We start from the raw sequence: 57,671 nt of genomic DNA on the forward strand, positions 1-57,671 counted from the left end.
AGCAAGCGGCGCAGCGGAGAGTTTATTCAATTAGTTCATTGTTTTTAACGGCTTTCATGTGTTCGCTTTACTCGGGTTTGGGTACTTTTTGCGGAAACATGCGAAGCATTCATGAAGGCCAAAATATAAAATCAATACTTTGAATAAAAGTACCTTGACATGGCCGGTCAAGAGGCCGCGGAAAGCCAGTGGGTGAATGCTTAATTTTTAAATATTTATAAATAGCGTCAATGGTACCAAAGTGAAACATCTCACTATAAAAATTTACAGCTTGCAAGTGGCACACCTTGCTTTTGGGTTGCTTCCTATCGTCAGTATGACAGGTTGGTAAGGATGGCGGAATCTTTTCCTTTCGCCTTGTTGAACAACGTGAAACATCTCACAATAAAAGCTTACAGCTTATAATCTCTTTCTACACATTAAAAAGCGAAGCTTCATTATCAGCTTGATAAAGTAGATTATGATAAAGGAAATCTTCAAACCAGTGCATTTAGGCATCTTTCTACTTCGCATTCTCAACTTCTTAAAGCATTTAAGCAATCTTCTACTTTCTGCCTTATGCCTTTCGCTTTCCGCTTTACACATACCTTCTCCCTACCATGTTCGAGACTTGTTCGGGAAATGGCCCTGTTTTTCCGAAGGTGTTACGAAGAAGTCTGGGAGAAGCACCGAAGGAGATATGGATAAAACGTGGATAAAAGGTGGGGTATAGGTGGGCTATACGTGGACTTGAGATAATAAATTTTTATATTTTAAAGCATTTGTTTACTTTAGGTTAATCAAATTTATTGAAAAATTGGTAGAACAAAAAGGATTATTTAGATTTTCTGGAAAAATTAGGAAACTCCGTTGATTATACCAGAGGGAAAAGTAGGTACAGCGTTCTAAGCCTGTTTCCAATGTCATGAAGTTAACTGCGCTAGTAAAGGTGTTAGTTTGCGTATCTTGAACTAGAATCTACCTAATTGGGTCAAAAACCCGGTTTATCTCATAAATATACAATATTCACAGCAATCTTTTGACTTTCTACGCTTTAGGATAATCTTTTGACTTTCTACAATCGAATTCTATGATTTTCATTGCGAATGTAATGAAGCAATCTTAATTTAAGTTAAAAAAGAGACTGCTTCATTCTTCGCCTGCTTGTGATAAAGTTCTGGATGCTTTTCCCTCACATAACCGAATAGTGTAATACATTTATAATTTCCACCAGTTAAGCCTACAAGATAAAAGCATCACTATCCAAAAACTATGAAATTCTAAGAACTTTTGTAATCTGGTTTTTTTTAATACAATCGCCAAACTCCCAATCAATAATAGCCCCTTCCGGATAACCTATCAAGGCAATTCCCATGGGCGATAAAATAGAAACGGTATCGTTTTTCTTTCTAGCCTTATCTGGTCCTACAAATTTATATTCTTGAGTTTCGCCTGTATCAAGATCTTTAACAGTAACAAGCGTCCCAACAGTTACGACATCGATAGGTAAATCTTTTCTCAAAACTTGAGTAGCTTTTTTAAGTTGAGCCTCTAAAGCAGCTTCATTTGCTTTACTTAACTTTCTTCTCCTGATATGGTCTTTTAATAAGTCATAAATCCCTGTGGTTAAAATAACTGGTGTTTCTTGTATTTGTGTATGATGATTGACATTATTATTCATGATGTGTGATGTTATAGAGATCACAAGTATCTCATGGTTTATTCCTAATTTTTTTATTGAAATATTTCTTTTATAAAGCTCATACCTGGTAAGTTCCCAATATGGATGATGTGTAAATAAACATCAAGCCTTAATGAGAAACTAAGTTAACTAGGTAATAGCGCAAAGAGTGCATAGGTTACCCTCACAACACAAATTGCTTTTTTAAAAAGAAATTGATTGAAAAAATCCCCTGCTTAGATAAAGCAGGGCTTAGTGTATAAAGTCTTTACTGCTTTTAAGAAAAGCGTCACCAAGTCTAAATTGAAGTGACAGAAAACGACAGAACATCCCCTTACTCACCCGTAGTTTTGGATGTAATACTGATAATGACTGCCTACTTTTTGGATACATAATTTCAAAATTATACAAAATAAGTGATAAAGCCAATTTCATAATACAAAGGCATACTTATAACATGTAGTATTCGCTAACAAAAGAGTTGTTAATATAAAAGTGTAAATAATTTCAGCTTTTTATCCCAAAATTATATAACACTTTCCAAAAACTATATAACACATTAAGGTGGTAAAGCCAGTAAATTTGTGCTATTAAATGGAAAAAAGATGGCAACAACTATAAAAACCCAGAATTTCCCGGTAACGGGGATGACATGTGCCGGTTGTGCAGTAAGTGTACAGAGTATGATTGCGGCTCAAAATGGTGTTCAGCAGGCTGAGGTAAATTATGCCAGTCAATCTGTTAAGATAAGCTTTAATCCAGTAACTGTAAAGCCACAGGATTTTAAAAATGCTTTACAGGGTATTGGTTATGATATGATTATAGATGAAGAAAACGCACAAGAAAAGCAAGAAGAGTTGCAACAACAAGCTTACCAGGCTTTGAAAAGTAATTTTATGTGGGCAGCGATATTAACCACGCCAGTAGTGTTGATAGGGATGTTTTGGATGGATATGCCTTATGCCAATGAGCTGATGCTATTGTTAACAACACCTGTTTTATTTTTTTACGGACGTAGCTTTTTCATCAATGCTTATAATCAGGCTAAACATGGCAAAGCTAATATGGATTCTTTGGTGGCTTTAAGTACTGGTATCGCTTATATTTTTAGTGTGTTTAATACTTTTAATCCACATTTCTGGCATCAAAGAGGTTTGCATCCACATGTTTATTATGAGGCCGCAGCGGTGGTAATTGTTTTTATCATGCTTGGTAAGTTGTTAGAAGGTAGGGCAAAATCTAGCACTTCTACAGCCATCAAAAAGCTGATAGGCTTACAACCTAAAACAGTCATACGTTTAGGGGCTAGTGGCGAGGAAGAAGTTCCGATTAGTCAGGTACAGGTTGGAGATTTAATTTTGATAAAACCGGGTGAGAAGATACCTGTAGACGGCAGAGTAGCAGAAGGCAACTCTTTTGTAGACGAGAGCATGATTAGTGGCGAGCCTATCGCTGTAGTTAAAGAGGCTGGTGATAGCGTTTTTGCAGGAACCATTAATCAAAAGGGTAGCTTTAAGTTTACAGCAGAAAAGGTAGGTCAAGATACCTTATTGGCACAAATTATTAAGCTGGTGCAAGATGCTCAAGGTTCTAGAGCACCTGTACAAAAGTTGGTAGATAAAATTGCCGGAATATTTGTACCGGTGGTGATGCTGATAGCCTTATTAACTTTTGCTATTTGGATGCTTTTTGGTGGCGAGCATGCCTTTACCCATAGCTTAATGGCTATGGTTACGGTATTGGTTATTGCTTGTCCTTGTGCTTTAGGTCTAGCCACACCAACCGCTATCATGGTGGGGATTGGTAAAGGAGCCGAGCAGGGTATCCTCATCAAAGATGCCGAGGCCTTAGAAGCCGGACATCTAGTAAATGCTATTATTTTAGATAAAACTGGTACTATCACGGCTGGGCATCCACAAGTGCAGCACCTGTATTGGACAAAAGCAGCTTCAGCTCATGCAGAACGTTATGAAGCCGTTTTATTAGCTATAGAGCAGCAGTCTGAACATCCTTTGGCAGAAGCTATCATCAAATACTTAAAACAAAAAACTTTGCCAACAGTACAGGTAAGCCAGTTTAACAGCTTAACAGGGTTAGGGGTAGAGGCGGTTTTTGAGGATGAAACTTATATAGCCGCTAGTCATCAAATATTAAAAAGGCAAAATTTAGTTTTAGATAAAGATTTACAACAGCAGCTTGCATCATGGAAAGAAGAAGCATATACACTGGTTTATTTTGCAAATAGTAAAGAAGTTTTAGCTGTGGTGGCTATAGCCGATGAGCTGAAAGCAGGTTCTAAAGAAGCTATACAACAATTACAAAAGCAGGGTATTGCGGTGTATATGCTTACCGGAGATCATGAACAAACCGCTAAAGCAGTAGCTAAGCAAACAGGTATCATACATTACCAAGCTGATGTTTTACCTGCCGATAAGGCGGCCTTTGTAGAGAAGTTACAGAGAGAAGGAAAAGTGGTGGCCATGATAGGTGATGGGATTAACGATAGCCATGCTTTAGCGCAAGCCAATGTATCTATCGCCATGGGTAAAGGTTCTGATATTGCCATAGATGTAGCTAAAATTACTTTGGTATCCTCAGATTTAAGATTGGTACCTAAGGCTTTACAGTTATCCTCACAAACCGTAAGAACTATCAGGCAGAATTTATTTTGGGCCTTTATTTATAATTTGGTGGGTATACCGCTTGCCGCAGGAATTTTATATCCCTTTAATGGATTTTTATTAAACCCGATGCTGGCTGGGGCAGCTATGGCTTTAAGCTCAGTATCGGTAGTGACAAACAGTTTACGCTTAAAATTTTTAACATCATAAATACAAAAACATGGAAACTATAAAATTTAAAACCAATATTAAATGTGGTGGATGTATTGCTACTGTAACGCCAGCTTTAAACGCCTTGGCAGGAGTACATAAATGGGAAGTAGATACCGCTAATGCGGATAAAATACTGACGGTAGAAGCAGAGGGCCTGAGCGCTCAGGAAGTTGCAGAGACAATAAAAAAGGCTGGTTTTACAGCAGAACAAGTTTAAGTTTAGATTTATACAAGTATTGATGCAATAATGTTGCATTAATAGTGTGTTGATATTATATTTGCTTTAAAATAGAAGTAGATATGAATAAGAAGTTGCCCGTTACAGTTTTAAGTGGTTTTCTTGGTAGTGGGAAAACCACTTTACTGAACCATATTTTACACAACAAAGAAGATTTAAAAGTCGCGGTGATTGTGAATGATATGAGTGAAGTAAATGTTGATGCCCGTTTGGTTAAAAACGAAGCTACCCTTTCTAGAACAGAAGAGAAATTGGTGGAGATGAGTAATGGCTGTATTTGCTGCACCTTACGAGAGGATTTGATGATAGAGGTAGAAAAACTAGCTAGCGAGGGTAAGTTTGATTACCTTTTGATAGAAAGTACAGGTATTTCTGAGCCTATACCCGTAGCGCAAACTTTTGCTTTTAAGGATGAGGAAAAAGGGATAGATCTTTCACGTTTCAGTTATATAGATCAAATGATTACGGTGGTAGATGCCTATAATTTTTATAAAGATTTTGGAACATCAGAACTTTTAAAGGATAGGCAGCTAACCGATATGGAAGACGATAATCGCACTATTGTAAACTTATTAACCGATCAAATTGAGTTTGCTAATACCATCATCCTAAATAAAATAGATTTGGTGCAGCCTGGAGATGTAAAACTCTTAAAAGCTTTAATCAACAAACTTAACCCCGAAGCAAGGATTTTAGAGACTGTATTTTCTAAAGTTAATCTTCATGATATTCTTTTTACTCATCAGTTTGATTTCGAGAAGGCCTCCTTATCTGCCGGATGGCAAAAAGAATTAGAAAATGAGCATATCCCAGAAACGGAAGAATATGGTATCAGTTCTTTTGTTTTTAGAGATCAAAGACCTTTTCATCCAGAACGATGGATGGCTTATCTGCAACAAGAATTTCCACATAATATCATCAGGTCTAAAGGTTTATTTTGGATGGCTGATAAACCTGATGAAGCTTATAATTTCTCTCAAGCAGGTGGTTCTTCTCGTTTAGAAAGTGCTGGAGTTTGGTGGGTTAGTATGCCATTTGCAGAACGTATCCAATATTCAGACTACATAGAAAACAAAGACTATATAGAAAATAAGTGGGATAAAAGATTTGGAGACCGTTTAAATGAGTTGGTTTTTATTGGACAGGATATGGATAAAGAACAAATTTTAAAAGACTTGGAAGCCTGCTTAACTACAGATCAAGAATTGGCGGATTTTCAGCTTTAAGCTAGTAAAAGCATTTTTGTTATACTGAGTAGGGGTTGAAGTTTATTTTGCCTTTGTTCAGTATATATTTTACCCATTCTGAGAAAATATTGACATCATTTTAAAAATTAATAACGTTTTAAGCGTTATTTTAAAATAAAAACGTTGATAGGATAACTTACCTACCAACGTTTTACCACCATCTAAAAAAAATTAGTTTACTAAAGAACCCAGTAACCACTCTTTCTTTAGTTTGTTTTTTAATATCTTATTTTGGGTTTCAATCAGTTTTTCTTGTGCTTCTATCAGTTTACTTTCGCGGGCATTAATTAAAAACAAAGAGCTGTCTCCAAATCTAAACCTCATTTCTTCACCATCAAGTAGTTTTTGGTTGGCTACTAAAGCTTCTTTAAGGGTGCGTAATTGATTTTGTAAGGTACTGTATTCAGCTAAGTTCTGACTCAGTTTTACGTTTAAATCATTACGTACCAAATCTTGTTCTAGCTCGGTATTCCTAATTTTAATTTTAGCTTCTGCTAATTCTCCTCTAGCGGCAGAAAAAGTGAGGGGCATAGCTATCTGGAAGCTAACCTTATTATTCTGCTCCCAATATCTTCTGTTTACATTTCTTAGAAATTGCGTATCGCTATTAAGTAAGCCCACTTGTAAATCTATAGTAGGTCTTAAACTTTCTGCTTTTAAGCGTCTCTCTATTTGTAAATCACGTAGCTTAAAATCATAACTTAAAAGTTTAGGGTTATTGGCAATGTTCAACTCGGCACTTTCTGGTAAAGTAATGTTAGCTTCTTGTGGCAAAGCGTTTAACTTCTCTATATCTACTGGACTATTATCTTCTAACCATAAAAAAGAGGCTAAAAGGTATTTGGCTACCTGTAAATCTAAAGTAGCTTGTTGGTATTGTACTTCGCGTTGTTGTACCTGAGTTAAAGCCTCCACGGTATCAATAGCTGGCCTGTCTCCACCCCTAAATCCTTCTTTTACAGCCTCAAACCTGATGTTACTCAATTCTAGTGCTTTGCGATAGACTTCGGCAATTTTATATTGATTTTGCCAGCCTAAATAAGCCTCACCAGCGTTCAGAATTAAATCATTGATGATTAATACCTGTTCGTTTTCACTAGCTTCGGTAAAAATACGGGCCTGTTTTAAAGCAGCTCTTCTTTTATCCATCAATAAACCTTTTCCTAAAGAGAAATTTAGCCCAACGGTACTTAAACCCTCGGTAGGTAATTTATTTTCTGGATTTAAATAAGCACCTTCTGCAGTGGCGTAATTACCTTTAAGTTCTACACCATACCAAAGAGGTATTTTAACCTCGGGCGTTACAAATTGGTAATATTCTGTACCATCAAAGGCCTTTCTATCATAATCTAAAGATAGTTTTGGGTCAAAACCGCCCCAGGCTTGTTGCATGCGGGCTTTAGCTAATCTGCCAACCAAATTAGCCTGCTTCGCTACAGGATGGTAAGATCTGATAATTTCTTTAAAAGCTTCCCATTTAAGGGTGTCTGTAGGCTGTTGTTGTGCAAAAGCAGGCAGCAAAAGTGCTATCAGAATTATAGAAACTAATAACCTTTTCATTTTTTATCGCTTTTTTCTGTACCCTTATTTTCTGTTGAATTTGCAACATAGTACTCAGGTGGGAAGCCATTTAACTGACGCCATAGTTCGTAAATAACAGGTACATCTTTTAGCAGGGCTATACCTTTAGCTCCGGTACCGTAACTTAATTGTGGTGGCCATGGTTTATCATTTCTATCGGGTTTAACCCAAGCTCTAAATTTACCATTAATACTAATAGAAGGGTCTACAGCGGCTATTACACCACCAAAAGTTCCGTAAGAAGTATTTGGCCAGCCAGAGAATACAATAGCCGGAAAACCATCAAATTGTAAGCGTACTTTTTGTCCTTTATTGATCAGCGGTAAATCTAATGGGTCTACAAAAATCTCAACTGCAACATCAAAATTAATAGGTACAATTTCTAACAGTGGGTCGCCTTCTTTAACGGTTTCGCCAATACCAGCTTTAGTGGTTCTAATTACCTGACCAGATTGAGGGGCTGTAATTACGTAAAATCCTCTTCTGATTTCATAGTTAGAAAGTTGGTTTTTAAGTTTAGCCACTTCACTTTGTGTGGTAGCCATCTCTGATAGGGTAGATAACCTATCTCCATTGGTTTTTAATACTTTCTCTTGATATTCTTGTTCAACAGCATTTTGTTCAAGACGGATGATCAGTAACTCGTTCCTACTATTGTAGAATTTATTTTCTGCGCCCATTTTTTTAGAAAGCGCATCCTGATAAGCCTGCTGTCTTTGTTCGTATTCGGTTAAAGATTTTAAACCAGCATCATACAATTGTTTTTGCCTTTTTAGCTGTTCTTCGGCAATTCTTAGCTGGTTCTCAGCTGCAACATAGCTGATACTGTCTGACTGTACTATTAAAGTATATTGCTTTAATTTATTGGCAACTTGACTAAGTTTTAAAACTCTTGCTCTTTCTATGGCTATTGCTTGGTCGCCCGTTAGTTTAGCTTTATCTTTATAGAAATCTATAGATGCAGATTTAGCTTTAATCTGTTCATCTACTCGTATCAATTGAGATGGGTCTAAGTATTCTTCCTTAACCTCGGTAATATATAATAGAGTGTCTCCTTTTTTTACAATGTCTCCATCTTTAACGTACCAATTTTCAATTCTTCCAGCAATAATACTATTGATTTGTTGCGGTCTTTGTTTTGGATTAAGGGTAGACACTATACCGGTGGGTTGTATGTTTTGTGTCCACGGTAAACATAATACTATAACCACACCTATTAACGTAAAAGTAAACCATTTTTTTCTTCTTGATTTACCATCACGCTCACGCATAATCTTTCCGAAAGATTGATATTTTATGAAATGGTCTGAAGGAATCTTGCTATCTAAAAACATAATTAAAACATTAATTTTCTACTAACTGGCCATTTTCTAAATAAATTGTTCTGCTACACTGGCTGGTAAAAGCTTCATCATTGCTTATCGCAATTAGTGTGAAATCATGTTTAGGGTTGGTTAAATGATTGATGACTTGTTGCCTGATTTGTGGCTCAATGCCATTCCAATTATCTTCTACCAAAATAAGTGATGGTTTAGTTATCAGACATCTTGCTAATAATATTTTCTGGATAATATTGAAAGGAAGTTTCTTGCCTTGTGGGTCTACATGGGTTTCATAACCTTGTTGTTGTTTACTGATATAATCATCTAACCCAACTATTTTACACACCAAATCAACATCTTGAAAACTGATTTCGGTATTACCTAATGTAATATTGTCTAATATAGAACCACTAAACACATCTTCATCTCCTAGTAATGAGGATACATGCCTGTTTAGCCTTTTAGTATCAATCATTTTTAAGGGTGTATTATTGTATAAAATATTTCCTTTAAAATCTTGATAAATACCTGATAAAATTCGTAAAAGCGTAGATTTTCCTGAACCTTCTGAACCTAGGATGCACACTTTTTCTCCGGCCTTAATTTGTAGATTGAGATTTTTTAATGTTAAAGGTTCGCCTGGATAAGAAAAATCTAAAGAAGCTATTTTAATGCTTAAGCCAGCTGTAGGGATAAATGCTAAACTTTGCTCAGGGCTTCCTTCATCATCTTGTGGTTTTTCCAGAACTTTATTAAGTTTTTCTAATGCTGTAAGTACATCGTATACAACTTCGAGACTTAAAATCATCTTCTCAATAGAACTTAATATGGTGATGATTACAATCTCTGCAGCAATAAACTGTCCTAAGTTTATTTGTTGCTGTATAAATAAATAAGAACCTAAAATAAGCATTGCAGCAGTTGTAACAACTTTAAAGCCTATCAAAATTCTGTATTGAAAAAGTAAAACAGAAAAATGTTGATCTCTGGAAGTTAAATAACCATTTACCAATTTATCTGTTCTTTTAAGATGTAATTCGTGGTGCCTGTTTAATTTAAAAGGTTTTACAGCTCTTGAAATTTCTTCTAACCAATGTGCTACATCATATTTATAGTCTGATTCTTTCATGCTGGTTACAAAGCCCTTATCAGACGAAAAATAGAATATAAGTATTACCAAGGTGAAGATGGTTACTGCAAAAATGATAAATACAGGATGATAAAAGCATAATAAAATAAGCCCAAAAAGTATTTGAATACTAGCAGCCGGGAAATCTAATAAGAGCTTAGAAAATCCTTTCTGCAAATTTCCAGTATCAAAAAAACGATTGACCAATTCTGGTAAGTAATAAGAGTCTACACTTAAAAGATTGAGTTTTGGAATACGATAAGCATAGGCAAAAGTTAAACGGGTAAAAATTTTCTGTTGTAAACGCTCTGTGATACGCATTTGAGCAATTTGCAAAATACCTGTTAGTAATACACCAGTGATAACTACACCAATCAAAACAATGAGTGAGGTACTTACAGTTCCACCAAAAAGCAAATTTACAATAGCTTGTATGCCTAAGGGTAAGGAAAGTAGGATAAAACCATTGATAATGGCATAAAAATATACACTGCTAATTTCTCTTTTTTCTAAATTAACCAGTTGATTAAATCTTTTTATTGCATTTCTTATAGAATAGTTTTCAGCATTCGCCATATATGATATTTCGCTTCTTTAATTTATTAACATAGGTAGCTTTTTGCTACACCACTGTCATAACGTTTATTTTGGATTGAAGTTTAGCTTTATATTACTTTTTGTTTGCAACCTAGTATTTTTTTATTTAGCTATCCTAATTTCTTGTAAATTTTAATGTTATTCTAATCTTTTGCTTTTTTTATTTACCTAATGGGGTAATTTTCTATTTTTGATAACTAGTTTTTAAAATTTATGGCAGGCAACTTACGCTGCACTGCCATAACAACATTTATTTTGGGGATGAAGTTTAACCAAACATTGCTTTTTATTTGTAATCGGGTGTTTTTATCTAGCCAAGCTAATTTTTTGTTTATATTTTAATGTTTTTATCAATTTAATATTATTTATAATCATTAAACCTCATAGGTTTTTGCCTTTTACAAAAAGCTCTCGCTTTTGTATTTTATTAAGGCAGGCAGCTTACGCTGCACTGCCATAACAACATTTATTTGGGGATAAAATTTAAACTAATACTACTTTTTATATGCAGTTTAGTATTTTTTTCTTTAGCCAGGTTAATCTCTTCTCTTATTTTCTTTAAAGCATTTTCTAGTTCTGCTATTCTTTTAAGCTCATCAGCTGGAATAGATTTTTGACCTTCATGCTTAATTAAAGCTTGCCTATTGTGGTATTCTAGTTTGGCATTGTAAAGTGTAGAAAGTAAATGAGCCGCATCTTCTGCACTAAAAGTCCAATCTATAAAAGAATATTGTTTCTCTTCCATGTTCATTTTTATTTGATTTACCTTACAAACATAAAACCTGTTTTCTATATATTATTATTTATATTTGATATGAAATACATAATAATTTTTTATGAATTATACCCTACATCAATTACAAGTTTTTTTAAAAATTGTTGAAACAAAAAGTATCACTAAAGCCGCTCAAGAGCTTTTCTTAACACAGCCTGCTGTGTCTATTCAGTTTAAAAATTTTCAAGACCAATTTGATATTGCTCTTACCGAAGTGGTTGGTAAACAAGTATATATCACTGACTTTGGTTTCGAGATAGCCCGCATGGCGCAAAAAATATTAGATGAAATAAACGCTATTAATTATAAAACGCAGGCATACAAAGGCATTTTATCTGGCAGGTTAAAAATTGCTGTCGTGTCTACAGGGAAATATATTATGCCCTACTTTTTAACAGATTTTTTAAAAAAACACCATGGTATAGACTTAACGATGGACGTAACCAACAAGTCTAAAGTGTTAGAAAGTTTAGAAAACAACGAGGTAGATTTTGCTTTGGTATCTGTATTACCACAAAGGTTGGCTGTAAATGAAGAAGTACTTTTAGAGGATAATTTATACCTATTGGGTAATAAAGAGCATCAATATAATGATGGGCCTTATAACAAAAGTATTTTTAATGAGATACAACTGATATACCGGGAAGCAGGTTCTGGTACCAGATTTATTATGGAAAGCTTCTTTGAAAAGAGTAAAGTTAATATCAGAAAAAAGCTAGAACTTACTTCAAACGAAGCTGTTAAACAAGCGGTTATTGCAGGCTTGGGTTTTTCTGTAATGCCTTTAATAGGTGTACATAATGAGGTAATGCTCAAGGATTTGAATATCATACCGGTTGCGGGTTTACCTATAAAAACCAAATGGCGAATGATTTGGCTAAAATCTAAAAACCTATCGCCTGTAGCAGAAACTTTTTTAGATTATACCAGAGAGCATAAAAAGGAAATACAAGACAAAAGCTTTAGTTGGGTTAAAGAATTGACTTTAGAATAAGCCACTTGATAAAAATTATTATTTTCGCCTTTTAATCAAATATACATGAGGTCTAAATATTTTCTAAGCTTAATTCTCACACTATCTACTTGTGTTTTATATAAGCCAGTAGTTGCACAAACAGAGGTAGACGAACGCTCTATGCAATTTAAAGGTCTTAAATTTTCATCTAAAGATTCTTTATTCTTTATTAATTTTAGATTTAGAATGCAAAATAGAATGGGTTTTACTACCGAATCTGCCAATAATTTAGGTATCAGTGAGTGGGATGCTCGTGTAAGGAGATTAAGGCTAAGAGGAGATGGTTATATACTAGGAGAAAAATTAGCTTACAGTGTACAGCTATCATTTTCGCGTGGAGATCAAGATGCTGACAATACAGGCGTGGCCAATATTGTTCGTGATGCTGTTATTTTCTATCACTTTACGGATAATTTTTATGTGGCCTTTGGGCAAAATAAATTACCAGGAAACAGACAACGTGTAAACTCATCTGGGCAATTACAATTTGCAGAACGTTCTATTGTTAACGGTGCCTTAACTATCGATAGAGATTTTGGTTTAAAAGCCTACTATACCAATAAATTAGGAGATGTAGTTTATCAGTTAAAAGGAGCAATTTCTACTGGCGAGGGTCGCTCTGTAAATACTACAGATAAAGGTCTAGCCTATACTGGTAGGGTAGAATTTTTGCCTTTTGGGAGTTTTACAAATGATGGTGATTACTCTGAAGGAGACTTAGAAAGGGAGCAAAAACCAAAATTAAGTATTGCCGGTGGATACTCTTATAATAAAGCTACCACCAATACCGGAGGGCAATTAGGTAAAGATTTATTTGCACCTGTAGATATGAAAACTTTAATGCTTGATGCTATTTTTAAATATAATGGATGGGCGTATGCTGCAGAGTTTATTAAAAGAGATGTAAATAATCCTTTAACTTACAATAGCGATGGCGCTTTAAGCTACGCTTATGAAGGCTATGGCTTAAACAATCAGTTCTCTTATATCTTTAAAAATAATGTAGAAACAGCATTTAGATATTCATATTTAACACCATCAAATAGATTGGCCAATTTTGAAGATACCCGTGAGGTATATGAATTAGGCTTAACTAAGTATTTAAGAGCACACAAAGTAAAAGCACAGCTTAATTTAAGCTATAATGTTGGTAACCAAAATCATAGTCTAAACTATGATAAAAATTATTGGGGTGCCATGTTTCAGATAGAATTAGGCATATAAAAAATATCGATTTATCTTATTAAACTATAGTTAAACCCGCCCATAAAGCGGGTTTTATGTTTATATAGCTATGTTATATCATTTAAATCCTGTTAAAATATCCTTAAAATCTCTAAAGTGATTTTAGACACAAAAATTATATTTTAAATCACTTTTTTTAATCCTCTAGGTCATTCTTTAGCTATAGGGGCCACCATACCTTTGAATTATAAATCAATAATTCAATTTTATGAAACCTTACATTCACAACATCACCAAAACAGCTTACATGGCATGTGTAATGTTGTTCACGTTTATTTATCTACCTGCTGTATCAGCCCAAACTGCTTATAAGGTAAGTACAGGTTCGCAAATTAAGGTTATCGGAACATCTAATATACATGACTGGGATATGACTGCCATAAATTTTATTTGTGATGCAAACTTTACTGTTAAGGGTACAGATGTACAAGATGTTTCTGCTTTAAGTTTTGTGCTTCCTGTGAAGAACTTAAAAGGTAAAGAAGATTTGTTAAACAGTAGAGCACATAAAGCACTTAAAGAAGAACAATTTGATAAAATAGCTTTCAAATTGATAGATGCAACTGTAATTCCACAACAAAATATCATCAAAGCAACAGGAAACTTAACCATTTCTGGAGTAACCAAAAAAGTGCTTATACAAACCACTTATACAGTAGGTGCAGATGAAAGCATCACTTGTAGAGGTTCTAAAACTATTAAAATGAGCGAGTTTAACATTAAGGCGCCATCATTTATGATGGGAGCACTAAAAGTTGCCGATGACGTAACAATCGATATTCTTTTAAAACTTAGAAAATAAACACAATTATTCATTGTTCCACAATCATTCAATCATAATAATCATGAAAACTAAATTACTTTCAAACCTAAAATTTGGTGCAGCAGCTTTACTAGCTGTAGCAGCAAGCAATACTTTTGCTCAAGAAACAGAAGTTGCAAATCTTCGTCCTTATGATAAATCAGGTATTAACGTATTTGAAGCTCCAAAAGAAAACGATGCGGTTTTTAATAAACTAAAAGTAAGATTTGGTGCAGGCTTTACCCAATCTTTCCAAGGCTTAAAACATGAGAATACTGCTGGTGGATTATATAAAATTACTCCAGGATTTAATACCGCTAATGCGAACCTTTATATGGATGTTCAATTAGCAGATGGTATCAGGTTAAACCTAACCAGTTATTTATCAGCAAGACACCATAACGAAACCTGGGTAAAAGGTGGTTACATCCAATTTGATAAGCTACCGTTTAAAGGTCAGTTTTGGTCTGATTTGATGAAAAATACAACTATTAAAGTTGGTCACATGGAAATCAATTACGGAGATCAACACTTCCGCAGATCAGATGGTGGACATACTTTATACAACCCATTTGCAGAAAACTATATTGTTGACGCTTTTACAACAGAAATTGGTGGCGAGATTTTATACAGAAAAGGAGATTTCTTTGGACAAGTGGCAGTTACCAATGGTATGATTAAAGGTAATATTGATAGTTTAATTGCTACTCCGCAAGATAAAAACATCCACAAATCTCCAGCTATTTATTTAAAAGCGGGTTTTGATAAACAATTAAATGATGATTTGAGATTACGTTTAGCAGCTTCTTATTATACCAACAAAAGCTCTGGTGGCCAAACCCTTTATGCCGGAGACCGTACAGGTTCAAACTACTTTATGGTGATGGAAAAATTAGGAAGCACAGCAACCGCACAATTTACATCAGGTCGTTTAAACCCAGGTTTCAGCAAAAAGGTAGATGCTTTACAATTAAATGGTTTTGTTAAAGCTAAAGGTTTAGAATTATTCGGAACCTATGAAGCAGCACAAGGTCGTACTAAAACAGAAGTTGATGAAAGAAAATTATCTCAATACGCTTTAGATGTTATTTACAGATTTGGAAACAAAGAAAATTTATTTGTAGGAACCAGATATAATGTGGTAACAGCAAAATTGGCAAACGTGGCAGCAGCAGGTACAGCTCCGGCAATTGTTTATAATGATGATGTTGAAGTTAACAGGATAGCATTTGGTGCAGGTTGGTTCTTAACAGATAATATCTTATTAAAAGGAGAGTATGTTAAACAACAATACAAAAAATTCCCTACAGCAGATTATCGTAATGGTGGCGAGTTTAGCGGATATATTATACAAGCAGTAGTTGGTTTCTAAGTTTGGATTATAATAGGTGAGTAAAGGGCTTCGGGTATTAGTTTGAAAAAATTATTTATCCGAATGCCCTTTTTAGATATAATACGATGAAACTTTTGAAGCTTTTTATATTTACAGTTTGGTTGCTGATTACTGCTTTTGAAGAAAAAGAACTTGCCAGTAAATGGGTGATTTATAAAACCTGTTCTTTAAAAGTAAATGGTAGCACCAATGTAAATAAATTCAATTGCGTTATCAACAACTATTACAAACCTGATACCTTATCTTTTGTACAAAATAACCAGCAAGACCCTGTGAAAATGATGGGAGCCATGAAACTAGATATCAATAGTTTTGATTGCCATAACCCCATGATGACCGCCGATTTAAGAAAGACACTAAAAGCTAAGCAATTTCCAAATCTTATTATCAAATTTATAAACCTTAGTAAATACCCGCAGTTAAAAGGACAACATATAACAGGCTGGGTACAGATAGATTTGGCTGGTGTAAGTAAAAAATTTCAGGTAGCTTACCAACTCATTCCGTCAGGAACAAATACTTTACAATTAAAAGGCTTAAAACAAATCAAGTTCTCTGATTTTAATATAGAACCACCAAGAAAAATAGGTGGGATGATCACAACTGAAGATAAATTAGATATAGAGTTTAATCTTCATATAAAAACAATAAATGCCCTGTAAATAGAAATTTATTAATATAAAAGTTATGAAAAAAGTTTTACTATCTGGTTTAGGCGCTGGTTTAATCCTGTTCTTAATAAGTTATTTTGGACTCATGTTAGGAATAAGATATTTTCCAGAGTTATTTGTAGAATACAATAATCCTTTATTCAATTCTGATGGTAGTAGAGATTTACTATTTTTCATGCACCCCTTTATCATGAGCTTTGCATTATCATGGTTTTGGGCCCGTTTTAAAAAGCTATTTCAAGGCACCATCTTTTTAAGAGGTTTAGAGTTTGGTTTTGTATATGCCATAGTAGCTTTACTACCCGTAATGTGGATAACCTTTAGCTCTTTGGATATTACTTTTTTAATGATATCAAGTTGGTTCTTATACGGTTTTCTGCAATCTGTTATAGCAGGATTACTATTTGCTAAAATAAATCCTTAAGCAATTAGGTGTAGGATTTCATCTAAAGGTTGGTCTATTTCTATTTTAATACCATTTACTCCGGCAGCATCCGCAGCTTCAACATCTGTTACCTTATCACCAATAAAATAGCATAAAGAAGGTTCTAGATGGTGCTCTTGTATCCCCTTTAATAACATACCTGGCTTAGGTTTACGGCAATCGCATTCGCCTGTAAAATTAGGATGATGTGGGCAATAGTATACTGCTGTAATTTTTATACCGTGTTTAAGATATTCCTTTTTCAGATGATCATGCATTTCATTAAGTGTATCAACAGTATACCACCCTTTAGCCAATCCACCTTGGTTGGTAGCTATCATCAATAAATAACCCCTGTCTTGCAATTCTTTTAAAGGCTTAAAATTATGTTCATGTACATGAAAATCTTCAAGTTTACAAACATAGTCTCCAAGTTCGCGGTTTAAAACACCATCACGATCAAGAAATATAGCCTTATTTTTTTGCATCATTTATTACGATTATTTTTTGCGAAGGTATAAATTTATCAATAGCTTAAAAAGTACAATTTAAGAGCTAATTTTTGGAGTTTAAAAACAGACTAAAAATCAGAGTTTTTTTAGCTTTTCTTAAGAAATGTGCGTTTTAAGATGATGTAAGCTATGTTTGATGATTTAAGAAGATTATAAAATTAAAGCTTTAAATTGAAGTATTTGTAATTTATATACTGTAGTATTGTTAATAAATTAAATAAATGGCTTTCATAGCGGTTTTTTATTATGAAAATTATAAAAATATTAGCAATGTACTATTTGGCTGAAAAAATTCGTATTTTCGGTTCCAAACCGAAACTATAATTTATATTAATGAATCAATCTGATCAATCTCAGCAGGGCTTATACGATCCGAAATTTGAACATGACGCATGTGGGACAGGATTTATTACCAATATCAACGGTAAAAAATCGCACCAAATTATTCAGAATGCTTTAACTATTCTGGAAAATATGGAACATAGGGGAGCTTGTGGCTGTGATCCTGATTCTGGAGATGGTGCTGGAATTTTAATGCAGATTCCACATGAGTTTTTTCTGGAGGAGTGTAATGAATTAGAAATTGACTTGAAAGAGCCAGGTCAATATGGTGTGGGTATGATGTTCTTACCGAAGGACTCATTAGCGAAGAAGGCAATCCGTAAGATTATTATGGATTGTGCGGCGCATCTTCATATTCCTATTTTAGGATTTAGAAAAGTGCCGGTAAATTCTTCTGTTATAGGAGAAACAGCAAGAGCTGTAGAACCTCAGGTAAAACAGCTTTTTGTAGCCAAGCCAGAGCATGTACAAGACAATGATGAATTTGAACGTAAATTGTACGTTTTAAGAAGATTAATTACCAGAACGGTTAATGAAGAGGTAAAAACAAACGCAGATCAGTTTTACTTTACTTCATTCTCTTCAAGAGTTATTGTTTACAAAGGACAATTAACCACTTATCAGGTTCGTCAGTATTATGCTGATTTACAAGACGAGCGTTTCATCTCCGCATTTGGTATGGTTCACTCTCGTTTCTCAACCAATACTTTTCCTTCATGGAAATTGGCTCAACCATTCAGATTCATTTCTCATAATGGAGAGATCAATACCTTAACAGGAAACTTAAACTGGTTTTATTCTGGTGTAAGATCTTTAGTATCACCTTATTTTACACAGGAAGAGATGGAAATTCTTTTACCTGTTATAGATAATAACCAATCAGACTCGGCTTGCTTAGATAATATCGTTGAGGTATTAACACATTCTGGCAGATCATTACCGCATGTGATGATGATGTTGGTACCAGAAGCTTGGGATGGTAATGAAGCCATGGATCCATTAAAGAAAGCGTTTTATGAGTATCACGCTACGCTGATGGAGCCTTGGGATGGTCCGGCTGCATTAACTTTTACTGATGGTAAAAAATTAATAGGTTCTATTTTAGATAGAAACGGCTTACGTCCGCTACGTTATGTCATTACTTCTGATGGTACTGCTATTGTAGCTTCAGAAGCTGGTGTATTAACAATAGATGAGAGCACAGTACTTAGAAAAGGTAGATTACAGCCAGGTAAAATGTTCTTAATTGATATTGAGGACGGAAAAATTATTACCGATGAGGAGATAAAAGCGCAAATAGCTGGCAGACAGCCTTATGGAAGATGGTTAGAGAACTACAAAATCAGGATGGAAGAACTTCCAGAGCCTCGTGTTTCTTTCACCAACCTTACCAAAGAATCTGTTTACCGTTACCAAAAAGTATTTGGCTATAGTCGTGAGGATGTGGAAACCATTATCAAGCCTATGGCTTTAGATGGTAAAGAGCCTGTAGGTTCTATGGGTACTGATGTTCCTTTAGCGATCTTATCAGACAGACCACAACATTTATCAAGCTATTTCAAACAATTCTTTGCGCAGGTTACCAATCCGCCAATAGATCCTATTCGCGAGCGTTTGGTGATGAGTTTGGCAACTTTCATTGGAAACAATGGAAACATCTTGGATGAAGATAAAATGCATTGCCACTGTGTTACTTTAAAGCATCCGATTTTAAGTGATAAAGAATTAGAGAAACTTAGAAGTATTGATACAGGTTTGTTTAATGCTAAAACCTTACAAACTTATTTCAAAGCAGATCATGCTCCTGGAGCTTTAGAAAGAGGCTTAGAGCGTTTATGCCGCTATGCAGAAGATGCCGTTAACGATGGTTTTGAAGTATTAATTTTATCTGATAGAGCTATAGACTCTGAGCATGCTGCTATTCCTTCTTTACTAGCTGTTTCGGCTGTTCATCACCACTTGATTAAAAAAGGTTTACGTGGTGCTGTAGGTTTAGTTGTAGAGGCTGGTGATGTTTGGGAAGTTCATCATTTTGCTTGTTTATTAGCATTTGGTGCAACCGCTATTAATCCATATTTAGCTTTAGCATCTATCCATACTTTAAGAGAAGATGGTAAGTTAGAAACTACCTTAGATGATAAAAAATTAGTTTACAACTATATTAAAGCGGTTTGTGATGGCTTATTAAAGATATTCTCTAAAATGGGTATCTCTACCTTACAATCTTATCATGGTTCTCAAATTTTTGAGATTTTAGGTATCAACAAAGAAGTTGTAGAGAAATATTTTACAGGCGGTATTACCAGAATTGAAGGTTTAGGTTTAGATGAAATTGCTAGAGAAGCATTAAGTAAACACATCAGCGGCTTTAAGGGCGAAGATGCTGACCATCATTTGTTACCAGAAGGTGGTATTTACCAATGGAAGAGAAGAGGAGAGGCTCACTTATTTAATCCAGAAACAGTTCACTTATTACAATACGCCACGCGTACAAACGATTACGAAGTTTACAAAAAATACGCAAAAGCAATTAATAACCAGGCAGAGCGTATGTATACGCTACGTGGTTTAATGGATTTCTCTCATCACAGAGAGCCAATTTCTATTGATGAAGTAGAACCAGCAGAAAATATCATGACAAGGTTTGCTACTGGTGCCATGTCTTTTGGCTCTATCTCTCACGAAGCACATAGTACTTTAGCTATTGCGATGAATAGAATTGGTGCAAAAAGTAATACCGGTGAAGGTGGTGAGGATGAGATGAGATACCAACCACTTCCAAACGGAGATTCTATGCGTTCTGCTATCAAGCAAATTGCATCAGGAAGATTTGGCGTAACCATCAACTACTTAACCAATGCTGATGAGTTACAAATTAAAATGGCTCAAGGTGCTAAACCAGGAGAAGGCGGTCAGTTACCGGGTCATAAAGTTGATGACTGGATTGCAAAAACACGTCACTCTACACCAGGAGTAGGTTTAATTTCGCCTCCACCACACCATGATATCTACTCTATCGAAGATTTAGCACAGTTGATATTCGACTTGAAAAATGCAAATAGAGCAGCTAGAGTAAACGTTAAATTAGTTTCTAAAGCAGGTGTAGGTACTATTTCTGCAGGTGTTGCCAAAGCACACGCAGATGTTATCTTAATTGCAGGTTATGACGGTGGTACCGGAGCTTCTCCTATAAGCTCTGTAAAACATGCTGGTTTACCTTGGGAACTTGGTTTAGCTGAAGCACACCAAACTTTAGTGAAGAATAAACTAAGAAGCAGGGTAGTTTTACAAGCCGACGGGCAGTTAAAAACGGGTAGAGACTTGGTTATTGCAGCTTTATTAGGTGCAGAGGAGTGGGGTGTTGCAACAGCAGCTTTAGTAGCTGGCGGTTGTATCATGATGAGGAAATGCCACTTAAATACTTGCCCTGTAGGTGTTGCAACGCAAGATCCAGAATTAAGAAAGCTGTTTAGCGGTAAGCCAGAGCATGTTGTAAATCTTTTCAGATTTATGGCAGAAGAGATGAGAGAGATTATGGCTGAACTTGGTTTTAGAACCATTAATGAAATGGTTGGACGTGTGCAGTTCTTAAAATCAAGAGATAACATTAATCACTGGAAAGCTAAGAAAGTAGATCTTTCTGCTATCTTACATCCAGTATCATTCCCTAAAGGAATGACCTTATATAACAGCGAGTCTCAAGACCATGGTATGGCAAATATTTTAGACTGGCAGTTAATCAAAGAAGCTGAACAAGCTATCAAAGATAAAACTCCGGTATTTGGCACCTTCAATGTTAAAAACACTGATCGTACCATTGGTACTATGTTATCTAACGAGATTGCTAAAGTTTACGGTTCTGCTGGTTTACCAGACAATACCATCAATTATAAGTTTAAGGGTTCTGCCGGACAAAGTTTTGGTGCTTTCGCAGCAAAAGGTATCTCTTTTGAGTTAGAAGGCGAAGCTAATGATTATGTTGGAAAAGGTTTATCAGGTGCTCAGTTAGCTATTTATCCTGCTAAAGAAAGCAAGTTTAAGCCAGAAGAGAACATGATTGTAGGTAACGTAGTATTATACGGAGCTACTTCTGGAGAGCTATTTATCAGAGGTATGGCTGGAGAGCGTTTTGCGGTACGTAACTCTGGTGCAACAGCAGTTGTTGAAGGTGTTGGAGACCATGGTTGTGAGTACATGACTGGTGGTAAAACCTTAATTATTGGTAAAACAGGAAGAAACTTTGCTGCTGGTATGAGTGGTGGTATCGCTTGGATTTATGATATTGATGGTGACTTTGTAGATAATTGTAACCGTGAAATGGTTGATTTAGATCCTTTATCTCCATCAGATGAAGAAGAAATCATCAACCTATTACGTAAACATCATCAATTAACACAAAGTACAGTTGCTAAATTTTTAATTGAAAATTGGGGCAAAGAGTCAGCTAAGTTTATCAAAGTATTCCCTCAGGAGTACAAAAAAGTATTATCGCAAAAGCAAAAATTGGAGTCGATTAGCTAAGAGTCATGGGAAAAGTTACAGGATTTAAAGAATATCAAAGAGAACTTCCAGAGAAAGTTCCTGCCCAGGATAGGGTTAAAAATTATAAAGAATTTGTTGGTATGTATAGTGATGAAAAGCTAAACCAACAATCTGCAAGATGTATGAATTGTGGTATCCCTTTTTGCCACTCGGGTTGTCCGCTAGGGAATGTTATTCCAGAGTTTAACGATGCCGTTTACAAAGCAAATTGGGAAGAAGCATATCAAATACTAAGTTCAACCAATAATTTCCCTGAATTTACAGGAAGAATTTGCCCTGCACCATGCGAATCTGCATGTGTACTAGGTATTAACAAACCTGCTGTAGCTATCGAGGAGATAGAAAAACACATCATAGAAATAGCTTATGCTAAAGGATATGTTAAACCTCATGCACCGTTAATTCGTACTGGTAAAAAAGTAGCTGTTGTAGGTTCTGGTCCGGCTGGTTTAGCCGCTGCTGCACAGTTAAACAAAGCTGGACATGAAGTTACTGTTTTTGAAAGAGACAGTCAGCCAGGTGGTTTATTAAGATACGGTATACCTGATTTTAAATTAGAGAAAACTGTAGTTGAGCGTAGGGTAGAAGTGATGAAAGAAAGTGGTATTATTTTTAAATGTAATACTGAAGTAGGTAAAGACATCAACGCAAAAGAGTTAACCAAAGAGTTTGATGCTGTTTTATTAGCAGGAGGTTCTACCATACCAAGAGATTTACCTATAAAAGGTAGAGAGCTTAAAGGTGTTTACTACGCTATGCAGTTCTTAAAACAACAAAACAAACGTGTAGGTAATGAGCCTGTAACTGAAGAAGAAATTTTAGCTACAGGTAAAGATGTAGTGGTTATTGGTGGTGGTGATACTGGTTCTGACTGTGTTGGAACATCTAACCGCCAAGGTGCTAAATCTATCTTACAATTTGAATTGATGTTTAAGCCATCAAAAGACCGTACAGATAATATGCCTTGGCCTACATACCCGATGTTGCTTAAAACCACTACTTCACACGAAGAAGGTTGTGAGCGTTATTGGGGCATCAATACTAAAGAGTTTATTGGTGATGAAAATGGTGAATTAAAAGAGCTTCGTATTGTAGATGTGGAGTGGGAAGTTGACGCTATGGGCAGACCAGTTAAATTTAAAGAAGTTGAAGGTACAGAAAGAGTTATTCCTTGCCAAAGAGTATTCTTAGCAATGGGATTTGTGAACCCTCAATACGATGGTATGTTAGAACAGTTAGGTGTTGAATTGGACGGGCGTAAAAATGTACAAGCAACAGAAGGTGTTTACAGAACCAATGTAGACAGGGTATTTACTGCAGGTGATATGAGAAGAGGACAGTCATTGGTTGTTTGGGCAATATCAGAAGGTAGAGAAGCTGCCAGAAAGATTGACCAATACTTAATGGGACACTCTAATTTAGAGAGTAAAGAAGCAGTAAATATGTTTGAAGAGGTGATGTAATTTACTTCACATTCTTACTAACTCGTTTATAATCTTTAGCATAAATAAATCATGAGCCCTGAAAGCCTAGCTTTCAGGGCTTTTTTGTACACTATGATGAATTATTAAGTATCTAGCGAGTCTAGATAACCTAAATTAAAATGTTATACTACTTTTAGATTCTCCTTATCCTAATTTGGCTTATTAGAGTGTTAACCTGTGTTGGTATACGTCAATTTGAGGGATATTTTTATTGTCCTGAAATCATGTTATTTTAATACTTTTGATGCTTAGATTAAGCATGATGAGTAATTCTAACGATTTACGTTTAAATAAAGCCATTAGCGATACCGGTTTTTGCTCTAGAAGAGAAGCCGATAAGTTGATTGAAGAGGGAAGGGTAAGCATAAACGGCAAAACTGGTGTTTTAGGTGATCGGGTAAATCATGAAGATGATGTAAGGGTAGATGGCAGGAGGATAAAGTTTAAAAATCCTGAGCAAGATATATATATCGCTTTTAATAAGCCAAGAGGTATAACTTGTACTACCGAAAGAAATGTAGAAGGTAATATCATTGATTATATCAACCATCCTAAAAGAATTTTTCCTATAGGGAGGTTAGATAAACCTTCGGAAGGTTTGATTTTCTTAACCAGCGATGGGAATATTGTGAACAAGATTTTAAGGGCGGGCAATAACCACGAAAAAGAGTATGTGGTTACTGTAAATAAACCTATTACTACAGACTTTTTAAGAAAAATGGCTGCTGGTGTACCCATATTAGGGACAATTACTCACAAATGTGTGATTAAAAAGGAAAGTGATTTTATTTTTAAAATTGTTTTGACACAAGGTTTAAATAGGCAAATTAGAAGAATGTGTGAGTACTTGGATTATGAAGTTACCCGTTTAAAGCGCATCAGAATCATGAATGTTTCTTTACAAAATATACCCTTAGGTAAATGGCGTAATTTAACAAAAGAAGAACTTGCAGAAATTATGCAAATGGTGGCACAATCAAGTAAAACAGAAGAAGCATCTGTAATAGCCAAACCTAAACAAAGTTATAAGCAATTTAAGAGTAAGAAAAATCATCAGCAAAAACGCAGTAAACCAAAGTCTTAAAATAATCAAAAAAAGCCCCGCTAATGCACAGGGCTTTTCTTATTTTTCTTGTAGTTGTAATGATTTTTTGGATACGGCAAGGTAATCATTTAAAATGTAAATTTTAAATAGCTTCTGCCTCTTCTTTCATTAAATCTCTATCAAACTTTCTGATAATCAAACGTGTGCCTCTATCGTAGCTGAAATAGTTTACAATCCAATTCATCAGGGTAACCATTTTATTTCTAAAACCTACTAAGAAAAGTAGGTGAATAAACATCCACGTTAACCAAGCAAAAAAACCTTGAAATTTCCAGTATTTTAAATCAACCACAGCTTTATTTCTTCCTATGGTAGCCATAGAACCTTTATCAAAATATTCAAAAGGTTTTGTTGGCTCGTTATTGATAATTTTGACTAAGTTTTTAGCTAACTGTTGCCCTTGTTGTATCGCAACCTGGGCTACACCAGGGTGTCCAAAAGGATATTCTTCACTTTCTATACAGGCTAAATCTCCAATAGCAAAAATGTTATTATAGCCTACAATTAAATTATTCGGTTGTACTTTAATACGACCACCTCTTACAATTTCTGCTTTGTCTAGACCAGGTATAAGAGCACCTTTTACGCCAGCACTCCATATCACTGCTTTAGTAGGTAAAATTTCGCCGTCTTTTAAAGTTACTTTATCACCATCATAAGCTGCAACAAGTTTTTCAAGCATCACGGTTACACCCATGTTTTCCAAAAATTCTTGTGCTTTGTAAGAGGCCTGTTCAGAGAATGGCGTTAATACACGTTCAGAATTTTCTATTAAAAAAATGCGCATCCTTTGTATATCCAGTTCTGGATAGTCGGCAGGTAGAACGTGGTTTTTAAGCTCGGCAAGTGCCCCAGCTGTTTCTACACCTGTGGGGCCACCACCTACAACCACAAAATTTAAAAGGGCATCTCTTCTTATCGGGTCTTCTTCTATAAGGGCTTCCTCTAAGTTTTGTAGAATTAAAGAGCGCAGGTTTAAGGCTTCAGGAACCGTTTTCATGGGCATGGCATAATGTTCTATTTCTTTTTGTCCAAAGAAATTAGTTTCTGAGCCTGTAGCTAATACCAGAAAGTCATAATCAAAATTACCAATATCTGTGCTAATGCTATTAAGCTCTGTATGGATTGCTGTAACATTAGCAACCCTAAAAGCTAAATTTTTTTGTTCGCGAAATACTTTACGAATAGGAAAAGCAATAGAATCTGGCTCTAAACCACCGGTTGCAACCTGATATAATAAAGGCTGAAATGTGTGGTAATTATGCCTGTCTAACATCAGTATGTTTACTTCTGCATGTTTTAATTTTTTTGCCAGTTGTATGCCTCCAAAGCCACCACCAATGATGATGACTTTTGGGAATTTTTTATCGCTTTTCATATTTTAATTATTAAGCTTCTTCGCCTCTAATTTTTATTTTAATGCCATTTAATTGTTCGTTAACCTTCAACTGACATGCCAATCTACTATCGGTGCCGGCATCTGGTAAAGTATCTAGCATATCTAGTTCTGCATCTTGCACATCTGCTAATTGTTCTAAACCTTCTAAAACCTGTACATGGCAGGTAGCGCATAAAGCCATACCTCCACAAGTGGCTAAAATATTGTATTCAGAAGCTTTTAAAACTTCCATTAAGTTGAGGTTAATATCCGTAGGAATTTCAATCTCTTGCTCGGTATCATCCCTATCTATAACAGTTAATTTTATCATATTTAAAAAGTATTTACACCATAAACGGTAGTGTATTTAAAAGATAATTTTTGATCTGGATAAACATATTTAAAAGCACTCTGGCACATTAAAGCAGCTTCATGGAAACCACTTAAAATTAGTTTTAGTTTACCAGGGTAGGTATTGATATCTCCAATAGCATAAATTCTTTCTACATTGGTAGAATAATCCTCGGTATTTACTGCAATAGCAGATTTTTCTATATTTAGACCCCATTGACCAATGGGGCCAAGTTTTGGACTTAAGCCAAACAAGGGAATGAGATAATCTGCATCTAGTATTCTTTCTTCTTTACTTTTGCTAAGCAGATGCACTTTTTCTAAATGAGTATCGCCATTAATTTTATGAAGATGTGATGAAAGAATTAAGTTAATTTTACCCATTTCAGCAAGTTTGAAGACTTTTTCTGCCGAGTCTGGTGCACCTCTAAAAGTATCTCCACGATGCACTAAAGTAACTTCTTGTGCAATGTTAGCCAAGAAAATAGTCCAATCCAAAGCAGAATCTCCACCGCCAGCTAAAACCACTTTTCTATCACGATAAAGCTCCGGATTTTTTACCATATAGCTTACGCCTTTACCTTCAAAAAATTGGAGATTTTCTATATCTGGCTTTCTAGGCTCAAAACAGCCTAAACCACCGGCAATTACTACAACTTTACAGTGGATATTTGTTTGATCACTGGTAACTACTAAATAGCTTCCATCTTCTTGCTTGTCTAAACGCTCTACTCTTTCTCCTAAAGTAAAACCTGGATCAAATGGTTTAATCTGCTCCATCAGATTATCAACCAATTCCTGAGCTTTAATTTCAGGATAACCTGGTATATCGTAAATAGGTTTTTGGGGATATATTTCTGATAATTGGCCTCCTACCTGAGGTAAAACATCAACCAAATGGCAACGCATTTTAAGTAAACCTGCTTCAAAAACGGCAAACAAGCCAACCGGACCTGCACCTATTATGCAAATGTCTGTACTAATTTGTGTGTTCATATCTCTAAAGATTGATAAATAGTATTTAAAATTCTTTTTAAGTCTTCGTAATCTTTTTCAGTAAGGTTTTCCCAAGCTTTCATTCTAATTTCAGCAACTTTAGGAGCCCATTCTTCCATTTTTTGTTTTCCTTCATCAGTAAGATGTAGGGTAAAACATCGCCTATCACTAGGGAGCTGTCTTCTTTCAACCAATTCTTTTTTACATAGTAAATCAATAATACGGGTAAGGGTAGGGTTGTCTTTGCCAATTTGCTCTGCTAGTTCGCTTTGGTTTTGATCATTCTCTTGGTTTAATGATTTTAAAACCAACCATTGGTCTACTGTAATATCAAAACTTTCTTCTTTAAACCGCTTTTGTGCAAATTGTTTTATTCTTCTATTTGTACGATCTAGCAGGTAAGAGTAAGTATTAAAAGATTCTTTTGCCATAACAATAATTAGTACAACAAATATATGAGAATTGTTTTAAACTATATTATTTTAGTAGAGATTAATTTGATAAAATTTTGATGGTTACGAATTTTGTTTTAACCGTTTATGGCAGTTGTTTAGCATTGCAGAATTATATCAGAATTGAGCATTTAAATGCTATATGAAGGGTGCTTGAATAAGGATGTTGTTAAATTTGATGGTGATTATAGATAAGCTAGGGATGAAAAAATAAAAAAGCGCCTCCTTAAAAAAAGAGACGCTTTAGAAATTATTTAATTAATTTAATCTTTATCAAATTACCTGATTTTGCTTCCTTTTACAGCGTAAAACCAGATAAACAAATAGCAAGGCACCATAATCCAATAAGCTTGCTGCGAGTTAAAAGCATCTGCTAAGGCACCATATAATAAAGGAATAACAGCCCCACCAGCAATACCCATTACCAATAAAGAAGAGCCTGCTTTGGTAAATCTACCCAAGCCATTTAAAGCCAATGGCCAAATAGCTGGCCACATTAAAGCATTTGCAAGGCCTAATAATGCAATAGCTAAAACAGAAGTATAACCGCTAGAAAAGATAGCTACCATTGCAAAAGCTATACCCAATACGGCACAAAGTTTTAAAGCATTTTCTTGTTTGATATATTTAGGAATACAAATAATGCCTAAAATATAACCTACTACCATTGCTATTAAAGTATAGGTAGTAAAGAAAGTAGCAGTATCTGGCGAAATGCCTTGGCTCAAACCGTAACTAATAATGGTATCACCGGCAATAACCTCAACCCCTACGTATAAGAATAAAGTGATTACTCCTAATACAAGATGTGGAAATTGCAAGACACTGGTTTTTCCTGAATTTGATGCTGCTACGCTTTCATCTTCAGCATTGGTATCAATTTCTGGTAAGCTAGAACGATAGATTAAAAAAGCCAGAATTGCTAAAACTGCTATGATAGCTAGGTAAGGCGTAATCACCCGAGAAGCCAATTCATCTAACTGAGCTGCTTTAGCAATATCATTTAAGTTGGCTAAATTCTCTTCAAAGCTTTTTGTGTCTTTTAAAATGATAGAACCTAAAATTGCAGGAGCAGCAGCACCAGCAAGTTTATTACAAATCCCCATGATACTGATACGCTTGGCAGCACTTTCGGCAGGTCCTAAAATGGTAATATATGGGTTTGAGGCGGTTTGTAAAATTGCCAAACCACTACCTTGTACAAATAAACCTAACAAGAAAAGATTGTAAGTTCTGGTCATGGCAGCAGGTATAAATATTAAAGCACCAATAGCCATAATCACTAAACCAACAGCCATTCCGTTTTTAAAGCCGAATACGTTTAAGGCTTTGGTAGATACCGGAGCCATTACTAAATAAGCAATGTAAAAAGCAAAAGCTACCAAATAGGATTGAAAATGGTTAAGTTGACAAGCTATTTTTAAATAGGGGATAAGTACAGAGTTTAACCAAGTAACAAACCCGAAGATAAAAAACAGTGCTCCAATAATAAATATTGGATTTAAACCTGACTTTTGCGCAGGTTGATAAGATGAAGATTGGGTCATATAATTTGTTTAGTTCTCGTTTACATTAATATTCCCATCTCACAAAAGCTTCCATTGCTTCGTACTCTGCCAAGCCTAATTGGTCATAAGCTTTAGCTGTTTCGCTGGTTCTTTCCTCGGCTCTCACCCAAAACTCTCTAGAATCGTCTCCAGGGAAAACTGGTAAATCTTTCTGAGATTGATGTTTAAATATAGCCAAACGCTTTCTTTTTACCTCTTGAGGAGAAAGTGGTACCGCCATTTGAATTTCATGAATCTCAAACTCATGCCATGCACCACGGTATAACCAAAGCCAGCAATCTTTTATCCAATCTTCGGTAAGTTTTAATCTTTGTAAAGCGGTTAATATAATATTAAAACAAACTTTATGTGTGCCATGTGGGTCTGCAAAATCACCAGCAGCAAATACCTGTTGCGGTTTATATTTTTTCAATAATTCCATGGTTTGGATGATGTCATCCTCAAAACTTACTTTATTGCTAGTTTTAGAGCGGTCGTAAAAAGGTAAATCCATAAAATGGATGTTTTCATCTTTTAAGCCTGCAAATCTGGCTCCTGCAATAGCTTCGCCTTTTCTTATCAAACCTTTAACGGTAAGTAATTCCTTAATGTCTGCTTGGTTTGGTTTTTTAGTAGTTAAGAAGCTTCTTACCTCTTTATAAGTTTTTTCAAGTGTAGAAGCATCATTACCCTGTGCTTTGGCGAAATCAATAGCAAATTCTAAGTATCGTAAGGCATCATCATCCCAAACGGCTGTATTACCTGATGTTTGGTAAGCCACATGCACATCATGCCCTTGGTCTGCCAAGCGGATAAAAGTACCACCCATAGAAATCACATCATCATCAGGGTGTGGAGAAAATATAATAGAAGTTTTCTTTGTTGGATTAGCTCTTTCTGGTCTTTGACTATCATCAGCATTAGGCTTACCACCCGGCCATCCTGTAATGGTATGTTGCAACTTATTAAATATCTCTATGTTGATGTTGTAAACAGGACCTTTTTCTGTTGCTAATTGTGCCATACCGTGGTTATTGTAATCTTCTTCGGTAAGCTTTAAAATAGGTTTATTAACCGTTTTAGCAAGCCAGATAACTGCTTTTTTAATGGTTTTAGCATCCCAAATACAATCTCTTACTAACCAAGGCGTATCAAAACGGGTAAGTTCTGATGCGGCATCGCTATCTAAGATAAATTCTACCTGATCTGATAATTGTAAATAAGTTGCAGGAACTTCGGCAGAAATTTCGCCTTCAACAGCCTTTTTAATGATAGGTGCTTTTTTCTGGTTCCATGCCATTAAAATGATTTCGCGGGCTTTAAAAATGGTACCTACACCCATGGTAATAGCTTTTGTAGGTACATTTTCTTTACCACCAAAATCTCTTGATGCATCTCTTCTGGTTAAATCATCAAGGGTTACTAAACGTGTGCCCGAGTTTGGTGCAGAACCTGGCTCGTTGAAACCAATATGCCCCGTACGCCCTATACCTAATATTTGAAGATCTAAACCACCGTAGGCACTTATCTTTTTCTCATAGTTTAAGCAGAAATCTGCAACTTCATTTTCTGGTAAAGTGCCATCTGGAATATGTATATTTTCTTTCTCAATATCAATATGATTGAATAGCTGTTCGTTCATAAAAGTTACATAACTTTGCACAGCATCTGGTCTCATTGGGTAATATTCATCCAGATTAAAAGTGATAACATTTTTAAAAGATAAGCCTTCTTCTTTGTGCATACGTACCAATTCTGCATAAACACCTACTGGGGTAGCACCTGTTGCTAATCCTAGAATAGCTTTTTCGCCTTTTTGTTGTTTGGCTTTTATCAAATTTGCTATTCTTTGTGCTACATTTATAGAGGCAGCATGTTGGTCTGGAAATACGGTAACGGGTAGTTTCTCAAAACGGGTTTCTTCAAGAAGGTTTAAACGAGACATGTTTTATTTTTTTTGGATTTAATAAAATATACTATTTTAATTCTATTTCAAACTTAATAAAAAAATCATATTTTGTTATAATCTTTTTAAAAAATTTATTAAGTTAGTATTGTTAAACTTTTTATCACATAATATGGAGCATTTTAAACCAGTTCAGACAAGGTATCTTTCTTTAGATGTTTTAAGAGGGCTTACCGTATGCCTGATGATTGTGGTTAATACACCAGGTAGTTGGAGTCATATTTATGCTCCTTTTAAACATGCAGATTGGCATGGCTTTACTGTTACAGATTTGGTTTTTCCAACTTTCTTATTTGTGGTAGGTAATGCTTTAAGTTTCGGTATGCAAAAGTTAAAAGCAGCTGGCGATTTCGTTTTTTTGAAGAAAGTATTTAAAAGGGCTATACTTATCTTTTTAATAGGTTTGATGCTTAATTATTTTCCTTTTATAAAATGGGAGGAAAATAACTTGGTAGCTAAAAATATATTTGAGCTAAGGGTTTGGGGTGTTTTACAAAGAATTGCCGTTTGCTACCTGTTTGGGGCTTTAATTGTATATTATTTTAGTCGAGTTTATGTTATTGTTGTAAGTGTAGGCCTTCTATTGTTTTATTGGTTTATTTTGAGCAATTTTTCTATAGGCGCAGACCCCTATAGTTTAGAAGGAAATTTGGTAACACAGGTTGATTTATGGTTGTTACCTGCACAAAATTTGTATAAAGGCTTTGGTATACCCTTTGATCCGGAAGGACTTTTAAGTACGCTGCCAGCTATTGTAAATGTAACTTTTGGTTTTTTAGCAGGAGTATTTATTCAGGAAAATACAAATAAGGGAAAGGCAGCCTTCAAACTTTTATTTATAGGATTGGCATTATTGGCAGTTGCCTTATTTTGGGCTAAGGTATTTCCTATTAATAAACCTATATGGACAAGTTCTTATGTACTTTATACTGTAGGATGGGATTTGCTACTGATAGCTGCGTTAATGTATGTTATAGAAGTTATTCATATCAAAAAATGGACTTATTTTTTTGAGGTATTTGGCAGAAATCCACTTTTTATATTTGTACTTTCTGGTGCACTTATTAAGTTATTGAGTTTGATAAGATTTAAAGATACTTCTTTAAATAAATTGGTGTACGAACAGTTATTCACCACTTGGTTGTCAGATAAAAACGCATCATTAGCCTTTGCTTTAACTTATATGCTTATTTTATGGTTAATAGGTTTTATGCTTGATAAAAGGAAAATATATGTTAAAGTTTAACCTCTTAAATATTTTTGGATTGAATTTGCTTTAGGCTTCTATCTACAGCCTTTAGCTTCTCTGGGTTTAAAATACCAAGCAACTCGGATTTATGGAATAAGGGATTTACGTTTCATTAACAATCTTTATTAAAATACAAAAACCGATTGAGCTTTTCAGATTCAATCGGTTTTTAAATATAGTTTAATGGCGTTTAAACGATGTCGTTTTCGCCTTTAACATAACCGAAGTTAGCTAAGATACCACCATCAACAAACAAGATATGTCCGTTAACAAAATCACTTGCTTTAGAAGCTAAGAATAAAGCTGCATTAGCTACATCTTCTGGCTCGCCCCATCTTCCGGCAGGTGTTCTGGTCATTACTAAATCGTTAAAAGGATGATTTCCTTCTCTGATAGCAGCTGTTTGTGAAGTAGCAATATAACCTGGACCAATACCATTTACTTGAATGTTGTATTTAGCCCACTCGCAGCACATGTTAGCAGTTAATAGTTTTAAACCACCTTTAGCAGCTGCATAAGCAGAAACAGAATTTCTTCCGTAAATACTCATCATAGAGCACATATTGATGATTTTACCGTATCTCTTTTTAATCATGTTAGGCGCCACACGCTTAGAAATAATTAATGGAGCAATTAAATCAATATCAATAACTTGTTTAAAATCAGCTATAGGCATATCTAAAATTGGAATTCTTTTGATGATACCAGCATTGTTTACTAAAATGTCAACACTACCAACTTCGTTTTCAATTTGGGTAATTCCGCGGTCAACATCAGCCTCGTCTGTTACGTCAAATTTTAAAGTATAAGCATCAATACCATGTTTTTTGTATTCTACTTTACAAGCTTCAAGTTTATCTTCAAAAATATCATTCACACAAATTTTAGCTCCAGCTTTTCCTAACATGGTAGCAATAGCAAAACCAATTCCGTGTGTACCTCCGGTTACAAGTACTACTTTGCCGGATAAATCAAATAAAGAGTTCATATTCATTGTTGTTTAATTATTTAAGTTGAAAAGGTTGTACAATATCCATATCGCCATAATCCAGGTTCTCGCCAGCCATACCCCAAATAAAAGAGTAATTTGATGTACCAGCACCACTATGGATAGACCAAGATGGAGAGAATACAGCTTGCTCATTAGTTAACCAAATATGACGTGTTTCATCTGGCTGACCCATGTAATGACAAACAGCTTGATTTTGCGGAACTTCAAAATAAAAATAAGCTTCCATTCTTCTGTTATGCGTATGTGCTGGCATAGTATTCCAAACACTACCTGTCTTAAGCTCGGTTAAACCCATTTGTAATTGACAAGTTTCTACTACAGAACTTACCAATAGTTTACAAATTCTACGAGCATTACAAGTTTCTAAACTTCCCATCTCTACAATTTCTGCTTCATTAAGCGTTACTTTTTTAGTTGGGAATTTATGATGAGCAGGGGCAGAGTTGATGTAAAACTTTGCAGGCTCTTGTGAATTTGCCGAGCTAAAACTTACCTCTTTAGTTTCTTTACCAATGTATAAAGCTTCTTTATAACCTAGTTCATAGCTAACACCATCAGCAACAACAGTACCTTTAGCGCCAACGTTAATAATTCCTAGCTCTCTTCTTTCTAAAAAGTAAGGCGCTTTTAAAGGATCAATAGTTTCTAAAACCAAAGTTTTATGAACTGGTAAAGCACCACCAACAATGTATCTATCATAAAGAGAATAAACCAAGCTTATTTCATCTTGCTGAAATAAATCAGGCATTAAAAACTCTTCTCTGATTCTGGTGGTGTCGTAATTTTTGAAATCTGCTGGATGCGCAGCGTATCTTTCTGTGTATTTCATAACTTTTGAGTTGATTTTCTGATAATTAATTGTGGTAATATTTCAATATTTTGATATTGATCTGAGATTTCTTTACGCTGTACTTTTTCTAGTAATAAACTAGCTGCTGATTTACCCATCTCTGTACTAAACTGCTCTACTGATGTTATATCAAGTAATTCTGTAAAGGGTTCATTGGCAAAGCCTGCAACGCCAACCTGCTCGGGTACTAAAATGTGGTGTTGTCTTAAGCATAAAATTGCTCCTAAAGCAGAGTAATCTCCCGAAGCAAAAATGGCATCAAAATCTACCTTTTGTTTCAGTAGTTCTTCAACTGCTGCAATTCCTTTATCTTTTGTAAGCGTGTTTTCGATGATAAAATCTGGATTAAAAGCTATCTGATAATCTGCTAAAGCTTTTTTATAGCCATTTAACCTATCCTGATAAATATTGATGTAAAGCGGGCCGCTAAAATGTATAATTTTTTGATAGCCTTGTTTGATAAGATGTTCCGTAACCTCGTAAGCTCCTTTAAAGTTATTATTCACCACTTGATTGCTTACCAAGTTGTTTAAAGCCCTATCAAACATCACAAAAGGGATTTTATTAGTTAAGATTTCTTGAAAAGAGCTTTCATTTTGTGTTTCTTTAGATATAGACATGATGATACCCGCAACGTTGTTACTCAGTAAAGTCTTCACATTATCTTCTTCATCTTTAACACTTTCATTAGATTGGCAAATGATAACGTTGAAACCTTGCTGTTTTGCGATGGTTTCTACACCATGTATCACATTAGAAAAGAAAACACGATTGATACGGGGGACAATTAATCCTATTGTATTACTGTATCCTTTTTTTAGTTTTTGAGCAAAAGAATTTGGTTGATACCCCATCAATTTCGCTTGCTTTAAAACACTTTGTTTGGTAGCATCGCTAATTTTAGGACTATCATTTAATGCTCTGGAAACGGTTGAATAATTGGTATTCAACTCGCGAGCAATATCTTTTATGGTTACTTTCTTTGTCATTTAGGTTGCCCAAAGCTAAGCTATTTATTGTATTTGTGCAAACGTTTGTATTAAATATTTTGATACTGATTTGCCAAAACAATAAAATAAGCTTTTTAACAGTAGCAAAGCACTGCCTTCTAAATAAAAAGTAATATTTTTTGTTTTTATATTATTTTTGTGCGCAAACGCAAAGCAATATGAAAGATAAGACAGTACGTATTAAAGATATAGCACTTAAAGCAAATGTATCTACAGGTACTGTGGACAGAGTTTTACATAAACGTGGTAGGGTGGCTAAAGATGTGGAAGAGAGAGTACTGCGGATTATTAATGAACTTAATTATGAGCCTAATTTAATGGCCAGAGCTTTAGGTTCGCAAAAAGTATACAGGTTTGCAGCTTTAATTCCAGATGCACAATTTGATGTTTATTGGTATGGACCTAAAGCAGGAGTAGAATATGCTTTTAAAGAGTTGAAGCAATTTGGTGTTGAGGTTAAAGTGTATTTATTTAATCCGTACGAGGCTGATTCTTTTATAACCGCCGCAAAGCAATTAAATGCAGTCCAGCCCGATGGTGTTTTGCTTTCACCAATTTTTTATCGCGAGGCTTTACCATTCTTTGAACACTGGAAAGCACAAAATATACCCTTTGTGCTTTTTAATACAGAAATTACCGATCATCAACCGTTAAGTTATATTGGTCAAGACTCTTATTTAAGTGGAATGTTAGCCGCAAAAATGCTTCAATATGGTTTGCCCGAACCTTGTAGTATTTTGATAGCACATTTTGATGAAGACATCAGTAATGCTGCCCATTTGGTAAAAAAGGAGAGTGGTTTTAGAAAATATTTTATACAAAACCAACTTCACGATTCTTATAAGTTGATAAAGGGAGAATTTAACAGCGCTCAGTTTTCTGTTTTTCATCAACAATTGAGTGATGTTATAGAAAATAACCCCGATTTAAAAGGTATTTACGTAACTACTTCTAAAGCTTTTGAAATTGCTGCTTATTTGAAAGAGCGTCATATTCATGATATTAAGATTGTTGGGTACGATTTGCTGCCTAAAAATGTACACTTCTTGAATAACGGTATGATTAGTTTCCTTATTAACCAAAACCCTAAAGGACAAGGTTATTGGGGTGTTCATCAATTAGCTAATCATTTGATTTTTAAAAAGGAGGTTGCTGTATTTAAGTATCTACCTTTAGATATTGTAACCAAAGAGAATCTCAACTACTTCTTAGATAAACCTGAGTATTAATTTTTTTACTTGTTAGTGTGTGCGTAAACAGTTAAAGTAACTTAGAATTATATCATATCTAATTGTTTTTGTGAGTTTTATTAGATTGTTTAAAAAATATTTAGAATTAATTTGCTTTTGTGTGTGCGAACACATTATATTTACTTTATAAATCTCACATGTGTAACGGCGCATGATTAAGTCAATATGAAAGCTAAAGCAAGGGCAGCAGACATCAAAAAAATAGTAGAGAACTTCTTAATCTCTGGTGAAGTTGAAACTTCTGGTTTAAATTATGGTTCGGGGCATATTAACGATACTTATTGCTTGAATAACAAGCAGCCTCTTGAGCCTGATTATTTGTTACAACGCATCAATCATCATGTTTTTAAAGATGTATTGGCTTTAACGGATAATATTTATCTGGTATTAAACTATCTTAAAAATAAAATACAGCATTTACCACATAGCGATTTGCAGGTATTAGAACTTATTCCAGCAAAAAATAAAATGCTTTATCATAAAGATGAAGATGGTAATTACTGGCGGATGTATGTTTTTATAAAAGGGTCTAAAAGTTTTGATATTGTTGAAACAGAGCAACAAGCAGAAGAAGGAGGAAGAGCTTTTGGGCAGTTTCAGGCTTTGCTATCTGATATGAATGCTTCCCTTTTAAGTGAAACTATTGTAGATTTTCATAATATTTTATTTAGGCTAGATAACTTCACTAAAGCCTTAAAAGAAAATAAAGCTGGTAGAGCTGCAACAGTGCAACATGAGGTAGATTTTATTTTGGCCCGAGTAGCCCAGATGCGCAGGATATATGACATGGGGCAGCAAGGTCTTCTACCTAAAAGAATCACCCATAACGATACGAAGTTTAACAATATACTTTTCAATCAGGATGATAAAGCTATTTGTATTATTGATTTAGATACTGTAATGCCCGGTTATATAGCCTATGATTTTGGTGATGCGATACGAACCATTATCAATACCGCTGCGGAAGACGAGGCTGATTTAAGTAAGATTAAATTAAACGTTCCTTTGTTTGAGGCTTATACAAAAGGTTACTTGGCAGAGGCAGGTAAATTTTTAACCGTTGAAGAAGTTAAATCTTTGCTTTTAGGAGTTTTTCTACTTCCTTATATGCAGGCTGTGAGGTTTCTTACAGATTACTTGGAAGGCGACCATTACTTCAAAATTGCTTATCCAGAGCATAATCTGGTGCGTACCAAAGCACAATTGCACTTATTAAAACAGTTAGAAGAGCATGAAGCACAGCTACTTGAAATTATATCTACTTACAGTATTTATCAGCTAAAATAATATGCAACATCACGCAAATGTTCAAAAAGGTGTTAATCCTATCATCATGATAGGAGCCTTATTTTTTGTATTCGGGTTTATCACTTGGTTAAACTCGGTATTAATACCTTATCTTAAAATTGCTTGTCAGTTAGATAATTTTGAGTCATACTTGGTAGCTTTTTCTTTTTACATTTCCTATTTAGTGATGGCAGTACCATCTGGTAAATTACTAAAATATACAGGCTATAAAAAGGGGATGAGCATAGGTTTGTTGGTGATAGCTTTAGGTGCATTAATATTTATCCCGGCCGCTTTAAGCAGAACTTATGGCGTTTTTCTATTAGGTTTGTTTATACAAGGCACAGGTTTAGCTATTCTGCAAACAGCTTCTAATCCTTACATTACCGTATTGGGGCCGGCAGAAAGTGCTGCTAAAAGAATCAGTATTATGGGTATTTGTAATAAACTGGCTGGTGCTTTGGCGCCTATAGTTTTAGGTGCTGTTACTTTAAAAAATACCGATGCTATAGAACAGCAATTGCTTAACATGTCGGTTATCCAAAAGGAAACTGTTTTAAATGAACTATCTGCAAGGGTAATTATTCCTTATTTATTAATCGTAACTGCATTACTGCTATTGGCTTTTTGGGTTTATCGTTCTAGTTTACCCGAAATTAATACGGATGAAGAAGATGCGCAAACATTGGCAGCTAATGAAGGAAAAAAATCAATTTTACAATTTCCACACCTGATAGTTGGTGCCATTGCTTTATTTCTATATGTAGGGGCAGAAGTTATAGCCGGAGATACCGTAATCAGCTATGGTGCCTCACAAGGCATCGCTTTATCAACAGCTAAATACTTTACCACTGCAACTTTAATAAGCATGATTATAGGCTATTTAGTAGGTATCATTTGTATTCCAAAATACATCAATCAACAACAAGCTTTAACTATTTGTGCGCTATTGGGTTTGGTGTTTTCTACGGCAGCTATTTTAACCTCGGGCTTTTTATCAGTAGTTTTTATTTCTTTGTTAGGTTTAGCAAATGCGCTAATATGGCCAGCTATTTGGCCTTTGGCTATGGCTAAATTAGGTCGGTTTACTAAAGAAGGCGCTTCCTTACTGATTATGGGTATTGCCGGCGGTGCTATTTTACCACTTTTATATGGTTACCTAGCTGATGTTTTAAATACCCAACAGGCTTACATCATCCTGATACCTTGTTACTTATTTATAGGTTATTTTGGGGTATATGGTTATCAATTAAAATCGTCTCATAAAAAATTATCATAACATGTTAAGACTTAATTTATTAGAAGAAACCCGTTTTGAAAAATTACCCGTACAGGTTTTTGAAAATCCACAAACGGCTTCTATCCATGTGGCTCATAAAATTGCTCAGCTTATTAAAAATAAGAGTGCACAGGGCGAAAAAGTTGTTTTAGGTTTAGCAACGGGTGCAACTCCGGTTTTAGTTTATCAGGAGCTAATCAGGCTACATCAACAAGAAGGCTTAAGCTTTAAAAATGTTATCACTTTTAATCTGGATGAATATTACCCTATGCAGCCAGATGCTTCTCAGAGTTATGTTCATTTCATGAAGCAGCAGCTATTCAATCATATCGATATTGATATGAACAATGTGCATATACCTGATGGGACTTTGCCTGAGGATGAAATAGCAGATTTTTGCCTAAGTTATGAGAAGAAAATTAACGATGCCGGAGGTTTAGATTTACAAATATTAGGAATTGGACGTACAGGGCATATTGGTTTCAACGAGCCAGGTTCTGCACCAAACTCGGGTACGCGTTTGGTAACCTTGGATGATTTAACCAGAAGAGATGCTTCCAGAGATTTTGGTGGTAAAGATAACGTACCTCGTAAAGCCATTACAATGGGAATTGGTACCATTTTTAAAGCTAGGGAAATTATCTTGATGGCTTGGAACGAGAAGAAAGCGGCCATAGTAAAGAAAGCCGTTGAGGGTGAAATATCATCTGAAGTACCAGCAACCTATTTACAGCTATCAGACCAAGTTACTTTTATTTTAGATGAAGATGCGGCTTCTGCTTTAACACGTTTTCATTTGCCTTGGTTAGTAAAAGATTGTGTTTGGGATAAAACCTTAATCAAAAAAGCTGTCGTATGGTTAGCTTCTACACTGCAAAAACCAATTTTAAAGCTTACCGAAGAAGATTATAACAATAATGGTATGGCACAACTGGCAACAGAGATGGGGCCGGTTTACAATATCAATATCGATGTATTTAACCAGATACAACATACCATTACCGGTTGGCCGGGTGGCAAGCCAGAGGCTGATGATTCGCAGCGACCAGAAAGAGCTTTGCCAGCTAAGAAAAGAGCTATTGTGTTTTCTCCGCATCCAGATGATGATGTGATTTCTATGGGAGGTACTTTTATCCGCTTGGCAGACCAAGGGCATGAGGTACATGTGGCTTACCAGACTTCTGGAAATACCGCAGTTTGGGATGATGATGCCTTACGCTTTGTTGAGTTTACGATAGATTTCTTAAAATCTCAAGGTTTTGAAAGCAATAGCGAGCAGCTGGCTAAGCAATATCAGGAGATGAGAGATTTTATCCATCAGAAAAAACCTAATCAGGCAGATACCATTCCTTTAAGAACCATTAAAGGTTTAATCAGAAAAGGAGAAGCTATTGCAGGCGCTAGATATGCTGGTTTACCTGATGAAAATATACATTTCCAAAACTTACCTTTTTACGATAGAAATAAAAGTACCAAGCAAGTTGATTATGAGGATGATATCCAAGAGACAATGGCTCTGTTGCAAAAAATAAAGCCTCATCAGGTTTTTGCTGCCGGAGATTTTGCCGACCCACATGGTACCCACAAGGTATGTTTTGATATCATTTATCAGGCTCTTAAACGCTTAAAGGAGACTGATGAATGGGTAAAAGATTGCTGGTTATGGTTATATCGTGGTGCATGGCATGAATTTGAAATACACGAAATAGAAATGGCAGTACCGCTTTCGCCTCAAGAAGTAGCTCGTAAGCGTATGGCTATATTTAAGCATCAATCTCAAAAAGATATTCCTGTTTTCCCGGGTGATGATGCTCGTGAATTTTGGGTGAGGGCAGAAGAAAGAACCAGCGAAACAGCTCAACGCTATAATCAATTGGGCTTGGCAGAATATGAAGCTATTGAGGCTTTTGTACGTTTTAAATTTTAATTGTTTGAGATGACATTAATAAAATCTATATCAGGAATAAGAGGAACCATCGGAGGTAAAGCAGGCCAGGGGCTAACTCCGCCAGATATTTTAAAATTTACCGCTGCTTTTGGTAAATGGATGCTGTCTAAAACCAATAACCCGAAAATTGTAATTGGTAGAGATGCCAGAATTTCTGGTACTATGGTAAACAATTTAGTTACTGGTACTTTGCAAAGTTTGGGTATAGAGGTGATTGATTTAGGCCTTTCTACAACGCCAACAGTAGAAATAGCAGTTCCTTTGGAACATGCTGGTGGTGGTATTATTTTAACGGCAAGTCATAACCCAAAAGAATGGAATGCCCTAAAATTGTTAAACCATAAAGGTGAGTTTATTAGTGATGCTGATGGTAAAGAAGTATTGCAATTGGCAGAGCAAGAGTTTGATTATGTAAATGTAGATCAACTAGGTGCTGTTTACTATAAAAATAATTATGTACAACAGCATATAAACATGATTTTAGATTTGCCTTTGGTTGATAGGGAAGCCATTAAAGCAGCAAATTTCAGTATTGTTGTAGATGCGGTAAACTCTAGTGGTGGCATATTTGTACCTCAGCTATTAAAAGCTTTAGGCGTAAATCAGGTTTACGAATTATTTTGTGAACCTAACGGGCATTTTCCTCATAATCCCGAACCTTTAGCAGAACACCTCACAGAACTTTCTGCTTTAGTTGTAGAAAAAAAGGCGCATTTAGGAATAGCTGTAGACCCAGATGTTGACCGTTTGTGTTTTGTTTGTGAAGACGGACAGATGTTTGGTGAAGAGTACACTTTAGTGGCTGTAGCCGATTATATTTTACAACACCAGCCAGGTGCTACGGTTTCTAACTTATCATCAACCAGAGCTTTAAGAGATATTACCAGAAATGCAGGAGAATCTTATTTCGCATCAGCAGTGGGTGAGGTAAATGTGGTTAACCTGATGAAAGAAAAAAATGCAGTTATTGGTGGCGAAGGTAATGGAGGTATCATTTATCCTGAATTACATTATGGTAGAGATGCTTTGGTGGGTATAGCTTTATTTTTGACTCATCTGGCAAAAAAGAAAATCACGATTTCTGCTTTAAGAAAAAGCTATCCGGCTTATTACATGTCTAAAAATAAAATCACATTAAGTGCATCACAATCTATAGATGATATTTTGGAGCAATTGAAAAACAAGTATCAGCATGAGGATTGTAATACCATAGACGGTTTAAAAATAGATTTTGAAAATCACTGGGTACATTTAAGAAAATCTAATACAGAACCTATCATTAGGGTTTATGCAGAAGCAACTTCTGAAGCAGCAGCAGAGGCAATTGCTCATCAAATCATAGAAGACGTAAAAGCATTATCATGATAAATATGACAGAAAAGACAGTATTAGTTACTGGTGGGTTGGGCTATATAGGCTCTCATACGGTGGTAGAGTTACTTGTGGCTGGTTATCAGGTTATTGTAGTAGATAATTTAAGTAATTCTGAACGTTTTATTTTAGATAGAATTATCAAAATTGCGCAAAAAGAACCCGTTTTTTATCAGGAGGATGTTTGCGATTTAGCTGCCATGAGTAAAATTTTTAAGAAACATCAGGTAGATGTAGTTATTCATTTTGCAGCTTTTAAATCAGTTGGCGAATCGGTAGAAAAGCCACTGCTTTACTATCAAAATAATTTAATATCTCTGCTTAACATCTTACAATTGGTACAAGAAAACGGTGTAGAAGGTTTGGTTTTTTCATCATCGGCAACGGTATATGGCGAGCCAGATGTATTACCAGCTACAGAAGAAACACCATTTAAAAAAGCTTTATCAGCTTATGGTAGTACCAAACAAATGGGTGAAGAAATTATAGAAATGGTAACCTCTTCTGGGGTATTTAAAGCAATTTCTTTAAGATATTTTAATCCGGTAGGGGCGCATGAAACAGCTTTAATTGGCGAGTTACCAAAAGGTATTCCTAATAATTTATTTCCTTATGTTACCCAAACAGCAAAAGGTAAATTGGCTATGCTAACCGTTTTTGGTGATGATTATAATACCACAGATGGAACTTGTGTGAGAGATTACATTCATGTGGTTGATTTGGCAAAGGCACATTTAGCCGCCTGTAAACGGCTCATCAATAAAGCCTGTCAAAAATCTTCAGAAGTTTATAATATAGGTACCGGTAATGGAACAACTGTATTAGAAATTATCAAACAATTTGAAGCTACAACAGGTAAACCATTACCCTATAAAATAGGTGCCAGAAGACCCGGAGATGCAGAAGCTGTTTATGCAGATAGCAATAAAGCAGAGCAAGAACTTTTATGGAAGGCAACTTTAAATTTAAAAGATATGATACAGTCTTCTTGGGCTTGGGAAAACACTTTGTAAAAAGTGTTTTCTCGGTTTTCTAGCATGATAGTTTAAACTTAGTTTAGTATCTAAACTTTTTGGTATTTAATTGTGTAGAATACCCATGAGTGATACTATATTTATCTTAAATTAGTATTTATTGTAAATAGCCTTAAATACTAAACAAAAATTATGTTTAGACGTAGCCTGTCAATTGTTTTTTTATTCTTTTATACCGCTATAGCTTATGGTCAGCTATCTTTTGACCATATATCCATCAGTAGTGGTTTATCACAAAGTACAGTGCTTTCTATTTATAAAGATAGCAGGGGTTATATGTGGTTTGGTACCAGAGATTGTTTAAACCGGTATGATGGTAGAAGCATCAAAATCTATAAAAACAACCCAAAAGATTCGTCTTCTATCAGTACCGATGATTATATCTACAGTATTTATGAAGATAGAAGCAAAAATTTATGGATTGGTACGCAAGATGGTTTAAATAGGTATATCCCAGAAAGTGATTCTTTTGAACGCATTAAGTATAATCCTAAAGATAAAAATAGCATTAGTGATAGAATTGTATTAGCTATCCACCAAACTAAAGATGGAAAATTGTTTTTTGGTACCAATGATGGATTAAGTATTCTGGAAGCATCTGAGAAGAGAAATTTTAAAAAGTTGTATAAAAAAAATGGTTTAGCCGGAAACCAAGTTTATAGCGTATTTGAGGATAGCAAAAAAAGAGTTTGGATAGGTACTACTACAGGTTTATCTGTTTTAACTTTTAAGCATCATAAACCTTACATCACATCGTACTATCATAATAAAAATCTTAAAAGCAGTATAAGCGGTAACTCTATTAAATCTATAGCCGAAGATAGTGATGGAAACATTTGGATTGGAACAGAAACCAGTGGACTAAATAAGTTTATAGAAAGTACCCGAAGTTTCATACGTTATCAGGTTAAACCTTTAGAGAAAAATAGTTTAAGTAGTAATAACATACGCAAGATTATTAAAGATAGAAAAGGTAATTTATGGATTGCAACCATGACAGGTTTAAATATCCTCAATACTAAGGATATGAAATTTATGATTTATCGTCATGATTCTGAAAATCCTAATAGTTTAAGTGATAATTCTATCAAAGAGATTTATGAAGATAACCAAGGTTCTATTTGGTTGGGAACTATGTTTGGTGGCGTAAATGTTAAACATCCTAATACCATTCCTTTTACAGTAGAAAAACATAGTAAGTACAGAAATAGTATTAGCAGCGATATTATTAGTGCTATTACAGCCGATAAATATGGTAATTTATGGATTGGCACAGAGGGGCAAGGTTTGAATTTTTACAATAAGAAAACGCAGCTATATACCAATTTTTTAAATCAGCCGCTAAATTCTAATAGTATTGGTCATAATACAGTTAAAGATATTTTTGAAGATAGTAAAGGCAATATATGGATTGGTCTTTTTCAAGGAGGATTAGACGTTTATAACCCTAAAACAGGTACTTTTAAACACTATACTCCAGACCCCAATAACCCTAAAGCGTTAAGTTATGGCTATGTAAGCAGTATTACAGAAGATAAAGATGGGCAACTATGGGTAGCAACTTCTTCTAAAGGAATAAATCTTTTTAATAGGGATACCGAAACTTTTACAGTATATGATACGAGTAAAAATTCTAGAATTAAGATAAGCAGTAGTTATATCAGACAAGTATTTTGTGACTCGAGGGGTAATTTATGGATAGGGACAGCTAAGGGTTTAAATTTAATACCTTATAAAAGTACAAAAGCAATTTATTTCACAAAAAATACAGCATCCAAAACTGCTTTACAATCAGGACATATCAATGCTATTTTAGAAGATAGTAAAGGACGTATTTGGATAGGTTCTCATCATGGTGGTTTAAGTTTATATGTTCCTAAAACCAATAGTTTTATAAATTACGATATAAAAAATGGTGTGGCTAGTAATAACATTATCAATATTTTAGAAGATAAAGAGGGATACCTGTGGGTAAGTACAGATAGAGGACTTTCTAAATTTGATACGCAAAGAAAAATCTTTAAAAACTATACTGTAGCAGATGGCTTACCTGCAAATGAGTTTAATTACAACTCGGCCTTTAAAGATAAAAATGGAAAGCTGTATTTTGGTAGTTATAATGGTTTGGTTAGTTTCCAGCCTAAAGAGATAGAGGAAAATAAAACCATACCTAAAGTAGTGTTTTCTGGTTTAAAGTTATTTAATAAACCAGTAGGCATTAATAGTTCTGATGGTTTGTTAGAAAAAGATATCTCCTTTACAGAAGAGATTGTTTTTAATGCAAACCAGAACATTTTTACCATAGACTTTTTAGCTTTAAACTATATCAACCCAGAGCGTAATAAATATGCATATAAATTAGATGGTTTTGAAAAAGATTGGAACTATGTTAGCACACCATCAGCAACTTATACCAATTTGCCTCCGGGTAAGTATGATTTTTTAGTTAAAGCCAGTAATAATGATGGTTTGTGGAATCCAGAAGCCACCAAATTAGTTATCATCATAAAGCCACCATTATGGAAAACCTGGTGGGCTTATTTGTTATATTTTATCATGGCTTCTGGCTTGCTTTTTTTAGTTATCAGATTTTTTAGAAGACAAGCCCGGTTAGAAACTCAATTATATTACGAACATTTAAATACCCAGAAAATAGAAGAATTATATCAGTTAAAGCTCGATTTTTTTACCAGAATATCTCATGAAATTAGAACACCTTTAACATTAATATTTGCGCCTTTAGAAAACTTAATTAAACAAACCGCAGAACAACAGGCTGTTAGCAAGCAAATTATACAAATTAAGAACAATGCAGAACGCTTGTTAAGGTTGATTACTGAGTTACTAGATTTTAGAAAAATAGAAACCGGTAATATGAAAATCTTAGTTCAACAGTATAACTTGGTAGATTTTTGCGATACCATTTTCAACTCTTTTACCACAATTGCAGAAAGCAGGCAAATAGATTATAGCTTTAAAACCTCAAACCAGCAATTACTTTTATTTTTTGATGCTAACCAAATGGAAAAAGTGCTGTATAACATTTTGTCCAATGCTTTTAAATACACGCCTGATGGAGGTACAATTGTTTTAGCTTTAGCTGATGATAAAGAGGAAGTACACCTAACTGTTGAAGATAATGGAATAGGTATCTCCCTGGCCGATCAAAAAAAGATATTCACCAATTTTTATCAGGCTAATCAAAATACACATAAAAAAGAAGGGTGGGGTATTGGTTTAGCTTTATCAAAAAATATTGTAGAACAGCATCATGGTCGTATTAGCTTGATAAGCAGACCAGAAACAGAAAATACAGCAGGAAAAACTTCTTTTAAAGTAAGTCTTAAAAAAGGTCAGGCACATTTTAGTAAAGAAGAATTTGCTCAAGAAAATGATGTTCTTGAAAATCAGCCTGTATGGTTACCAGAAATTGATTTATATCCACAGCCTTTTATAGAAGAAGAGGAAGTCCCATCGCAAGAAAAAAAATATACCATTTTAATTGTTGAGGATAATGATGAGCTGAGAACATTTATCAGACAATCATTAGAAAAATACTACCATATTATGGAGAGCCTTAACGGTTTGCAAGCTTGGGAACTGGCTATTGAGCAACTTCCAGACATCATCATTAGTGATGTAAATATGCCGGTGATGGATGGTTTTGAACTATGCAGCAAACTTAAACAGGAAGAAAGAACCAGCCATATTCCTGTAATTTTGCTAACCGCTATGGCGGCAAATATGCATCAAATTGATGGTTTACAAGCCGGTGCCGATATTTATCTTACAAAACCATTTAGTATTCAGGTTTTAGAACTTAGTGTTAAAAACTTACTTGCAGGCCGCGAAGCTTTAAAAGATAGATACAGCAAGCAAGTGATGCTGATGCCAAGAAAGCTAGAGATAGAATCTCCAGATGAAAAGTTTTTAAATAAATTGATGAAATTGATAGAGGATAACCTGGAAGATCCCGAATTTAATGTAACCAGTTTAGTAGTAGAAATAGGAATGAGCCAAACCGTCTTGTATAAAAAAATTAAAGCTTTAACAGATTTATCTATCACAGACTTTATTAAATCAGTACGTTTAAAAAGAGCAGCCCAATTGCTAGAAGACAATCAATTAAGTATTGCCGAAATTGCTTACTCGGTAGGTTTTAACGATCGTAAATATTTTAGTAAAGAATTTAAAAAACAATTCGGAAAAGCGCCTTCTGATTACAGAGATTGATGCTGTTTCATCGAAAGATTTATTTTTATATGAATGGAAGATCGTATCAACCATATCATCAATTTCAAACTAAGTTTTTTATACGCTTAACTTCTTTTTTCTTAAATAACCATTAATTCTTGTGGGACTTTTTCAGTTCTGGCGGTCATACCTCATATAGGCATAGGCCTAAAACCTATATATCCATAAATTATTGATATGAATAAGCTCTTTTTAACATTTAAACCAAGGTTTTATACCATTTTAACACTGTTTTTATTATTGGCAATAAATAGTAAGGCGCAAGATTATTTTATAAAGAAAAGTTTTGCAACTGCGGCTCCTTTGTATGATAATTTATTAAAAACAACCGAAGGAAATTTTAAAGATTACCCACACGCTTTACATCCGGATGGCACACTAAAATATCTTCAAATTGATGAGTGGACAGGAGGTTTCTGGCCTGGTATTTTATGGTATATGTATGAATTTACCAAAGAAGAAAAATGGCTTAAGCATGCAGAAGCATGGACAAATTCTCTAGAAAGTAACCAATATAATACAGCCCATCATGATATTGGTTTTATGATGTATTGTAGCTACGGGAATGCTATAAGATTTAATCCTAATCCTAAATATCAGGATATTCTGATACAATCGGCAAAATCACTTTTAAAAAGGTATTCACCAACAGTTGGTAGCATCCAATCGTGGAATAAACGTAAATCCAAAGGAAACATTAACACTTGGGAGTACCCTGTAATTATGGATAACATGATGAACCTAGAATTACTTTTTTATGCCTCTAAAGTTACCGGCGATACTATTTATAAACATGTAGCTATTAAACATGCCGAGCAAACCATGAAAAATCATATCAGAGCAGATAATAGCACTTATCATGTAGTAAATTACGACCCACAAACAGGTAAAGTTTTACATCAGCAAACTTTGCAAGGTTTTTCTGATAATTCTACCTGGGCAAGAGGACAAGCATGGGGTATTTATGGTTTTACAAGTACTTATAGAGAAACAAAAGATCAAAGATTTTTAAATACCGCCATAGCTTTAGCTGATTTTTTTATCCAACATCCAAATCTGCCTAAAGACAAAATTCCTTATTGGGATTTTAATGTTGGGCAAGCAGGTTATAAACCAGATTGGAATTTTAACCCACAACAATATCAACCTACACCCAAAGACGCATCGGCAGCAGCCATAACCAGCTCTGCTTTACTAGAATTAAGCACCTTTGTAAAAGGCGAAAAAGCAAAACGTTATAAAAATACTGCGCTTAAAATGTTAAAGTCTCTAAGTTCTGAGGCTTATTTAAATACTGACAATGCTAATCCTTATTTTTTATTAAAGCATAGTACTGGCAATTTACCAAGCAATAATGAAGTAGATGTACCACTTATTTATGCAGATTATTATTTTTTAGAAGCATTATTAAGATATAAGCGTTTAACAGCTCAGTAGAATCATGAAGAAACTTATTTATACAATATTGATATTGTTATTTACCACAAAGTTAATAGCACAAGAAAAAGGTGTAGTCCTAAAAGTATTATCTTTTAATATACACCATGCAAATCCGCCAGCAGATGAAGAAAGTGGAAAAATAGATTTAAATGCTATAACAGAAGTTATTAAACAGGTTGATGCAGATTTAATAGCCTTACAAGAAGTTGACGAAAATACCAAAAGAAGTGGTAAAGGAAATCAAGCCAAGTTGATAGCGCAAAAGTTGGGTTTAAAAGTTTATTTTGCTAAAGCAATAGATTTTGATGGCGGAGCTTATGGGATAGCCATTCTTTCTAAATACCCTATCAGTAAACACACCATTTATCGTTTAACAAACCAAGCCGATACAAGTGCCGAACCTCGTATCATGCAAACTGTAAAAGTAAAACTGCCTGGTAAAAAATACATACGCTTTGCCAATACCCATTTAGATTTTTTAGATACCGGCAATAGAGAGCTACAAGCACAACAGATTGTAAATATCGTTAATCAAGAAAAATTACCACTTATATTGGCTGGAGACTGGAACGCTGCTTTACCAAGTAAAACACTTGACATTATGGATAGCGCCTTAACCAGAACTTGTACAAATTGTCCAGCCACATTTTCTGATGAAAATAGTTTAGCCATAGACTTTATTGCTTACCATAAAAAGAGTTCCTTTAAAGTGAAAAATCATGTTGTTTTAAACCAAGTTACAGCATCAGATCATTATCCTATTTGGGCAGAGCTTCTTGTTTTTTAAGAGTTTAAAGTATATATCCATACCAAACTCTCGTGAAATTTTGCTTATTATTACGTATAAGAAAATGAACAGTTGTGATGTTTCAAAACTTTAAAAACTACATACAAAATCATTCTGACATTACGGATGAGCAGTTTATAACAATTAGCGGCTATTTAAAATCTAAAGTCATTAAAAAAGGAGAATTTGTATTGAGACAAGGAGAAATTTGTGGCTATTCCTTCTTTGTTTCTAAAGGTTTATTGCGCTCTTACACCATTGATGAACAAGGTAAGGAGCATATCATCCAATTTGCACCAGAAGATTGGATTATTGTAGATAGAAGCAGCTATTTTTTTAATGAACCTTCAGAATTGTTTATTGATGCTGTAGAGGATACAGAGCTGGTGATGCTAAATGAAGATTTTATCACCCAAGCCTGCAATATAAGTACTGTTTACCGAGCTTTTAACCATAAAGCCTTACACAGTCATATCAGGCATCTGCAAAAAAGAGTGAACCTTTTATTAGGAGCTACCGCAGAACAACGTTATCTGGATTTTATCAAGCTTTATCCAGAACTTACGCTACGTTTACCACAATGGATGATAGCTTCTTATCTGGGGCTTACGCCAGAATCTTTAAGCAGAGTACGTAAGGAGTTAGCCCGAAGAAACTTCAAACCTCATTAATTTCTTATCATACATCAATGCCCAGCTTTTTTCTTTCCTGTAAATTTGAATCATAAAATTTAAAGATGATGAAAACTAAAAGCATTGAACATATTTTTACTCCGCCAGCCCCACACATGGTAGGCGATGGTTTTAGAGTACACAATTTTATACCAGGAAGCTATGGTTTAAGCATGCAAAGGATGAGTCCTTTTATCATGCTCGACTATAATTCAAAATTTTATTTCCCTCCAACAGATAAACCTAGAGGAGTAAGCGTACACCCACACCGTGGTTTTGAAACGGTAACGATAGCCTATAAAGGAAAAGTTGCCCATCATGATAGCGCTGGAAATAGCGGTATTATAGGCGAAGGCGATGTGCAATGGATGACAGCCGCATCGGGCGTATTACACAAAGAATATCACGAGCAGGAGTTTAGTAAAGCTGGTGGCGATTTTCAAATGGTACAGCTATGGGTAAATTTACCTGCAAAGGATAAAATGTCTAAGCCTAAATATCAAGAAATCACCAAAGAAAATATTCAAAAATACGCTTTGGATAATGATGGCGGTATTATAGAAGTAATTTCTGGGGCTTACCAAGATAAGTCTGGTGCAGCATCAACCTTTACGCCGGTTCATTTGCAAAACGCAAAACTAAATGCAGGTGGAAAAGCGGGATTTTCTTTCCCTGCTCATTACAATACAGCATTATTGGTTATAGAAGGGAGCATTAAAGTAAATGATGAAAAAACTGTAGCTACAGATAATTTCTTGCTGTTTAAAAATGAAGGAGAAGATTTTACCATAGAAGCATTAGAACAAAGCGTTGTCTTAGTTTTAAGCGGAGAACCTATTTTAGAACCTATTGCAGCTCATGGGCCTTTCGTGATGAATACCCGCGATGAAATTATCCAGGCATTTGAAGATGTTAATCTGGGTAAGTTTGGATACTTGGATTAATAATCAGGTGGTTGATAACTAGTTTGAAGTAATTTTTGAGATGTTATTTATAGATTAATTTCAATTGATTTTCATATTGTTACTGTAGAAGACGAAGAAGTAATCTCTTTCTATTTTTATTGCATTATGGGCTGCCAATGACTAATGTTAGCACCAAAAGCTTTAAAAATTAGTTAAGTGTATATAGTTCTTCGTCTTTTGCTTTTAGCTTCTTATCTATGAGCTTTTTAAAAAACGATTATTTACCCCTATAATAACCAATTTTTAACCTTTATCAACAAGCTATTTATAGAATATTTGACATTAGAATAGGTTTTAAAACACTTGATACCTAGCTAACCAATTTTTTATAATAATCATGTTGAGACTTCAATTTTTACTTTTCTTATTTGTTTTTACTGCAAATACATTTGCACAGCAACAGCCTAATATTGTACTTATTTATACCGATGATTTGGGCTATGGAGATGTAAGTTGTTATGGGGCCAACAAAATAAAAACCCCTCATATAGATAAACTAGCTAAACAGGGTTTACGTTTTACCAATGCCTTTGCCACATCATCTACCTGTACACCGTCAAGGTTTTCTCTACTTACAGGTAGATATGCCTGGAGAAAATCAGGTACAGATATAGCTCCCGGAAATGCCGGATTAATTATCCCAACCAATACCCCAACCTTACCTGCAATGCTGCAAAAAGTAGGTTATAAAACCGCTGCTATAGGCAAGTGGCATTTAGGTTTAGGTCCAGATGGTGGACCAAATTGGAACGGCACTATTAAGCCCGGTCCATTAGAAATTGGTTTTGATTATTGTTTTCTTATCCCGGCAACGGCAGATCGTGTGCCAACCGTTTTTATGGAAAATCGCCATATCATCAACCTAGATCCTAAAGACCCTATAGAAGTTGATTATAAGAGAAAAGTAGGAAACGAGCCTACGGGAGAAGAAAATCCTGAGTTATTGAAAATGAAACTTACAGAAGGTCATGCGCAAACCATTGTAAACGGCATTAGCAGAATTGGTTATATGAGTGGGGGTAAAAAAGCACTTTGGAAAGATGAAGAACTGGCTTCCCATATCGCAACGCAATCTGTAAAGTTTATCGCTCAGAATAAAAATAATCCCTTTTTCTTATATCTGGCTACTAACGATATTCATGTACCCAGAGCGCCCAATCAACAATTTGTGGGTAAAAGTGGTTTAGGCCCAAGAGGGGATGTGATTTTACAACTCGACTGGACAGTTGGCGAAGTCGTAAGAGCTTTAGATAGCCTAAAACTTACTGAAAATACTTTGATTATTTTTAGTAGCGATAATGGTCCTGTTTTAGATGATGGCTATGCCGATTTTGCTAATGAAATGCTTAATGGGCACAAACCAGCCGCTTATATGCGTGGCGGTAAATACAGTGCTTTTGATGCAGGCACAAAAGTCCCTTTTATAGCTTGTTGGCCCAAAACCATCAAGCCAGCTGTTTCTTCCGCAGCTTTAAGTCAGGTTGATTTATATGCTTCTTTAGCAGCCCTCACTCAACAACCTTTAGCTGTAAAAGAAGCTCCAGACAGTTTCAACATGTTGGATGTTCTTTTAGGAAAATCTGCAAAAGGCAGGTCTTATATCATTCAGCATGCTGTAAACGGTACTTTATCATTCATAAAAAATAATTGGAAATATATTGAACCTGGTAAAGGTCCAAAGGTGTATCCAGTAACCAATATCGAGAGTGGAAACTCAGAAAATGGATTGCTTTTTAATTTAAAGCAAGACCCATCAGAGCGGGAAGATTTACTTACCCAAAAACCTAAAAAAGCCTTGAAGCTAGCTAAAGAACTGGCAAGTATAAAAGAAAATCAGGCTACCAGATTAAGTGAAAAATAAGCATCCCAAACATGAAAAAAATAGTTTTTATACTTTGCTTGCTTATTGCTACAAAACATCTGGCTATAGCCCAACTACAAGCAGATATTTGCGAAAAAGAAGTGCCAAAAGACTGGCAAGCTAAAAACGGTAAGTTAGCTATCAGTACGCAACATCAGAAAATGGGCGAAAGTTCTGTTGCATGGACTTGGACAAAAGGGGATGAAAGTACTTTAAACATTGTTTCAGATGAGTTTAAAAAGGTAGCATCAGATAAACGCAGTACTTTTGTTTTTTGGATTTATAATGAAAATCCGGTTGCAGAGAAACTAAGTTTTACCTTTTATGCTGCCGACAAAGAAGCTTGTAAATTTGATTTTAACCTCAATTTTAAAGGTTGGCGTACAGCTTGGGTGATGTACCACCGTGATATGCAAGGTACACCGCAATCCAATATGAATCGTTTAGAAATTAAAGCTCCGGTAACAATAAAAAAGGGAACTTTATTCCTAGACCAAATGATGTATCAGGTAAATATCAATCCACGGTCGCCCATGCGAGATTTTCAAGTGCCTTTTGTGAATTTAGAAGGAGACCAAGCGGCCAATGCCCATTGGAATTCACTTTATAAATTTAGCACAACGCCAGACTATTTACCTCTAAAATCCGCTATAACTCCGCAAGATAAAAAAGAAGTTAGCCAAATTTATAAACGTTTCTTAGAAGTAATTCTTCCTTCAAAAAAACTTATAACAGATAGCATTATAAGTAAACTAGAAAAAGAATATGCTTTTTGGAAAATTAAAAGAAACGGGCAATACATTAACGGAAGAACAATTTTTTCTACCAATGATATCGAATTGTCTGATAGCAGAACATTAGATTCTGCAAAAAAGATAAATGCGAAAACCAATATTAACAGGTACAGTAATTTAATGCTTGCTGTAGCAGAAGCCCATCATTTTAGTACTACCCAAACCAATAAAGATAAGCTAGCAACAATGTTTATAAATCTGCTAGACCATGCAGAAAATCAAGGATGGTCTTTTGGGAGTGGTATGGGTGCTTTACATCACTTAGGTTATAATTTAGAAAGTTATTATACGGCATGCTTACTCATGAAAGATGTTATCAAAGCATCGGGCAAGCTTGAGCAAACCTTTAAAAGTATGTTTTGGTTTAGCGGCTTGGGCCGAGCTGTGGAAGTGACAGAAAAAATGCCTGAGTCTAATATTGATGTTTTAAATACACTTTTACAAGGAATGTTGAGTAGTATTTTAATTTTAGATGATACTCCGGAAAAAATGCGCTTCCTACAATATTACTCACGTTGGTTATCTTTCAACATGAAACCCAATGTAGCTATAACAGGTGCTTTTAAACCCGATGGAGCAGTTTTTCATCATGCAACTTTGTATCCGGCTTATGGCGTTGGAGGCTATAATGGTTTAGCCCCAATTGTTTATGTGCTGAGTAAAACAAGCTATCAGGTAGCGCAAGAAGCGCATCAAAAATTTAAAGAAAATTTATTGATGATGCATTACTATACCAATCCTTACAAATGGCCAATCAGCATTTCGGGAAGGCACCCAACGGGAACTTGGAGCATCCCTGACAAACCTTATGCTTACCTAGCACTTGCCGGTACTCCGGATGGTAAAGAGGCTATTGACGAGGAAATGGCTGCCGTTTACTTATTAGTAGCTAAGAAGAAAAATTTGGCTTGGGATAAAAAGTTTAAGCAAATAGGTGTACAAGCTGCAAAACACCCTTCCGGACATTGGAGCTTAAATTACGGTTTATTAGAAATTCATAGAAGAGATAATTGGTTGCTAACCGTTAAAGGTCATAATAGGTATATCGTAAGTCATGAGGCTTATCCTAAAGCAAATGTATTTGGTAGATACTTAAGTTATGGTCATGTAGAAGTATTGTTTCCAGAAACTAAAACCACAACCGGAAGTAATTTTGCTGATAAAGGTTGGGATTGGAACCGCATACCCGGAACAACCACCTTACATGTCCCTCTAGATAAACTAAGGGCAAATATCCTTAATGTAGATGATTATAGTGGGGTAGAAGAAATGCTTTTAACAGATGAAGTTTTTGCTGGAGGAACTTCTTTAAACCAACAAGGGCTTTTTGCCATGAAGCTGAGAGGGCATGATAAATACAATTTAGGAAGCTTTAAAGCTATAAAATCTTGGTTTATGTTTGATAGTTTGTTGGTTTGCTTAGGTTCTGATATTGAGAATAGTATCAAGGAATATCCAACAGAAACAACCATTTTTCAAAACTATTTAAACAAAACCAACGAAGTTGTATTGCTTGATCATCAACCAATTGATTTTCCCGCTCAATTATCAAAAACTTTAACAACGCCAACTTTTGTATTAGATAACAGAGGGATAGGCTATTATTTAGCAGCCAATAATAATATTACGCTAAGTAAAAATCAGCAGCAATCTAGAGATCAAAAAGATACGCAAAACACAAAGGGTAATTTTGCTAGCTTAGTTTTACAACATGGTTCTGCACCAAAAAATGAAGGTTATGAATATGCCATGTTGATTGGTACTGACGCACAAAAAATGCAGACTTTTAAAACGCAAATGTCTGGTAAAACGCCTGTTTATCAGGTTTTACAAAAAACCGCTGATGCACATAGCGTAAAATATACAGCGCAGCAGCTTACAGGTTTGGTACTTTTTAAAGAGAATAGTAAATCAACAGATCCGCTTATCATCAACAACAGTAAAGCTTGTTTAATTTTATATCAGCCAGATGCAGAAAAACTAAATTTAGCAATTACCGACCCTGATTTAGGATTTTACCAAGGTGCTGATGAAACACCGCTAAACAACAATGGTACAAGAAAAGAGGTAAGTATTTATTCTCGTTATTGGTTTAAAACCGATGCTCAACCATCTGTAATACAGTTAGAATTAAAAGGTAATTGGCTAAAAGCGGATGATAGTAAGAAATATGAAGTCGCAAAAACAACACAAGGTAATACTATAATTAAAGTAAATTGTGCTTATGGTTTGGCTACTCGGTTAACATTAAAAAAGGGAAATTAAATGAAAAGAATATATACAGCAGCTTTGTTTTGCACTTTGACAATGTCTGTTTTTGCACAAACTAAGACTAAACCCAATGTTATTGTCATTTTAAGTGATGATGCCGGTTATGCTGATTTAGGTTGTTATGGAGGTAAAGAAATTCCAACTCCAAATATTGATGCATTGGCAAAAAATGGAGTATTATTTACCAATGCTTACGTTACAGCAGCAGTTTGTGCTCCTTCTAGAGCAGGTTTATTAAGCGGACGTTATCAACAACGTTTCGGGTTTGAGCATAATACTTCTACCAAACCTGTTAATGGTTTTCAGTTAAGTGATATTGGTTTAGATCCATCGGTTAAAACCATAGGAGACCAAATGCAAGCCAATGGTTATAAAACCATTGTGATAGGTAAATGGCATTTAGGCGAGGAAGAAAAGCATTTTCCATTAAACAGAGGTTTTGATGAGTTTTATGGTTTTATTGGTGGGCATCGTAATTTTTTTGCTTACAATAAGCAACCTAAAAGAGAGCTACAATTGCTACACAACAGAAAAGCAGTACCAGAAAAAGAGATATACTACCTTACTGATATGTTTACCGATAAGGCCATTTCTTTTGTTAAAGAACATCAAAAAGAGCCTTTTTTTATGTATTTGGCTTATAATGCAGTGCATACGCCTATAAATGCACAACAAGAGCTGATGCAACAATTTGCTCATATCCAAAACGCAGATAGAAGAGCCTATGCAG

Annotated in this window: 42 protein-coding genes (1 of these 42 only partly in view); 27 read left to right on the forward strand and 15 right to left on the reverse strand. The window is 34.9% G+C overall.

Annotated features, from left to right (window positions below):
- Nucleotides 1–1,249 precede the first annotated feature (1,249 nt).
- Complete coding sequence (locus B2745_RS02815; protein WP_304063431.1) at nt 1,250–1,660, reverse strand: GreA/GreB family elongation factor; 411 nt, start codon at nt 1,658–1,660, stop codon at nt 1,250–1,252.
- Nucleotides 1,661–2,265: 605 nt separating this feature from the next.
- Here B2745_RS02815 and B2745_RS02820 point away from each other — a divergent pair.
- From B2745_RS02820 to B2745_RS02830, 3 genes are all read left to right on the forward strand, one after another.
- Nucleotides 2,266–4,491, forward strand: a complete 2,226-nt coding sequence (locus B2745_RS02820) for a heavy metal translocating P-type ATPase (RefSeq protein ID WP_304063434.1) — start codon at nt 2,266–2,268, stop codon at nt 4,489–4,491.
- 10 nt (nt 4,492–4,501) lie between these two features.
- Nucleotides 4,502–4,711 (forward strand): heavy-metal-associated domain-containing protein, encoded by a 210-nt coding sequence (locus B2745_RS02825; protein ID WP_304063437.1) that lies wholly within the window; start codon nt 4,502–4,504, stop codon nt 4,709–4,711.
- An 83-nt stretch (nt 4,712–4,794) separates the two neighbouring features.
- Nucleotides 4,795–5,958 (forward strand): GTP-binding protein, encoded by a 1,164-nt coding sequence (locus tag B2745_RS02830; RefSeq protein WP_304063440.1) that lies wholly within the window; start codon nt 4,795–4,797, stop codon nt 5,956–5,958.
- 192 nt (nt 5,959–6,150) lie between these two features.
- Here B2745_RS02830 and B2745_RS02835 read toward each other — a convergent pair whose 3' ends face one another.
- From B2745_RS02835 to B2745_RS02850, 4 genes are all read right to left on the reverse strand, one after another.
- A complete protein-coding gene (locus tag B2745_RS02835; protein ID WP_304063443.1) occupies nt 6,151–7,539 on the reverse strand; it encodes a TolC family protein in 1,389 nt (462 codons plus the stop codon).
- Nucleotides 7,536–8,894 (reverse strand): HlyD family secretion protein, encoded by a 1,359-nt coding sequence (locus tag B2745_RS02840; protein WP_304063446.1) that lies wholly within the window; start codon nt 8,892–8,894, stop codon nt 7,536–7,538. Before B2745_RS02840 ends, B2745_RS02835 begins: the two co-directional genes overlap by 4 nt.
- Before the next feature lie 10 nt (nt 8,895–8,904).
- A complete protein-coding gene (locus B2745_RS02845; protein WP_304063450.1) occupies nt 8,905–10,587 on the reverse strand; it encodes a peptidase domain-containing ABC transporter in 1,683 nt (560 codons plus the stop codon).
- Between the two features lie 487 nt (nt 10,588–11,074).
- A complete protein-coding gene (locus B2745_RS02850) occupies nt 11,075–11,353 on the reverse strand; it encodes a hypothetical protein (protein WP_026904470.1) in 279 nt (92 codons plus the stop codon).
- Between the two features lie 91 nt (nt 11,354–11,444).
- Between B2745_RS02850 and B2745_RS02855 the strand changes: the two genes are divergently transcribed.
- The 6 genes from B2745_RS02855 to B2745_RS02880 all read left to right on the forward strand — a co-directional run bounded on the left by B2745_RS02855 (nt 11,445) and on the right by B2745_RS02880 (nt 16,933).
- Nucleotides 11,445–12,377: a LysR family transcriptional regulator gene (locus B2745_RS02855; protein ID WP_304063453.1), complete on the forward strand. Its 933-nt coding sequence runs from the start codon at nt 11,445–11,447 to the stop codon at nt 12,375–12,377.
- 45 nt (nt 12,378–12,422) lie between these two features.
- Complete coding sequence (locus B2745_RS02860) at nt 12,423–13,622, forward strand: porin (protein WP_304063456.1); 1,200 nt, start codon at nt 12,423–12,425, stop codon at nt 13,620–13,622.
- Between the two features lie 229 nt (nt 13,623–13,851).
- Nucleotides 13,852–14,445 (forward strand): YceI family protein, encoded by a 594-nt coding sequence (locus B2745_RS02865; protein WP_304063459.1) that lies wholly within the window; start codon nt 13,852–13,854, stop codon nt 14,443–14,445.
- A 43-nt stretch (nt 14,446–14,488) separates the two neighbouring features.
- The gene (locus B2745_RS02870; RefSeq protein ID WP_304063462.1) at nt 14,489–15,817 is read left to right on the forward strand and encodes a hypothetical protein; all 1,329 of its coding nucleotides are present in this window, start codon (nt 14,489–14,491) and stop codon (nt 15,815–15,817) included.
- 86 nt (nt 15,818–15,903) lie between these two features.
- Nucleotides 15,904–16,500 (forward strand): YceI family protein, encoded by a 597-nt coding sequence (locus tag B2745_RS02875; RefSeq protein WP_304063465.1) that lies wholly within the window; start codon nt 15,904–15,906, stop codon nt 16,498–16,500.
- A 25-nt stretch (nt 16,501–16,525) separates the two neighbouring features.
- Nucleotides 16,526–16,933: a hypothetical protein gene (locus B2745_RS02880; protein WP_026904465.1), complete on the forward strand. Its 408-nt coding sequence runs from the start codon at nt 16,526–16,528 to the stop codon at nt 16,931–16,933.
- On the opposite strand, the gene B2745_RS02885 is transcribed toward B2745_RS02880, so the two are convergent.
- Complete coding sequence (locus B2745_RS02885; protein WP_304063468.1) at nt 16,930–17,424, reverse strand: D-glycero-alpha-D-manno-heptose-1,7-bisphosphate 7-phosphatase; 495 nt, start codon at nt 17,422–17,424, stop codon at nt 16,930–16,932. The two genes, B2745_RS02880 and B2745_RS02885, sit on opposite strands and share 4 nt — an antisense overlap.
- A gap of 354 nt (nt 17,425–17,778) precedes the next feature.
- Between B2745_RS02885 and gltB the strand changes: the two genes are divergently transcribed.
- The 3 genes from gltB to rluF all read left to right on the forward strand — a co-directional run bounded on the left by gltB (nt 17,779) and on the right by rluF (nt 24,897).
- The gene (gltB, locus tag B2745_RS02890) at nt 17,779–22,308 is read left to right on the forward strand and encodes a glutamate synthase large subunit (RefSeq protein ID WP_304063471.1); all 4,530 of its coding nucleotides are present in this window, start codon (nt 17,779–17,781) and stop codon (nt 22,306–22,308) included.
- 5 nt (nt 22,309–22,313) lie between these two features.
- Nucleotides 22,314–23,792 carry a glutamate synthase subunit beta gene (locus B2745_RS02895; protein ID WP_304063475.1) on the forward strand — a complete coding sequence of 493 codons (1,479 nt, stop codon included), beginning with the start codon at nt 22,314–22,316 and terminating at the stop codon, nt 23,790–23,792.
- A 265-nt stretch (nt 23,793–24,057) separates the two neighbouring features.
- Nucleotides 24,058–24,897 carry a 23S rRNA pseudouridine(2604) synthase RluF gene (rluF, locus tag B2745_RS02900; protein ID WP_304063477.1) on the forward strand — a complete coding sequence of 280 codons (840 nt, stop codon included), beginning with the start codon at nt 24,058–24,060 and terminating at the stop codon, nt 24,895–24,897.
- Nucleotides 24,898–25,000: 103 nt separating this feature from the next.
- On the opposite strand, the gene B2745_RS02905 is transcribed toward rluF, so the two are convergent.
- The 6 genes from B2745_RS02905 to nagB (B2745_RS02930) all read right to left on the reverse strand — a co-directional run bounded on the left by B2745_RS02905 (nt 25,001) and on the right by nagB (B2745_RS02930) (nt 31,587).
- Nucleotides 25,001–26,296, reverse strand: a complete 1,296-nt coding sequence (locus B2745_RS02905) for an NAD(P)/FAD-dependent oxidoreductase (RefSeq protein ID WP_304063480.1) — start codon at nt 26,294–26,296, stop codon at nt 25,001–25,003.
- 10 nt (nt 26,297–26,306) lie between these two features.
- Nucleotides 26,307–26,627 carry a 2Fe-2S iron-sulfur cluster-binding protein gene (locus B2745_RS02910; protein ID WP_026903329.1) on the reverse strand — a complete coding sequence of 107 codons (321 nt, stop codon included), beginning with the start codon at nt 26,625–26,627 and terminating at the stop codon, nt 26,307–26,309.
- Nucleotides 26,628–26,629: 2 nt separating this feature from the next.
- Nucleotides 26,630–27,643, reverse strand: a complete 1,014-nt coding sequence (locus tag B2745_RS02915; RefSeq protein ID WP_304063483.1) for an NAD(P)/FAD-dependent oxidoreductase — start codon at nt 27,641–27,643, stop codon at nt 26,630–26,632.
- Nucleotides 27,640–28,074 (reverse strand): MarR family winged helix-turn-helix transcriptional regulator, encoded by a 435-nt coding sequence (locus B2745_RS02920; protein ID WP_026903331.1) that lies wholly within the window; start codon nt 28,072–28,074, stop codon nt 27,640–27,642. Before B2745_RS02920 ends, B2745_RS02915 begins: the two co-directional genes overlap by 4 nt.
- Before the next feature lie 299 nt (nt 28,075–28,373).
- Nucleotides 28,374–29,642: a sugar MFS transporter gene (locus B2745_RS02925; protein WP_304063486.1), complete on the reverse strand. Its 1,269-nt coding sequence runs from the start codon at nt 29,640–29,642 to the stop codon at nt 28,374–28,376.
- A 25-nt stretch (nt 29,643–29,667) separates the two neighbouring features.
- Complete coding sequence (gene nagB / locus B2745_RS02930; RefSeq protein ID WP_304063489.1) at nt 29,668–31,587, reverse strand: glucosamine-6-phosphate deaminase; 1,920 nt, start codon at nt 31,585–31,587, stop codon at nt 29,668–29,670.
- A gap of 133 nt (nt 31,588–31,720) precedes the next feature.
- Between nagB (B2745_RS02930) and B2745_RS02935 the strand changes: the two genes are divergently transcribed.
- Nucleotides 31,721–32,854 (forward strand): acyltransferase family protein, encoded by a 1,134-nt coding sequence (locus B2745_RS02935; RefSeq protein ID WP_304063492.1) that lies wholly within the window; start codon nt 31,721–31,723, stop codon nt 32,852–32,854.
- A 193-nt stretch (nt 32,855–33,047) separates the two neighbouring features.
- On the opposite strand, the gene B2745_RS02940 is transcribed toward B2745_RS02935, so the two are convergent.
- The 3 genes from B2745_RS02940 to B2745_RS02950 are packed head-to-tail and all read right to left on the reverse strand — an operon-like array spanning nt 33,048 to nt 35,708.
- Nucleotides 33,048–33,845 carry a gluconate 5-dehydrogenase gene (locus B2745_RS02940; protein WP_036692049.1) on the reverse strand — a complete coding sequence of 266 codons (798 nt, stop codon included), beginning with the start codon at nt 33,843–33,845 and terminating at the stop codon, nt 33,048–33,050.
- 16 nt (nt 33,846–33,861) lie between these two features.
- Nucleotides 33,862–34,698, reverse strand: coding sequence for a 5-dehydro-4-deoxy-D-glucuronate isomerase (gene kduI / locus B2745_RS02945; protein ID WP_304063495.1), 837 nt, complete (start codon nt 34,696–34,698; stop codon nt 33,862–33,864).
- A complete protein-coding gene (locus tag B2745_RS02950; protein WP_304063499.1) occupies nt 34,695–35,708 on the reverse strand; it encodes a LacI family DNA-binding transcriptional regulator in 1,014 nt (337 codons plus the stop codon). The genes kduI and B2745_RS02950 overlap by 4 nt, the downstream gene beginning before the upstream one ends.
- A gap of 179 nt (nt 35,709–35,887) precedes the next feature.
- On the opposite strand from B2745_RS02950, the gene B2745_RS02955 reads away from it, so the two are divergent.
- The 14 genes from B2745_RS02955 to B2745_RS03020 all read left to right on the forward strand — a co-directional run.
- Nucleotides 35,888–36,958, forward strand: a complete 1,071-nt coding sequence (locus B2745_RS02955) for a substrate-binding domain-containing protein (RefSeq protein WP_304063502.1) — start codon at nt 35,888–35,890, stop codon at nt 36,956–36,958.
- 186 nt (nt 36,959–37,144) lie between these two features.
- A complete protein-coding gene (locus B2745_RS02960) occupies nt 37,145–38,266 on the forward strand; it encodes a phosphotransferase enzyme family protein (RefSeq protein WP_304063504.1) in 1,122 nt (373 codons plus the stop codon).
- Nucleotide 38,267: 1 nt separating this feature from the next.
- Nucleotides 38,268–39,545, forward strand: coding sequence for a sugar MFS transporter (locus tag B2745_RS02965; RefSeq protein ID WP_304063507.1), 1,278 nt, complete (start codon nt 38,268–38,270; stop codon nt 39,543–39,545).
- A 1-nt stretch (nt 39,546) separates the two neighbouring features.
- Nucleotides 39,547–41,472: a glucosamine-6-phosphate deaminase gene (nagB, locus tag B2745_RS02970; protein ID WP_304063510.1), complete on the forward strand. Its 1,926-nt coding sequence runs from the start codon at nt 39,547–39,549 to the stop codon at nt 41,470–41,472.
- 9 nt (nt 41,473–41,481) lie between these two features.
- Complete coding sequence (glmM, locus tag B2745_RS02975; RefSeq protein WP_304063513.1) at nt 41,482–42,858, forward strand: phosphoglucosamine mutase; 1,377 nt, start codon at nt 41,482–41,484, stop codon at nt 42,856–42,858.
- 5 nt (nt 42,859–42,863) lie between these two features.
- Nucleotides 42,864–43,877, forward strand: a complete 1,014-nt coding sequence (gene galE, locus B2745_RS02980) for a UDP-glucose 4-epimerase GalE (protein WP_304063516.1) — start codon at nt 42,864–42,866, stop codon at nt 43,875–43,877.
- A 153-nt stretch (nt 43,878–44,030) separates the two neighbouring features.
- The gene (locus B2745_RS02985; RefSeq protein ID WP_304063518.1) at nt 44,031–48,131 is read left to right on the forward strand and encodes a hybrid sensor histidine kinase/response regulator transcription factor; all 4,101 of its coding nucleotides are present in this window, start codon (nt 44,031–44,033) and stop codon (nt 48,129–48,131) included.
- Nucleotides 48,132–48,329: 198 nt separating this feature from the next.
- Nucleotides 48,330–49,589, forward strand: coding sequence for a glycoside hydrolase family 88 protein (locus B2745_RS02990; protein ID WP_304063520.1), 1,260 nt, complete (start codon nt 48,330–48,332; stop codon nt 49,587–49,589).
- A 4-nt stretch (nt 49,590–49,593) separates the two neighbouring features.
- Nucleotides 49,594–50,379 carry an endonuclease/exonuclease/phosphatase family protein gene (locus B2745_RS02995; protein WP_304063522.1) on the forward strand — a complete coding sequence of 262 codons (786 nt, stop codon included), beginning with the start codon at nt 49,594–49,596 and terminating at the stop codon, nt 50,377–50,379.
- Nucleotides 50,380–50,456: 77 nt separating this feature from the next.
- A complete protein-coding gene (locus tag B2745_RS03000; protein WP_304063575.1) occupies nt 50,457–51,050 on the forward strand; it encodes a Crp/Fnr family transcriptional regulator in 594 nt (197 codons plus the stop codon).
- A 65-nt stretch (nt 51,051–51,115) separates the two neighbouring features.
- Nucleotides 51,116–51,994 (forward strand): pirin family protein, encoded by an 879-nt coding sequence (locus tag B2745_RS03005; RefSeq protein WP_304063524.1) that lies wholly within the window; start codon nt 51,116–51,118, stop codon nt 51,992–51,994.
- A gap of 358 nt (nt 51,995–52,352) precedes the next feature.
- Nucleotides 52,353–53,876, forward strand: a complete 1,524-nt coding sequence (locus tag B2745_RS03010; protein WP_304063527.1) for a sulfatase family protein — start codon at nt 52,353–52,355, stop codon at nt 53,874–53,876.
- Between the two features lie 11 nt (nt 53,877–53,887).
- The gene (locus tag B2745_RS03015) at nt 53,888–56,935 is read left to right on the forward strand and encodes a chondroitinase family polysaccharide lyase (protein WP_304063529.1); all 3,048 of its coding nucleotides are present in this window, start codon (nt 53,888–53,890) and stop codon (nt 56,933–56,935) included.
- On the forward strand, nt 56,936–57,671 hold the 5' portion of the coding sequence (locus tag B2745_RS03020) for a sulfatase (RefSeq protein WP_304063530.1). It continues 659 nt past the right edge of the window; the window shows 736 of its 1,395 coding nt (coding positions 1–736); it begins with the start codon at nt 56,936–56,938; the stop codon falls past the right edge of the window. It begins immediately after the preceding gene.

Source organism: Pedobacter glucosidilyticus, from assembly GCF_002483235.1.
GTDB lineage: Bacteria > Bacteroidota > Bacteroidia > Sphingobacteriales > Sphingobacteriaceae > Pseudopedobacter > Pseudopedobacter glucosidilyticum_B.

Bases quoted from the DNA above. Each gene is read 5' to 3' on its own strand.
- B2745_RS03000 (WP_304063575.1), top strand. From the start codon at position 50,457: ATGTTTCAAAACTTTAAAAACTACATACAAAATCATTCTGACATTACG.
- B2745_RS02955 (WP_304063502.1), top strand. From the start codon at position 35,888: ATGAAAGATAAGACAGTACGTATTAAAGATATAGCACTTAAAGCAAAT.
- B2745_RS02865 (WP_304063459.1), top strand. From the start codon at position 13,852: ATGAAACCTTACATTCACAACATCACCAAAACAGCTTACATGGCATGT.
- B2745_RS02845 (WP_304063450.1), bottom strand. From the start codon at position 10,587: ATGGCGAATGCTGAAAACTATTCTATAAGAAATGCAATAAAAAGATTT.
- B2745_RS02870 (WP_304063462.1), top strand. From the start codon at position 14,489: ATGAAAACTAAATTACTTTCAAACCTAAAATTTGGTGCAGCAGCTTTA.
- B2745_RS02950 (WP_304063499.1), bottom strand. From the start codon at position 35,708: ATGACAAAGAAAGTAACCATAAAAGATATTGCTCGCGAGTTGAATACC.
- B2745_RS02965 (WP_304063507.1), top strand. From the start codon at position 38,268: ATGCAACATCACGCAAATGTTCAAAAAGGTGTTAATCCTATCATCATG.
- B2745_RS02990 (WP_304063520.1), top strand. From the start codon at position 48,330: ATGAATAAGCTCTTTTTAACATTTAAACCAAGGTTTTATACCATTTTA.
- B2745_RS03005 (WP_304063524.1), top strand. From the start codon at position 51,116: ATGATGAAAACTAAAAGCATTGAACATATTTTTACTCCGCCAGCCCCA.
- B2745_RS02925 (WP_304063486.1), bottom strand. From the start codon at position 29,642: ATGACCCAATCTTCATCTTATCAACCTGCGCAAAAGTCAGGTTTAAAT.
- galE (WP_304063516.1), top strand. From the start codon at position 42,864: ATGACAGAAAAGACAGTATTAGTTACTGGTGGGTTGGGCTATATAGGC.
- rluF (WP_304063477.1), top strand. From the start codon at position 24,058: ATGCTTAGATTAAGCATGATGAGTAATTCTAACGATTTACGTTTAAAT.
- B2745_RS02880 (WP_026904465.1), top strand. From the start codon at position 16,526: ATGAAAAAAGTTTTACTATCTGGTTTAGGCGCTGGTTTAATCCTGTTC.
- B2745_RS02860 (WP_304063456.1), top strand. From the start codon at position 12,423: ATGAGGTCTAAATATTTTCTAAGCTTAATTCTCACACTATCTACTTGT.
- B2745_RS02840 (WP_304063446.1), bottom strand. From the start codon at position 8,894: ATGTTTTTAGATAGCAAGATTCCTTCAGACCATTTCATAAAATATCAA.
- B2745_RS02875 (WP_304063465.1), top strand. From the start codon at position 15,904: ATGAAACTTTTGAAGCTTTTTATATTTACAGTTTGGTTGCTGATTACT.
- B2745_RS02910 (WP_026903329.1), bottom strand. From the start codon at position 26,627: ATGATAAAATTAACTGTTATAGATAGGGATGATACCGAGCAAGAGATT.
- gltB (WP_304063471.1), top strand. From the start codon at position 17,779: ATGAATCAATCTGATCAATCTCAGCAGGGCTTATACGATCCGAAATTT.
- B2745_RS02940 (WP_036692049.1), bottom strand. From the start codon at position 33,845: ATGAACTCTTTATTTGATTTATCCGGCAAAGTAGTACTTGTAACCGGA.
- B2745_RS02905 (WP_304063480.1), bottom strand. From the start codon at position 26,296: ATGAAAAGCGATAAAAAATTCCCAAAAGTCATCATCATTGGTGGTGGC.
- B2745_RS02830 (WP_304063440.1), top strand. From the start codon at position 4,795: ATGAATAAGAAGTTGCCCGTTACAGTTTTAAGTGGTTTTCTTGGTAGT.
- nagB (WP_304063489.1), bottom strand. From the start codon at position 31,587: ATGTCTCGTTTAAACCTTCTTGAAGAAACCCGTTTTGAGAAACTACCC.
- B2745_RS02850 (WP_026904470.1), bottom strand. From the start codon at position 11,353: ATGGAAGAGAAACAATATTCTTTTATAGATTGGACTTTTAGTGCAGAA.
- kduI (WP_304063495.1), bottom strand. From the start codon at position 34,698: ATGAAATACACAGAAAGATACGCTGCGCATCCAGCAGATTTCAAAAAT.
- glmM (WP_304063513.1), top strand. From the start codon at position 41,482: ATGACATTAATAAAATCTATATCAGGAATAAGAGGAACCATCGGAGGT.
- B2745_RS02915 (WP_304063483.1), bottom strand. From the start codon at position 27,643: ATGAACACACAAATTAGTACAGACATTTGCATAATAGGTGCAGGTCCG.
- B2745_RS02820 (WP_304063434.1), top strand. From the start codon at position 2,266: ATGGCAACAACTATAAAAACCCAGAATTTCCCGGTAACGGGGATGACA.
- B2745_RS02855 (WP_304063453.1), top strand. From the start codon at position 11,445: ATGAATTATACCCTACATCAATTACAAGTTTTTTTAAAAATTGTTGAA.
- nagB (WP_304063510.1), top strand. From the start codon at position 39,547: ATGTTAAGACTTAATTTATTAGAAGAAACCCGTTTTGAAAAATTACCC.
- B2745_RS03015 (WP_304063529.1), top strand. From the start codon at position 53,888: ATGAAAAAAATAGTTTTTATACTTTGCTTGCTTATTGCTACAAAACAT.
- B2745_RS02935 (WP_304063492.1), top strand. From the start codon at position 31,721: ATGGAGCATTTTAAACCAGTTCAGACAAGGTATCTTTCTTTAGATGTT.
- B2745_RS03010 (WP_304063527.1), top strand. From the start codon at position 52,353: ATGTTGAGACTTCAATTTTTACTTTTCTTATTTGTTTTTACTGCAAAT.
- B2745_RS02960 (WP_304063504.1), top strand. From the start codon at position 37,145: ATGAAAGCTAAAGCAAGGGCAGCAGACATCAAAAAAATAGTAGAGAAC.
- B2745_RS02825 (WP_304063437.1), top strand. From the start codon at position 4,502: ATGGAAACTATAAAATTTAAAACCAATATTAAATGTGGTGGATGTATT.
- B2745_RS02885 (WP_304063468.1), bottom strand. From the start codon at position 17,424: ATGATGCAAAAAAATAAGGCTATATTTCTTGATCGTGATGGTGTTTTA.
- B2745_RS02985 (WP_304063518.1), top strand. From the start codon at position 44,031: ATGTTTAGACGTAGCCTGTCAATTGTTTTTTTATTCTTTTATACCGCT.
- B2745_RS02920 (WP_026903331.1), bottom strand. From the start codon at position 28,074: ATGGCAAAAGAATCTTTTAATACTTACTCTTACCTGCTAGATCGTACA.
- B2745_RS02895 (WP_304063475.1), top strand. From the start codon at position 22,314: ATGGGAAAAGTTACAGGATTTAAAGAATATCAAAGAGAACTTCCAGAG.
- B2745_RS02995 (WP_304063522.1), top strand. From the start codon at position 49,594: ATGAAGAAACTTATTTATACAATATTGATATTGTTATTTACCACAAAG.
- B2745_RS02815 (WP_304063431.1), bottom strand. From the start codon at position 1,660: ATGAATAATAATGTCAATCATCATACACAAATACAAGAAACACCAGTT.
- B2745_RS02835 (WP_304063443.1), bottom strand. From the start codon at position 7,539: ATGAAAAGGTTATTAGTTTCTATAATTCTGATAGCACTTTTGCTGCCT.